At 62.0% G+C, this 56925-nt stretch carries 52 protein-coding genes, 1 tRNA gene and 1 pseudogene (2 of these 54 only partly in view); 17 read left to right on the top strand and 37 right to left on the bottom strand.

Annotation, left to right across the window (positions count from 1 at the left end; genetic code table 11):
* Positions 1-298, bottom strand: the 5' portion of a protein-coding gene (locus ACEWPM_RS09245) for a uracil-DNA glycosylase family protein (protein ID WP_393961383.1). It extends 293 nt beyond the left edge of the window; only the first 298 of its 591 coding nucleotides appear in the window; it begins with the start codon at positions 296-298; its stop codon lies beyond the left edge, outside the window.
* 252 nt (positions 299-550) lie between these two features.
* On the opposite strand from ACEWPM_RS09245, the gene ACEWPM_RS09240 reads away from it, so the two are divergent.
* The 6 genes from ACEWPM_RS09240 to ACEWPM_RS09215 all read left to right on the top strand — a co-directional run bounded on the left by ACEWPM_RS09240 (position 551) and on the right by ACEWPM_RS09215 (position 9861).
* The gene (locus ACEWPM_RS09240; protein WP_393961382.1) at positions 551-1210 is read left to right on the top strand and encodes an ABC transporter ATP-binding protein; all 660 of its coding nucleotides are present in this window, start codon (positions 551-553) and stop codon (positions 1208-1210) included.
* Entirely contained in the window at positions 1188-2831 is a 1644-nt protein-coding gene (locus ACEWPM_RS09235; protein WP_393961381.1) for a KpsE/RkpR family capsule polysaccharide export protein, read from the top strand. The genes ACEWPM_RS09240 and ACEWPM_RS09235 overlap by 23 nt, the downstream gene beginning before the upstream one ends.
* Positions 2832-2866: 35 nt before the next feature.
* Positions 2867-4360: a phosphomannomutase/phosphoglucomutase gene (locus ACEWPM_RS09230; protein ID WP_393961380.1), complete on the top strand. Its 1494-nt coding sequence runs from the start codon at positions 2867-2869 to the stop codon at positions 4358-4360.
* 73 nt (positions 4361-4433) lie between these two features.
* Positions 4434-5972: an ATP-dependent DNA helicase gene (locus tag ACEWPM_RS09225; protein WP_393961379.1), complete on the top strand. Its 1539-nt coding sequence runs from the start codon at positions 4434-4436 to the stop codon at positions 5970-5972.
* A 785-nt stretch (positions 5973-6757) separates the two neighbouring features.
* Positions 6758-9028: a choice-of-anchor F family protein gene (locus ACEWPM_RS09220; protein WP_393961378.1), complete on the top strand. Its 2271-nt coding sequence runs from the start codon at positions 6758-6760 to the stop codon at positions 9026-9028.
* A gap of 242 nt (positions 9029-9270) precedes the next feature.
* Positions 9271-9861 carry a rhodanese-like domain-containing protein gene (locus tag ACEWPM_RS09215; RefSeq protein WP_393961377.1) on the top strand — a complete coding sequence of 197 codons (591 nt, stop codon included), beginning with the start codon at positions 9271-9273 and terminating at the stop codon, positions 9859-9861.
* A 32-nt stretch (positions 9862-9893) separates the two neighbouring features.
* Here ACEWPM_RS09215 and ACEWPM_RS09210 read toward each other — a convergent pair whose 3' ends face one another.
* From ACEWPM_RS09210 to ACEWPM_RS09165, 10 genes are all read right to left on the bottom strand, one after another.
* Positions 9894-10409, bottom strand: coding sequence for a DUF2478 domain-containing protein (locus ACEWPM_RS09210; RefSeq protein ID WP_393961376.1), 516 nt, complete (start codon positions 10407-10409; stop codon positions 9894-9896).
* The gene (locus ACEWPM_RS09205; RefSeq protein WP_393961375.1) at positions 10406-11701 is read right to left on the bottom strand and encodes a molybdopterin molybdotransferase MoeA; all 1296 of its coding nucleotides are present in this window, start codon (positions 11699-11701) and stop codon (positions 10406-10408) included. Before ACEWPM_RS09205 ends, ACEWPM_RS09210 begins: the two co-directional genes overlap by 4 nt.
* A complete protein-coding gene (locus ACEWPM_RS09200) occupies positions 11698-12315 on the bottom strand; it encodes a carbonic anhydrase (protein WP_393961374.1) in 618 nt (205 codons plus the stop codon). Before ACEWPM_RS09200 ends, ACEWPM_RS09205 begins: the two co-directional genes overlap by 4 nt.
* Entirely contained in the window at positions 12305-12874 is a 570-nt protein-coding gene (locus ACEWPM_RS09195; protein ID WP_393961373.1) for a hemerythrin domain-containing protein, read from the bottom strand. The genes ACEWPM_RS09200 and ACEWPM_RS09195 overlap by 11 nt, the downstream gene beginning before the upstream one ends.
* A 20-nt stretch (positions 12875-12894) precedes the next feature.
* Positions 12895-13689 carry a peptidylprolyl isomerase gene (locus ACEWPM_RS09190; RefSeq protein WP_393961372.1) on the bottom strand — a complete coding sequence of 265 codons (795 nt, stop codon included), beginning with the start codon at positions 13687-13689 and terminating at the stop codon, positions 12895-12897.
* A 5-nt stretch (positions 13690-13694) separates the two neighbouring features.
* Positions 13695-14471: a respiratory nitrate reductase subunit gamma gene (gene narI, locus ACEWPM_RS09185; RefSeq protein ID WP_393961371.1), complete on the bottom strand. Its 777-nt coding sequence runs from the start codon at positions 14469-14471 to the stop codon at positions 13695-13697.
* 11 nt (positions 14472-14482) lie between these two features.
* Positions 14483-15202: a nitrate reductase molybdenum cofactor assembly chaperone gene (narJ, locus tag ACEWPM_RS09180; protein ID WP_393961457.1), complete on the bottom strand. Its 720-nt coding sequence runs from the start codon at positions 15200-15202 to the stop codon at positions 14483-14485.
* A 2-nt stretch (positions 15203-15204) separates the two neighbouring features.
* Positions 15205-16731: a nitrate reductase subunit beta gene (gene narH / locus ACEWPM_RS09175; RefSeq protein WP_393961370.1), complete on the bottom strand. Its 1527-nt coding sequence runs from the start codon at positions 16729-16731 to the stop codon at positions 15205-15207.
* Positions 16728-20486 carry a nitrate reductase subunit alpha gene (locus ACEWPM_RS09170; protein ID WP_393961369.1) on the bottom strand — a complete coding sequence of 1253 codons (3759 nt, stop codon included), beginning with the start codon at positions 20484-20486 and terminating at the stop codon, positions 16728-16730. Before ACEWPM_RS09170 ends, narH begins: the two co-directional genes overlap by 4 nt.
* Before the next feature lie 64 nt (positions 20487-20550).
* Positions 20551-23274: a nitrate/nitrite transporter gene (locus ACEWPM_RS09165; protein ID WP_393961368.1), complete on the bottom strand. Its 2724-nt coding sequence runs from the start codon at positions 23272-23274 to the stop codon at positions 20551-20553.
* A 250-nt stretch (positions 23275-23524) separates the two neighbouring features.
* On the opposite strand from ACEWPM_RS09165, the gene ACEWPM_RS09160 reads away from it, so the two are divergent.
* From ACEWPM_RS09160 to ACEWPM_RS09150, 3 genes are all read left to right on the top strand, one after another.
* Positions 23525-24223: a cyclic nucleotide-binding domain-containing protein gene (locus ACEWPM_RS09160; protein WP_393961367.1), complete on the top strand. Its 699-nt coding sequence runs from the start codon at positions 23525-23527 to the stop codon at positions 24221-24223.
* 11 nt (positions 24224-24234) lie between these two features.
* Entirely contained in the window at positions 24235-24546 is a 312-nt protein-coding gene (locus tag ACEWPM_RS09155; RefSeq protein WP_393961366.1) for a carboxymuconolactone decarboxylase family protein, read from the top strand.
* Positions 24547-24848: 302 nt separating this feature from the next.
* The gene (locus ACEWPM_RS09150) at positions 24849-25580 is read left to right on the top strand and encodes a DUF6639 family protein (protein ID WP_393961365.1); all 732 of its coding nucleotides are present in this window, start codon (positions 24849-24851) and stop codon (positions 25578-25580) included.
* A gap of 105 nt (positions 25581-25685) precedes the next feature.
* Here ACEWPM_RS09150 and ACEWPM_RS09145 read toward each other — a convergent pair whose 3' ends face one another.
* The 5 genes from ACEWPM_RS09145 to ACEWPM_RS09125 all read right to left on the bottom strand — a co-directional run bounded on the left by ACEWPM_RS09145 (position 25686) and on the right by ACEWPM_RS09125 (position 31317).
* Complete coding sequence (locus ACEWPM_RS09145; protein WP_393961364.1) at positions 25686-26423, bottom strand: SDR family oxidoreductase; 738 nt, start codon at positions 26421-26423, stop codon at positions 25686-25688.
* Complete coding sequence (locus ACEWPM_RS09140) at positions 26420-27745, bottom strand: FAD-binding oxidoreductase (RefSeq protein WP_393961363.1); 1326 nt, start codon at positions 27743-27745, stop codon at positions 26420-26422. The genes ACEWPM_RS09145 and ACEWPM_RS09140 overlap by 4 nt, the downstream gene beginning before the upstream one ends.
* On the bottom strand, positions 27742-28164 hold the full coding sequence (locus ACEWPM_RS09135; protein WP_393961362.1) for a GtrA family protein: 423 nt from the start codon (positions 28162-28164) through the stop codon (positions 27742-27744). Before ACEWPM_RS09135 ends, ACEWPM_RS09140 begins: the two co-directional genes overlap by 4 nt.
* Positions 28161-29591, bottom strand: coding sequence for a UbiA family prenyltransferase (locus tag ACEWPM_RS09130; RefSeq protein ID WP_393961361.1), 1431 nt, complete (start codon positions 29589-29591; stop codon positions 28161-28163). Before ACEWPM_RS09130 ends, ACEWPM_RS09135 begins: the two co-directional genes overlap by 4 nt.
* Positions 29592-29664: 73 nt before the next feature.
* On the bottom strand, positions 29665-31317 hold the full coding sequence (locus ACEWPM_RS09125) for a hypothetical protein (protein ID WP_393961360.1): 1653 nt from the start codon (positions 31315-31317) through the stop codon (positions 29665-29667).
* Positions 31318-31715: 398 nt separating this feature from the next.
* Between ACEWPM_RS09125 and ACEWPM_RS09120 the strand changes: the two genes are divergently transcribed.
* Positions 31716-33401, top strand: coding sequence for a hypothetical protein (locus tag ACEWPM_RS09120; protein ID WP_393961359.1), 1686 nt, complete (start codon positions 31716-31718; stop codon positions 33399-33401).
* Positions 33402-33650: 249 nt separating this feature from the next.
* Here ACEWPM_RS09120 and ACEWPM_RS09115 read toward each other — a convergent pair whose 3' ends face one another.
* From ACEWPM_RS09115 to ACEWPM_RS09070, 10 genes are all read right to left on the bottom strand, one after another.
* On the bottom strand, positions 33651-33983 hold the full coding sequence (locus ACEWPM_RS09115; RefSeq protein ID WP_393961357.1) for an integrase core domain-containing protein: 333 nt from the start codon (positions 33981-33983) through the stop codon (positions 33651-33653).
* A gap of 139 nt (positions 33984-34122) precedes the next feature.
* Positions 34123-34395 (bottom strand): hypothetical protein, encoded by a 273-nt coding sequence (locus ACEWPM_RS09110; RefSeq protein WP_393961356.1) that lies wholly within the window; start codon positions 34393-34395, stop codon positions 34123-34125.
* 79 nt (positions 34396-34474) lie between these two features.
* Positions 34475-34603: a hypothetical protein gene (locus ACEWPM_RS09105; protein WP_393961355.1), complete on the bottom strand. Its 129-nt coding sequence runs from the start codon at positions 34601-34603 to the stop codon at positions 34475-34477.
* A gap of 122 nt (positions 34604-34725) precedes the next feature.
* A complete protein-coding gene (ubiV, locus tag ACEWPM_RS09100; RefSeq protein ID WP_393961354.1) occupies positions 34726-35637 on the bottom strand; it encodes a ubiquinone anaerobic biosynthesis protein UbiV in 912 nt (303 codons plus the stop codon).
* 5 nt (positions 35638-35642) lie between these two features.
* Positions 35643-36641, bottom strand: coding sequence for a ubiquinone anaerobic biosynthesis protein UbiU (gene ubiU / locus ACEWPM_RS09095; RefSeq protein ID WP_393961353.1), 999 nt, complete (start codon positions 36639-36641; stop codon positions 35643-35645).
* Positions 36638-37168 (bottom strand): ubiquinone anaerobic biosynthesis accessory factor UbiT, encoded by a 531-nt coding sequence (gene ubiT, locus ACEWPM_RS09090; protein ID WP_393961352.1) that lies wholly within the window; start codon positions 37166-37168, stop codon positions 36638-36640. Before ubiT ends, ubiU begins: the two co-directional genes overlap by 4 nt.
* Positions 37169-37170: 2 nt before the next feature.
* A complete protein-coding gene (locus ACEWPM_RS09085) occupies positions 37171-37428 on the bottom strand; it encodes a hypothetical protein (RefSeq protein ID WP_393961351.1) in 258 nt (85 codons plus the stop codon).
* Positions 37425-37901 carry a hemerythrin domain-containing protein gene (locus ACEWPM_RS09080; protein ID WP_393961350.1) on the bottom strand — a complete coding sequence of 159 codons (477 nt, stop codon included), beginning with the start codon at positions 37899-37901 and terminating at the stop codon, positions 37425-37427. Before ACEWPM_RS09080 ends, ACEWPM_RS09085 begins: the two co-directional genes overlap by 4 nt.
* Complete coding sequence (locus ACEWPM_RS09075; RefSeq protein WP_393961349.1) at positions 37902-38420, bottom strand: DUF2478 domain-containing protein; 519 nt, start codon at positions 38418-38420, stop codon at positions 37902-37904.
* Positions 38421-38444: 24 nt separating this feature from the next.
* Positions 38445-38918: a hemerythrin domain-containing protein gene (locus ACEWPM_RS09070; RefSeq protein WP_393961348.1), complete on the bottom strand. Its 474-nt coding sequence runs from the start codon at positions 38916-38918 to the stop codon at positions 38445-38447.
* A gap of 182 nt (positions 38919-39100) precedes the next feature.
* Between ACEWPM_RS09070 and ACEWPM_RS09065 the strand changes: the two genes are divergently transcribed.
* Positions 39101-39517 carry an Rrf2 family transcriptional regulator gene (locus ACEWPM_RS09065; RefSeq protein ID WP_393961456.1) on the top strand — a complete coding sequence of 139 codons (417 nt, stop codon included), beginning with the start codon at positions 39101-39103 and terminating at the stop codon, positions 39515-39517.
* Between the two features lie 240 nt (positions 39518-39757).
* Positions 39758-40041: pseudogene (locus ACEWPM_RS09060) on the top strand (IS110 family transposase); the annotation flags it as partial.
* 545 nt (positions 40042-40586) lie between these two features.
* Here the strand turns inward: ACEWPM_RS09060 and ACEWPM_RS09055 are convergent.
* From ACEWPM_RS09055 to ACEWPM_RS09040, 4 genes are read right to left on the bottom strand one after another with little or no spacing between them, the layout of a single operon-like run.
* The gene (locus ACEWPM_RS09055) at positions 40587-41711 is read right to left on the bottom strand and encodes an ABC transporter permease (RefSeq protein ID WP_393961347.1); all 1125 of its coding nucleotides are present in this window, start codon (positions 41709-41711) and stop codon (positions 40587-40589) included.
* Positions 41712-41713: 2 nt separating this feature from the next.
* On the bottom strand, positions 41714-44485 hold the full coding sequence (gene rbbA / locus ACEWPM_RS09050) for a ribosome-associated ATPase/putative transporter RbbA (protein WP_393961346.1): 2772 nt from the start codon (positions 44483-44485) through the stop codon (positions 41714-41716).
* Positions 44482-45534 (bottom strand): HlyD family secretion protein, encoded by a 1053-nt coding sequence (locus ACEWPM_RS09045; protein WP_393961345.1) that lies wholly within the window; start codon positions 45532-45534, stop codon positions 44482-44484. Before ACEWPM_RS09045 ends, rbbA begins: the two co-directional genes overlap by 4 nt.
* Before the next feature lie 2 nt (positions 45535-45536).
* The gene (locus ACEWPM_RS09040) at positions 45537-46166 is read right to left on the bottom strand and encodes a TetR/AcrR family transcriptional regulator (protein ID WP_393961344.1); all 630 of its coding nucleotides are present in this window, start codon (positions 46164-46166) and stop codon (positions 45537-45539) included.
* Between the two features lie 459 nt (positions 46167-46625).
* Here ACEWPM_RS09040 and ACEWPM_RS09035 point away from each other — a divergent pair, with 459 nt between their 5' ends.
* Complete coding sequence (locus ACEWPM_RS09035; RefSeq protein ID WP_393961343.1) at positions 46626-47114, top strand: group III truncated hemoglobin; 489 nt, start codon at positions 46626-46628, stop codon at positions 47112-47114.
* A 100-nt stretch (positions 47115-47214) separates the two neighbouring features.
* Here the strand turns inward: ACEWPM_RS09035 and ACEWPM_RS09030 are convergent, their stop codons facing one another.
* From ACEWPM_RS09030 to ACEWPM_RS09010, 5 genes are all read right to left on the bottom strand, one after another.
* Positions 47215-47874 carry a rhomboid family intramembrane serine protease gene (locus tag ACEWPM_RS09030; protein WP_393961342.1) on the bottom strand — a complete coding sequence of 220 codons (660 nt, stop codon included), beginning with the start codon at positions 47872-47874 and terminating at the stop codon, positions 47215-47217.
* 619 nt (positions 47875-48493) lie between these two features.
* A tRNA-Thr gene (locus ACEWPM_RS09025) sits at positions 48494-48569 on the bottom strand.
* Between the two features lie 87 nt (positions 48570-48656).
* Positions 48657-50138 (bottom strand): heme biosynthesis protein HemY, encoded by a 1482-nt coding sequence (locus tag ACEWPM_RS09020; protein ID WP_393961341.1) that lies wholly within the window; start codon positions 50136-50138, stop codon positions 48657-48659.
* A gap of 14 nt (positions 50139-50152) precedes the next feature.
* Positions 50153-51712, bottom strand: a complete 1560-nt coding sequence (locus tag ACEWPM_RS09015; protein WP_393961339.1) for a COG4223 family protein — start codon at positions 51710-51712, stop codon at positions 50153-50155.
* A 47-nt stretch (positions 51713-51759) separates the two neighbouring features.
* On the bottom strand, positions 51760-52491 hold the full coding sequence (locus ACEWPM_RS09010; protein ID WP_393961338.1) for a uroporphyrinogen-III synthase: 732 nt from the start codon (positions 52489-52491) through the stop codon (positions 51760-51762).
* A gap of 75 nt (positions 52492-52566) precedes the next feature.
* Between ACEWPM_RS09010 and tsaD the strand changes: the two genes are divergently transcribed.
* From tsaD to ACEWPM_RS08990, 4 genes are all read left to right on the top strand, one after another.
* Positions 52567-53646, top strand: coding sequence for a tRNA (adenosine(37)-N6)-threonylcarbamoyltransferase complex transferase subunit TsaD (gene tsaD / locus ACEWPM_RS09005; protein ID WP_393961337.1), 1080 nt, complete (start codon positions 52567-52569; stop codon positions 53644-53646).
* A gap of 60 nt (positions 53647-53706) precedes the next feature.
* Positions 53707-53976, top strand: a complete 270-nt coding sequence (locus ACEWPM_RS09000) for a YciI family protein (RefSeq protein WP_393961336.1) — start codon at positions 53707-53709, stop codon at positions 53974-53976.
* 4 nt (positions 53977-53980) lie between these two features.
* Positions 53981-54400 carry an EVE domain-containing protein gene (locus tag ACEWPM_RS08995; RefSeq protein ID WP_393961335.1) on the top strand — a complete coding sequence of 140 codons (420 nt, stop codon included), beginning with the start codon at positions 53981-53983 and terminating at the stop codon, positions 54398-54400.
* 140 nt (positions 54401-54540) lie between these two features.
* Positions 54541-55068 carry a hypothetical protein gene (locus ACEWPM_RS08990; protein ID WP_393961334.1) on the top strand — a complete coding sequence of 176 codons (528 nt, stop codon included), beginning with the start codon at positions 54541-54543 and terminating at the stop codon, positions 55066-55068.
* A gap of 320 nt (positions 55069-55388) precedes the next feature.
* Here the strand turns inward: ACEWPM_RS08990 and ACEWPM_RS08985 are convergent, their stop codons facing one another.
* Both ACEWPM_RS08985 and ACEWPM_RS08980 read right to left on the bottom strand, forming a co-directional pair.
* Positions 55389-55886 carry a transglycosylase SLT domain-containing protein gene (locus ACEWPM_RS08985; RefSeq protein ID WP_393961333.1) on the bottom strand — a complete coding sequence of 166 codons (498 nt, stop codon included), beginning with the start codon at positions 55884-55886 and terminating at the stop codon, positions 55389-55391.
* A gap of 188 nt (positions 55887-56074) precedes the next feature.
* Positions 56075-56925: the 3' portion of a quinone oxidoreductase family protein gene (locus tag ACEWPM_RS08980; RefSeq protein WP_393961332.1), read on the bottom strand. The gene runs 124 nt beyond the window's last position; only the last 851 of its 975 coding nucleotides appear in the window; the start codon falls outside the window, past its right edge; its stop codon occupies positions 56075-56077.

Below are 56925 nucleotides of genomic sequence, written 5' to 3'. Positions count from 1 at the left end.
CAGAGCCGCGCGCATCATACCCCGGAAAGCAGAACGCCATCGGCACAATCGCCACGCGGGCACGATCATAAAAGGCTTCCCGGTCCAACCCCAGCCAATCGCGCAGCCGGTCACCCGACGCATCGTCAAAGGGCACGCCCGAGGCATGTACTCGAGCCCCCGGCGCCTGCCCGGCGACCAGCATGCGCGCGCCGGGATCGAACCATGGCACGGGGCGCGGCGCATGGCGCGTGGCCGTCGCGGCAAAGCGCGCGGCGCAGAGGCGGCATCTGACGATCTGGTTGGCAAGCGCGCTCATCGATCCGAAATAGTATGGCGCGGCTCCAAATTCCACCTGCCACGCCCGATTGCCGCGGAGCCGCACCGAATTGTTTCCAATCACGCATAAAAAGCTTATTTCGGAGAGGACATTTTTACCGTTTGGGCATAATTCTGCCTTGAATAGCTGTATAAACCCATAGCCACGACGCAAATCAGGATAGGGTCGAACGGGCCTTTCCCGGCACAGCCCCACTATAAGAGGGCGACAATAGCAGTTTTCGGAGCCTTCATGCTCGAGTTCGACAATGTCAGCAAGTCCTTCTGGACCGGCACCCAGCGCAAGGTGATCCTGGAAAAGGTCAGCTTTCGCGTCGAATTGGGGCGTTCCATGGGAATTCTAGCACCGAACGGAACTGGGAAGACGACGGTAATCAACATGATGGCCGGCCTCGAGAAGCCTGACGAGGGCGAAATCCGCCGCGGCAGCCGCATCAGCTTCCCCTTGGGATTCATGGGCGGCGTCATTTCCAAGATCTCCGCGATGGAGAACAGCCGCTATATCGCCCGGCTTTATGGCCTCGATCCGGATTATGTCGAGGCGTTCTGCCGCTGGATGTGCAACCTGGGCGAATATTTCGACCAGCCGCTGGGTACATATAGTGCCGGGATGAGATCGCGTTTCAGCTTTGCGCTGATGCTGGCACTGGACTTTGACATCTACCTGATTGATGAGGGCATGCCCAGTTCGACCGATGTCGAGTTCAACAAGAAAGCGGGCGAGATTTTGCGCGAGCGGCTGGCAACCACCACCGTCGTGATCGTGTCGCACCAGCCCGCTGTGCTGGAGAAATTCGCGACATCGGCGGCCGTTTTGATGGGCGGCCAGCTACATATGTTCGACACCTTGGAAGAGGCCAAGCAGCTTTATGATTACGAAACCCAAGGCTAGAAAATTCCGAATTCGCCGCACGCCACTCTCCGAGGAGGGCGCAGCATATGATGGGTCCGGGCAATCGTCCGAGGCGCAGTCCCAAGATGCGGTGTCCGAGCGCGCCGCAGCCAGTGACGCGCCCCGGTCAGGCCAGGTCTCCAGCGCGCGAGAGATGGGCAGCGCCACCAGCATAGACGAGATCCGCCGTGAGGGCCTGACCGGCCGGCAGTTGCGCATGGCGCGGCGCGTCGCGCAAAAGCACGGGCTGGCCCCGACCTCGGATTTCGATGCCGTGCGCCTTTTGCGCGAGCGTGGGATCGACCCCTTCCAGCGCTCCAGCATTCTCGAACTGGTAGCCAATGATCAGAACGAGGGCGATATCGGCGATCTGGTGCCCGCCAAGAGCCGCGAAGTCGAGGCGCAGCGCGTTCATCTGCCCCAGACAATGCCCGCACAGACAACGCTGCCGTCGACACATCTCAGCCCGGCCGAGCGGCGTAGCGAGGAAATCGGCCGAATCCAACGTGACATCGGCAAACGGCGCCGGCGCAAACTGCTGTTGCTGTTCACGCGGCTGGCCGCCTTCGTGTTCCTGCCGACGCTGTTGGCAGGCTACTACTATTACGGCGTCGCCACGCCGATGTATTCGACCAAATCCGAATTCCTGATCCTGTCGAATGACGGCGGTGGGGGCGGCGGTCTGGGCGGGTTCAAACTGCCCAGCCAGTTCGCCACGGGGCAGGATGCCATCGCGACGCAATCCTATCTTCTGTCCAAGGACGCGATGCTGCGCCTTGACCGCGATGTCGGCTTTCGCGAGCATTTCAGTCAGCCTTGGATCGATCCGATCCAACGCCTCGATGCCGATGCCAGCAATGAAGAGGCCTACAAGCTCTACAAGAAATACATGAAGATCGGCTACGATCCGACCGAGGGCGTGCTGCGCATGGAGGTTTCGACCGCCGATCCCGAGGTCAGCGCCGAGTTCTCGGAAAAGCTGATCGCTTATGCCGAAGAGCGTGTCGATGATCTGTCCAAGCGCAAACGCGAGGACGCGCTCGCCTCTTCGACCGAAAGCCTCGAGGAGGCCAAGGAGGACCGCCGCGAAGCGCAGCGTCAACTGGTCGCGATGCAGGAGGGCACCGTCCTCGACCCCGAGGGCGAGATCGCCAATATCCGACAGCTGATCGGCAACGTGGAATTGCAACTGCAGGAAAAGCAACTGGCGCTGAACACACAGCTGAACAATTCGCGCCCCAACGAGGCGCGTGTCGAGGCCCTGACGAGCGAGATCGAGGTGCTGCAGACCGAGCTCGACAAGCAACGCGCGCGTCTTACCGACGCGACCGACGAGAGCGCCTCACTCGCCTCGCAGACGGCCGATATCCAGATGGCGCAGGCCGATCTTCTGACCGCCGACATGGTCCTGCAAGGCGCGCTCGAGGCGCAGAGAATGAGCGCGAGCGAGGCGAACAAGCAGGTGCGCTACCTCACCGTCAGCGTGCGCCCCGTCGCTTCGCAGGACGCCTCCTACCCGCGCGCTTTCGAGAACACGATCCTCGCGTTTCTCGTATTTGCGGGCATTTATCTGATGATCTCGCTCACCGCGTCGATCCTGCGCGAACAGGTCTCGTCCTGACGCGCCGCTTCCACTCCAAAGAAAGACACGACTTGATGACACCTGCCAGCACCGTCACCCCGAACACCTGGGAATTCCTGCGCGATCCGATGATCGCACCAACGGGGTTTCGCGAATATGACGCCCGCTGGAAATACCCCGAGGAAATCAACCTGCCCGGCATGACGGCGCTGGGCCTTGGCCTTGGCACGCAGATGATCGCACGCGGGATCGATCCGGTGATCGCGGTCGGCAACGACTATCGCGACTATTCGCTCAGCATCAAGAACGCGCTCATGCTGGGCCTGATGCAGGCCGGGATCAAGGTGCTGGATATCGGCCCGGCGCTTAGCCCGATGGCCTATTTCGCGCAGTTTCACCTGGATGCGCCCGCCGTTGCGATGGTCACGGCTTCGCATAATCCCAACGGCTGGACCGGCGTGAAAATGGGTTTCGAGCGGCCCCTCACCCACGGCCCCGATGAGATGGCCGAGCTCAAATCCATCGTTCTGGAGGGACGCGGCAAGGCGCGGCCCGGTGGCAGCTACGAGTTCGTTGAGGGCGTGCGCGAGGCTTATCTCGATGACCTCGTCGGCGATTTCCGCATGACGCGCCCGCTCAAGGTGGTCTGCGCCACAGGCAACGGCACTGCATCGGCCTTTGCGCCCGAACTCTTCGCGCGCATGGGAGTCGAGGTGGTGCCCTCGCATAACGAGCTGGACTACACCTTTCCGCATTACAATCCAAACCCCGAGGCGATGGAAATGCTGCACGACATGGCCGATGCCGTGCGCGCCTCGGGCGCGGATTTCGCGCTGGGCTTCGACGGCGATGGCGATCGCTGCGGTGTTGTCGACAATGAAGGCGAGGAGATTTTCGCCGACAAGATGGGCGTCATCATGGCCCGCGATCTCGCGCGGCTCTACCCCGGCAGCACATTTGTGGCCGACGTCAAATCCACCGGGCTTTTCGCCTCGGATCCCGAGCTGCAGGCCCATGGCGCCAAAGCCGACTACTGGAAGACTGGCCACAGCCACATGAAGCGCCGCGTCAAGGAACTGGGCGCGCTGGCGGGGTTCGAGAAATCGGGCCACTACTTCCTCGCCGAGCCTGTCGGACGCGGGTACGATTGCGGCCTGCGCGTGGCCGTCGAGATTTGCAAGCTGATGGACCGCAATGCGGATAAATCCATGGCCGACCTGCGCCGCGCCCTTCCCGTCACATGGTCGACACCCACCATGTCACCCTATTGCGCCGATCTGGAGAAATACGAGGTGCTGGATCGCCTGGTGGCCAAACTGGTCGCACAGCATGAGGCGGGGCTGCCGCTGGCGGGCCGCAAGATCGCGCAGGTTGTTACCGTGAATGGCGCGCGCGTCATTCTGGACAATGGCAGCTGGGGTCTGGTGCGCGCATCGTCCAACACGCCGAATCTGGTGGTCGTCTGCGAAAGCAGCGAAAGCGAGGCCGAGATGCGTGCCATCTTCGCCGATATCGACGCAGTGATCCGCACCGAGCCCTCGGTCGGGGAGTATGACCAGACGATTTGAGGCGGCATAAGCGGCGCCCGTCCGGCGCCCCTTTCGCTGGCCCCGGGTGCACCTCCGTTATAGGGTCGCGCGCATGACCGAATTGCCCCAGACCACCGTCACCTATTCCGCCGACCAAGCCGAGGCGCATGACCGCATCGCCGACGCTCTGCGCGCCGCTGGCGTCGACCTGGAAAACGGAACGACCACGCCGCCGCGCGAGGGAAAAGAGAGCGTGATGGCCGTGATCGGCAAAGCCGGATCGGGCAAGACACTGCTTCTGGCCGCGCTCTATCATGCGCTGGAGGAAGCGGGCGTCGACATCGTGTCGGGCGATTACGAGGGCAAGAAACGCAAGGATCGGCGCACGCTGGCTATCCTTGCGCCCACCAACAAGGCGGCAAGCGTTCTGCGGATGCGCGGCGTGCCCGCGACGACGATCCACCGCATCCTTTACACGCCCGTCTATGATCCGGAATACGAGAAGATCGCCGAGTGGCTGGCCGGCAATGGCGAGCGGCCCGAGATCGTCGAGATGTCCGAAACCGCGCTGGACCGGGCCTTCGCCTTCTACCAGACCAACAAGTCGATTCCCGGCGCGCTGGCGGCGGCTGGCCTCAAAGGCAGCGATTTCATCACCGGCTGGAAGCGCCGCGAGGAACCTCTGGATATCGGCTTCATCGACGAGGCGTCGATGCTGGACACGCGCCAGATGGACGATCTGAAGGAGATTTTCCCGACGCTCCTGCTCTTCGGCGATCCGGCGCAGCTCGCCCCGGTGAACAGCACCGGCGGCATGGTGTTCGAGGCGCTGCCCGAGAAATCCAAGCTGGAGCTGCACCGCATCCACCGGCAGGATGCCGACAACCCCATTCTGGATCTCGCCCATGCGCTGGCCGATCCAGCGCTGGAATTCCACGATTTCGAGCGCATGATCGAAGAGGCCGCCAAGCGCGACGACCGCGTGAGATGGGCCCAGCGCGTAGAGGTTGATCTGATGGCGCGCAGCCCCGTTCTGGTCTGGCGCAACGTCACGCGAATCAAGCTGATCAATGCATTCCGCTCCGTCCACAACGCCCCGGTTGACGCGCTGCTGGAGGGTGAGCCGCTGATCTGCGACGGGATCGAGCTGCCGCTCAAGCACCGCAAGAAACGCCTCGATCTGGAAGCGCGCGGCCTCATCAAGGGCGCGCAGGTCATCTACCTCGGTCCGGGCCGCAAACCGGGGTTTTCCCGCCTGCATGTCATGGGTGCCGAAGATCCGCAGCTGAGCGCGGCGAGCATCGTCAAGATCGAGAAGCCGGGCGAGGAAGAGCCGTTCATACCTTTCGCCGCCAATATGGGCGCCACCTTCCTGCACGGCGCCGCCGTCACGATCCATAAGGCGCAGGGTTCGCAATGGAAGGATGTGCAGGTCTTTGCCCCTGATCTCTACGCCGCCGCCCGCATGGGCCGCAGCGAGGCGGGCCAACCTCTCTGGAAGCGTCTCGCCTATGTCGCCATCACCCGCGCCGAAGAGCGTCTGCACTGGGTGGTCCGCAATCGGTTGTCCAAGCCCGAGCACGCGCTGCGCATCGACGATCTGCGCACCAAGCCGGTGCCCCTGACGCTGGAAGCGGAGGCGGGCGACTGAGGCGCGCTTGGGCGCCGATCAACCCGGGCATTGGATAAGGTGTTTGGCAATGTCGAGTATCTTGGACACCTCTTCCTCACGATTGCCCGCCATTCCTGACTGAAAGCGGGACACGCCTTGGGCGCCGCGCGTCTCGGTGCCGGCATGGCGTGCGCGCTTTTCGGATTCTGTCCAGCTGCGTGTTTCCGAGGGCCAGACTGTCATTGGTCCGTCGGCAGGTTCTCATCGACGAATCAGTTCTATGCGAAGGTAGTGTCCGCATATTCGGGTACATCCTTTAATCCGGCACTGCTCGGCACGCGATAGGTGGCTCGCTCCAAAAAAAGGATCGGATCAGAATTTCCCGAGTTTTGAATCGATTGATCGTCTTGGTGGAACGGAATTTAGATCCAAACGGTGACTCACGAAGCCTGATTCCAGAATCAAAGCCTGCTGACATTCGCAGCATTTCTCCGCCAAAGTTTAAAAATCGCTGCAGGAGAAATTTCGGATTCAGTGGCAAATCCACGCGATCTCCCGTTTTGTTTCACAGATTACGTTGCCCCGCCCGTCAAAAGCGAAATCATCAAATCGTCTTGACTCAAATATGCGATCACGATCTCGCAGCGATGGATTTCCAAACGCCACCCTGAGGGATTTATGCAACATTTCCATACACATTGATGCTTTGACCGCCCTTATTGATTTCGGTCAATGGTTTTAACTTGGCGCGATGTGATGAAGCAGCATCTGCGGATCAATAGTTCCGCCGCAAGAGAGACGTTAGAATAAGAAGGAATGCGTCGATGAAAGTAAAAGGTTATAAACTCGGATCTGTTGCGCCCGCAGCACTTCTGATGTTTTCGTGTGGTGTGGCTTGGGCCGACACTTTGCCAGAGAATGTGCTGATCGGCACATCCGGTGACGGTTTGATCTTTTCCGATCCGGATGAAGGCGTGGAAGAGCCGGGCATCAAGGCCGTTACTTTCACGCGCACACGCGTGTCGGACGGATCGGGTGGCTTCACCTTTGTTGATCCTTACGAAGAGATCATCACGGATTTCTCCGGCCTCACGTCGCGCGGAGATGTCACGAATTGCCTGATGGCCAGCAATCCTGATATTTACTGCGACTCCGCCCGCGGTTCCGGCAAGCGGATCAAGACATACATCACCGGCCCCACTCCGTTTGACATGCAGCTGCGCACGACGGCAAGCGCTGACAACCCGTTGGTGGACTATTTCACCTTCGGCAAAGTGTCGAACTTCACTGGCGCACGCATGACCGGATTTTCCCTGCAGCTATTGAACGCAGACGGCGAGTTGATGGACGCGGCCGACCCGGCAAATGCCGTGTTGTTCAATCAGGCCGCCACGGCGATCGGCTTGGGTTCGGGCTTGCCCGACGGTCTTTTCGGTTCTGGCGGGAACGAAGGCGAGATCGGCTTTTTTTCGTCAGACAAGGCGCGGCTTGACCTTACGCCTTCGGCAAACGAGCTGGCCTTCGGCGCCCTTAGCAATACCGAATATGTCGCAAATTTCGGGACAGCGTTTCTAGACAACTCGATGGTTCCGAACGGCCTCTTTTGGGACGACAACGACGACCCCACCGACGAGTCTTCCCTTGTTGCCTGGAATAACCCATCCGCTGGCGGCTGGACCTATGGCACGCTGGACACCGCCGCAAATCTCAACACGCGGCTGGCGGAACTGGCCTCGACGCTGGGTGTCGATACGGCCGATCTGGGATATGTCGATGGCGGGCTGGTTCCAGACGAGATCGTGGCACTGGCGCAGGCCAATGGTCTTTTTGCGGTGGATCCCGTGGAGGATCTGCGTAACGCCAACCTGAACTACACGATAACGGTCGGCGCCATCGATGACGGTGAATTCACTCTGCGTCTGGTACCGGTCTTTGCCCCCATTGTGGCCAGCGCCCAGGATTCCTATCAATTCAAGATTGCCGGCAACCTCGATGCAGCGGCGAATGTTCCCTATTGGGATCTGGGCAATGCGGCAGATTATCAGACCGCGATTGCCGACATTCTCGAGATGGACCCGACAGCCCGATCGCAGGCGTTGAACAGCGTGGGATTCAGCTTTGCCCCTGCCTTGTCGAGCCTTGCCTTCGAGGCGGCGCGCGACCAGGTTGCCACCGTGCTGGACTACGCAGCGCCGTGGGAAGCCAATGGCGAGGACGCGGGCGTCGTCTCCAGCCGGGGCACCGCCGGGCCTTGGGCGATGGGCGACGGACTTTATGGTCTCTTCTCGCTGGGCGGATCGCGAAGCTCTTATGATCCGACGACCGGTTCTGTCGGATACGACATTGATCTGGCATCCTTTTCGGCCGGCATCGAGAAGCGCCTGAGCGGTATGGATACATCCATTGGTGTGCTTATCGGCGGCACCACCGGGACGGCAGACGCCAATCAGGGGCTTGGCGATATCGACACTGACGGCATATCCCTGACGGCCTTCACACGGACGCGTTTTGGCGACGGCGGTCTTGTCCAGGCCCTGCTCGGCTACCAGGATCTGTCTTACGACACCTCGCGCATCGTGGCCGGTCAAACGGCGCGGGGCGATACCGACGGCAAGCAGATATTCGCGGCCATCGAGGTCGACTACATGAAAGATTATGGTGCTTTCAGCTTCGGGCCGACCGCTTCAGTCGAATATTATGACGTGGAAACGGATGCCTTCACCGAAACCGGGGCGGGCATCTGGAACCTGACTGTCGGCGAGCAGTCGGGTAATACATTCATGGGATCAATCGGTGTGCGCGGCGCATATGACATTCAAAAAGCCAAAAACGATATGCGTCTCACAGGTAGCCTTGAATACACCAAGGCGTCCGGGGACGACATCGCCGTCCAGGCCGGGCTGGCGGGCCTTCCCGGCGTCGCCTACCAGGTGGACGGTTTGAGCGAGGACCTGGTCAGCTTGAACCTCGGCTTTGAAAGTGTCGTCTCGTCAAGCGCGTCACGCAAGATCGTGCTGCAAACCGGATATCGTGGAGCCTTCGGCAGTGACTACGAAAGCCACGGGTTGCAGGTTGGATTGAACGTCGAATTTTAAGCGTCGGCTTTCCATCGCAAGAAACCTTGAACGGCGCCCCTCTGTGGGCGCCGTTTTTTTGCCGCTGAAACATACAAGATCCGATGCGGGCCGCAGGAAGTTCCTGCAGAGCCATATTCCGCACGTCTGTCATCCCGAAATTTTTCGATTTACCCATAGGAAACCTGCAACCTGTCAATGACGAGCGAGGAATCGACGGCTAGGCTTTGGGGAAGAGGACAATCATCTGGGAGGATAAAGCCATGAGAAACCTTGTCTTGGTCATCGCCATCAGCTTCGCGGGAGGTGCCGCATCAGCGCAGAATGAGGTCGGCATCACCAAGACCGTGCCGTCAGTCACCGTGCAGACCAATTCCGGTCCAATCACGATCGAACGGATTCAGGATCCGTCAAATGAGATCAGCGGTGAATGGGCGCTGACCTCGCGCCCCTGCCCCGAATTCTGCATCCAGCCACAAAGCGCGGCGGATGGCGTTGTGACCATTGGCGAGTTGGAACTTCTCGACATGCTGCAAGATCCGGAGGCCGTGGTCGTCGACAGCCGCACGCGCGATTGGTTCGACGGCGGAACCATCCCGGGTGCGATCAACATCCCGTACACCTATGTCGTGGACGAGCTGGCACGGTTGGGGTGCGAGCCGGATTTCGATGGCTGGGAGTGTCAGGACGCAAAACCCGTGGCACTTTTCTGCAATGGGCTGTGGTGCGGCCAGTCGCCCACCGCGATCCGCCATATGATCGAGGAAGGCTATCCCGCGGACCGCATATTCTACTACCGCGGCGGTATGCAGACCTGGCGGTTGCTAGGGCTGACCGTGACCGGCGGCGACTGAAGGCAGGTCAGCGGGCTGGGGCCCAGATGAGGTCATGCAATCTCGGTTTCAGTCGCGGTCCGGGCCCATTTTCTCAGCGCCGCCCCATCAGGAGGGAGCTGGGTGGCCATCCCCGACGCGAAAGCCTCGAACCCCGCGCGGTTGAGTTTGTTGAGGCCGACGAGAACCGGCACATCCAGTTCGACCGCCTGCGCGATTACATCGCGAAAGCCGCGTCCGTCGGCCTCTTGCTTGCCGAATTTGTTGATGATCAGCAGATCGGCACCCTCTGACAGCTGCGCCCCGACCAGCCCCACAGCCGTTTCCAGCGCAGCAGGGTCGAGGCGGCATCCACGCGCCGAGGGGCCAAGATCCTGACTGATGCGCAGGATGGGGCCATCCGGCAAGACACGTATATCCATGTCGCACAGGCCTGCAGTGCAGCGCTCGGTGTTGATCTGGACGGTGCCGCAGCACCGCACGCCCTGCGCCGCAAGATCAGTGGCCAAGCGTTCGAGGATCAGGTCCGTATCGCCGCGTCCCGGCGCCATCGTGTAGGCTAGCATCATGATCCTGCTCCTTGGATCTGGCAGAAGGGTTGGAATTCGACAAGCGCCCCGGCGGGCAGATGATCGGCCTCCGCGGGCAGGAATATCAACCCGTCCGCCTGTGGCAAGAGGCCGACACGCCCCGAGTGGGTGGCATCCTGAAATTCAACGATTTCGCGGCCCAAGGCATCGAACCCGGCAAGGGTGGCAGAGCGCAACTCGCAGCGGCCGGGCTTGCGTTGGATCGCCGCAGAGGTCACAACATGGCGGCGGGACGCACCGCTGCCCGCCTCCCCCGCCAATGCCCGGATCAGCGCTGCGCCGAAAATCTGCCATGTGACAAAAGCCGACAGGGGATTGCCCGGCAGACCAAGCCAGAAGGTCGATCCGATCCGTCCGAACGAAACCGGCTTGCCCGGCTTGATCGCGACGCCGCTGAAAAATGTGGTGGCGCCCAGATCGGCAAGGGCGGGTTTGACATGGTCTTCTTCGCCGACCGATATACCACCAGTTGTGACGACCAGATCAGCCCGGCCCGCCAGATCGTCCAGCTGACGCGCAAGGACGGCGCGGCTGTCAGCGCCATGCGCGATGGCCACAAGATCCAGATGCGCGGCGCTCAGAGCGGCGGTCAGCATCGGCGTATTCACATCCCATATCTGTGCCGCGCTGCGCGCCCCGCCCGCCGCGCGCACCTCGTCGCCCGTGACCAGAAGTGCGACGCGCAGCCGCTGGCGAACACGGACCACGCTGACACCCGCAGCCGCGCAGGCGGCGATTTCCCTTGGCCCAAGGCGGCAACCCCGGTCCAGGACGGTCGCGCCGGCGACCATGTCGCTTCCAGCGCGGCGAATGTTGAGGCCGGGCGCGGGGCGACGGTGCAGGTGAACGACATCCGCGACCCGCGTGACCTCCTCCTGCATCACGACGGCATCTGCGCCCTCGGGGATCGGGGCACCGGTAAAGATGCGGGCCGCCGTGGCCCCAGCGATTTTCCCGGACACCGCCTGCCCCGCTGGCATGCGCGCGATCACCTGCAGCGCCCAAGGTCCGTCGCCGGTCAGGGAGGATTGCATAACCGCATAGCCATCCATCGCCGCATTGTCGAAAGCGGGCGCCATCGCGTGCGACCGGATCGGCTGCATCAGGATACGGCCGATGGCCTCGCCCAGCGGCACAGCCTCGATCCTTGCCACCGGGGCGACATGCGCGGCAATCCGGCCCAGCGCCTCGTCGATGCTGATCAGGGGGCGGAGTATGTCATGGCCGTCGCAGCCACAGCCGGTTGACGCGATCGCCTCGTGGATGGTCATTCTGTGGTCTCCTGTTCGAAATGGCCCGGTCCGATGCTGCAATCGAGGTCGCGCAGGCGGCCATCTTTCAATCCGTAGATCAGGCCGTGCACGCGGATATTGGCGCGGCGCCCCCATGCCCGTTGCAGGATCGGGGATTCGCAAACACGCCGGACGCCCTCGACGACGTTCAACTCGGCCAGCCTGTCGCGCCGCGCCTCCAGATCGGGCTCGCGCCCCAGATCGACGGCATAGCTGCGCGCGAGGCGGCGGATCGGCTCCAGCCAGTGATCGGCAAGGCCATGGGGCAGATCCTCGGTCGCGGCCCGGACGCCGCCGCAGCCGTAATGACCGCAGACTATGATCTCGCTCACGCTCAGGGCGTCGACGGCGAACTCGAGGGCCGATAGCAGGTTCATGTCCGAGGAATGCACGATATTGGCGACGTTGCGATGAACGAAGACCTCGCCCGGATCCAGCCCCGCGACCACGTTTGCCGGAACCCGGCTGTCCGAGCAGCCTATCCAGAAGAACTCGGGTGCCTGCAACGCTGCGAGCCGGGTGAAATAATCAGGCTCCTCGGCGTGGCGCCGCGCCGACCAGTCGCGGTTGCGCGCCAGAATATCATTCAGCATGCTTATCCTCCACACTGACCGGCAACCCCCGCCGCCGCCGCATATGCTGCGACAATTTTCGCAGATCAGCCGGCGTCAGGCGCGCGCGGGCAATCGGCAAGAGGATCGCGTTCTCGGCCACGAGATGCTCGCGAACATGGCCCGCGAATTGCGAGAGCGTCTCGCGCTCCTCGGGCGCCAGATCAGACCCGGTGTCAAGGCACCGGCACAGGATGGCGCGAACCTTCGGCAGCAGGCGTGAGGCCGCGTCCAGATCATGCCGGATGCGAGAGATCGTCTTCTCGATCTCGTCCTCAGCCTTGCAGCGCCGCGAGAGGATGGGGAAAAGGTCCTCCGCCTCGTCGCGCATGTGCATGTTCAGCTCTTCGTTGACAAAGCGCAGCACGGTCAGCGCGGCCTGCCTTTCGATGCGCGCGCCCCCGGCAAGCCCGTCAATCACCGCGCATATTTGCCGCTCGCGCAGATGATCTTCGCTGATGAAATCAAGCGGACTCAGCAGCAGCGCGTGGTCTGACGGCGGCAGACCGCCTTCGCGCGGCGTCGGCTCTGACTGTTTCATGGCACGCCCTTTCGCGCGGGTCAGATCGGAGCGAGGCTGGCGCCCTTGATGTCCGCCCCCTCTGCAAGCCCCTCGATGAACTCCCGCGACGCGCGCGCCCAAGCCGCCTTTTCCAGCGCTTGGGCGATCTTGGGCCGCACCGTCTCATACGGAAGGACCTGACCGGGCGCCGTGGCGTTCAGGCGGATGATGTGCCATCCGTGGCGCGACAGGACCGGCTCGGGCGTCAGGCCGCCCTCATCAAGGGTTCGCAGCGCGGCCTCGAATTCGGGCACGGTGTCGCCGGGGCCAACTTGGCCCAGCTGCCCGCCGGAGGCCTTGGAGTCGCAATCGCTTTCACGCGCTGCCTGGGCAAATCCCTTGGCGTCGCCGTCCAACCGCGCCAGAACGGCTTTGGCGCGTGCCTCGGCCATGTCGCGCGTGGCCTCGTCGCGGGGATCGCAAGCAAACAGGATATGCGAAACATCCCAGAGCGGCGCCGAGCGGTAGCGGGACGGATCCTTGGCCCATTCGGCGCGGACCGCCTCCTCCGTCACCGGGTCGATGGCAAGCGCCTCGTCCAGCAGGGCGCGAATGCGGGCTTCGTCGTCGGTCTCGACCCGCCCCGGAGCCAACTCCTCCGGGTCGGCTTCAAGCTGGCGGCGGTTCGCCTCCTGCAAAAGCAGCGCACGAATGGCGAGGGCCTGCGCCGCCTTGCGCCAAGCGATGCCGGGCTTGTCCTTGGGGGCGGCGTGGTTCTGGGCCTCGGCGGCAATTGCCGCCGAGGGAATGGTTTCGCCGTTGACGACGACATCGGGGAAAAGAGCTACGTTCATCGCAGTCACTCCGCAGGGGTCGTCGTCGAGGGGCCGCGCTTGGCCTGACGGGCATCATAGTCGCGGCGCGACTCCTCAAGAGGGCGGCGGCGACGCGAGCGGACCATCTGGTAGCCCGGGCGCAGCGTCACGTAGCGGATCGGCACCGACAGCATGTGCACCAGCCGGGTGAACGGGAACAGGGCCACGATCACCATGCCAAGGAAGATATGCAGCTTGAAGAGCCAATGAACATTGATCACTTCGGCCCATGCGTTCAACTCAAGGCTCATGACGCTTTGCGACCAGGTCATGAAGCGCACCATTTCCACGCCATCCATGTGTTCGAGCGTGATGATGATGGTTCCCAGTCCCACCACAACCTGAATCCAGAGGATCACCAGGATGGCGATGTCGGCAAAGCTGGAATTGAGCCGGATCCGCGAGTCGAAGAGGCGCCGATGCAGGAGTATGGTCGCGCCGACAAAGGTGGACAGGCCCGCCACGCCGCCAAGGATCACTGCCAGCCATTGCTTGGCCGCGTAGGGGATCATCAGCGCGTCCAGAACCCAGATCGGGGTAAAGAGCCCGATCAGGTGACCGAAGAACAGCACGATGATGCCCGCATGAAAGAGGATGGAGCCCCAGAACAGCTGCTTGCGGCGCAAGAGCTGGCTGGAGGAGGTTTTCCACGTGAACGGGTCGCGCTCATACCTTGCGATGGTGCCGATAAGCGCCACGGCAAGCACGGCATAGGGAAGGATGCCGAAGATCAGGAAGTTGATATCGAAATTGTCAAACATGATCTGCGCTCCTATTCGGCTGCATGCGGGTGCCGGGAGGCACCGGTTGCGGAGGGGGCCGGTCTGTCCATCGAGGCCAGCATGTCACGGACCTGGGGGCATCCTCCGTTGGGATCGGGGCCGAAAGTGACTTCGGTTTCCTCCCAGACGGCGTCGAGGGCTTCCAGATCGCTTGGATCGTCGTCGGGCTGCGCCAGCATATCCGCCACTGCTTCGGCATCGGCCTGCTCGCCCGAAAGCTGCAGAAGTGCGGTGAATACAGCTGCATAGCCGCTTTCGCGGCGGGCCAGCCGGGTGCTGAGCGCGTCGAGGATATGGGCGGCATCCGCCAGGATCTCCTGCGCCTCTGCCGTGGGCCGCGAGGCAAGAAATTCCAGAAGCACCGGCAGGTGATCCGGCAATTCCGTCGTCGCGGGCTCAAAGCCGCTTTCGCGGTAGGTTTCGATCAGGCTGACCATTGCTCCGCCCCGGTCACGGCTTTCGCCGTGAACATGCTCGAAAAGGTTCAGCGACAGGGTGCGCGACCGATCAAAGAGCATGACGTAGCCCTCCTGCAGGTCATAAAGGTCGCCCTGCGCCAACCGGCGTGCCAGCGCGTCCAGCTCTGCCTTCACGGCAGAACCGAGGCGCGGATCAGCGGCCAGAACGCCCGCGATTTCGTGCATGGCGCCTTGATGTTCGGCTGTCGGATAGCTGAGGATCAGCGACAGCGCCTTGAGTGTGCGGTCCATCATCAGAATGTCTCCGTAGGTAGGGCAAAGGATTTCTTCTTGCCGCCGAACAGGGTGGTCTTGCCGGCGCTGCCGGAAGAACAGCCGTTGCCATCGGTGAAACCGCAACCGCCACGGATGTCCGCGCCTGCCTCGTTCTGTTCGCGGTGCGCCGTGGGGATCGCGAAACGATCCTCGTAATCGGCGATGGCCATGATCTTGTACATGTCCTCGATCACGCGGCCCGACATGCCGACGCGGGCGGCAATCGCCTCGTCCCGCACGCCATCGACGCTGAGCGCGCGCATGTAGAGACGCATGGCCGACATGCGCTCAAGCGCATGCACGATCGGCTCCTCGTCACCTGCGGTCAGCAAGTTGGCGAGGTATTTGACCGGAATGCGCAGGCTGCGTACATCGGGCATCTGGTCGCTCATCGCGATCTGGCCGGCCTCGGCCGCGTTCTGGATCGGCGAAAGCGGCGGGATGTACCACACCATCGGCAGCGTCCGGTATTCGGGATGCAGCGGGAAGGCGACCTTCCAGTCCATCGCCATCTTCCAGACGGGGCTGACCTTGGCCGCCTCGATCCAGTCGTCAGGCACACCGTCGCGGCGGGCCGCGGCGATCACTTCGGGATCGTTCGGGTCGAGGAAGACGTCCATCTGCGCACCGTAAAGATCGGTCTCGCGCTCGGCACTTGCCGCTGCCTCGATCTTGTCCGCGTCATAGAGGATGACCCCCAGATAGCGGATGCGCCCCACGCAGGTTTCCGAGCAGACCGTCGGGTTGCCGGACTCGATGCGCGGATAGCAGAAGGTGCATTTCTCGGATTTGCCGGTATCCCAGTTGTAATAGACCTTCTTGTAGGGGCAGCCCGAGATGCACATCCGCCAGCCCCGGCATTTCTCCTGGTCGATCAGGACGATGCCGTCCTCCTCGCGCTTGTAGATCGCGCCCGACGGGCAGGATGCGGAACAGGTGGGGTTGAGGCAATGCTCGCACAGGCGCGGCAGATACAGCATGAAGGTATTTTCATACTCTCCATAGATCTCCTTCTGCACGTTCTCGAAGTTGTAGTCCTTCGAGCGCTTCGAGAATTCACCGCCCAGGATTTCCTCCCAGTTCGGGCCCTTCTCGATCTTTTCCATCCGCTCGCCGGTGATCCTGGACCGGGGGCGCGCGCTGGGAAAGGCATTCATGTCGGGCGCGGATTTCAGGTGGTCATAGTCGAAATCGAACGGCTCGTAGTAGTCGTCAATCTCGGGCATGGACGGGTTGGCAAAGATATTCGCCAGAATCCGCCACTTGCTGCCCTGCTTGGGGTGCAGCTTGCCGCTGGCCGAGCGGGACCAGCCGCCATTCCAGCGCGCCTGATTTTCCCAGTCGGTCGGATAGCCGGTGCCGGGTTTGCTCTCGACGTTGTTGAACCAAGCGTATTCCACGCCGTCGCGGCTCGTCCAGACGTTCTTGCAGGTAACAGAGCAGGTGTGACACCCGATGCATTTGTCCAGGTTCAGAACCTTGCCGATTTGTGCGCGAACTCTCATTCTGCTGCCTCCACTTTATCGGTTGAGGACTGGGCTGCGGGGGTGTCCAGCCAGTCGATCTTCTTCATCTTGCGCACGATCACGAACTCGTCGCGGTTGCTGCCCACGGTGCCGTAATAGTTGAAGCCGTAGGACAGCTGCGCGTAGCCGCCGATCATATGCGTCGGTTTCAGCGTGGTGCGCGTGACCGAGTTGTGGATGCCGCCGCGATTGCCGGTCTTTTCCGAGCCGGGCGTATTCACGATCTTTTCCTGCGCGTGATACATGAACAGCGTGCCTTGCTTGATCCGCTGGCTCACCACCACCCGCGCGGTCAGCGCGCCGTTGGTGTTGTAGGCCTCGATCCAGTCGTTATCGACCAGCCCGGCCTTCTGCGCGTCCACCTCGGACATCCAGACCACGGGCCCGCCCCTGTTCAGCGTCAGCATCAGCAGGTTGTCGGTATAGGTGCTGTGGATACCCCATTTCTGGTGAGGCGTGATAAAGTTCAGCACCACATGCGGACTGCCCTCGGCCGCGTCGTTGTTGACGGCCTTGGTGATGGTCTTGAGGTCTACCGGAGGCCGATAGCTGACGAAACCCTCGCCAAAGGCCCGCATCCACAGGTGATCCTGATAGAGTTGCTGCCGGCCCGTGAGGGTCCGCCACGGGATCAGCTCGTGCACGTTGGTATAGCCGGCGTTATAGCAGACCTCCTCGCTCTCGATGCCCGACCATGTGGGCGACGAGATGATCTTGCGCGGTTGGGCCGCGATATCGCGGAAGCGGATCTTGGTGTGATGCGCGCCCTCGGCCAGATGCGCGTGGTGCCGGCCGGTGGGTTTTTCGAGCTCTTCCCATGCCTTGACGGCAACTTCGCCGTTGGTCTCGGGCGCCAGCATCAGGATCATCTCGGCCGCGTCGATAGCGGTGTTCAGCTTGGGCTGGCCTTTCGACACGCCCTCGTCCAGAACCTCGCCGTTCAGATCGCGCAGATGCCCGACCTCAACCTTGGTGTCCCAAGTGATCCCCTTGCCGCCATTGCCCAGCTTTTCCAAAAGCGGGCCGACCGACGTGAACTTCTTGTAGAGGTTCGGATAATCCCGCTCGACCGCTATATAGTTCGGCGCGGTCTTTCCGGGGATCAGCTCGCACTCGCCCTTTTTCCAGTCCTTCACATGGGCCTGCGCCAATTCGCCGGGTGTGTCGTGCAGCAGCGGTAGCTGGACGATATCCGTCTCCACCCCCAGCACCTCGGGCGCCACCTCGCTGAATTTCTTGGCGATCGTCTTGAAGATCTCCCAGTCCGAGCGGCTTTCATAGGCCGGATCCACGGCTGCCTGCAGCGGATGGATGAACGGGTGCATGTCGGACGTGTTCAGATCGTCCTTTTCATACCAGCTGGCCGTCGGCAGCACGATGTCTGAATAGACGCAGGTGGTGGACATGCGGAAGTCGATGGTGACCAGCAGATCGAGCTTGCCCTTGGGCGCCTCGTCATGCCAGACGGCCTCCTTCGGCATCACGCCGCCTTCCTCGCCCAGGTCCTTGCCCATCACGCCGTGATCGGTGCCCAAGAGATGCTTGAGGAAATACTCATGCCCCTTGCCGGACGAACCCAAGAGGTTCGAGCGCCAGACGAAGAGGTTGCGCGGCCAGTTTTCCGGCGCGTCGGGATCTTCGCAGGACATCTGCAGGTCGCCGGATTTCAGCTGCTCGGCAACGTAATCCTTGATCTCCTTGCCGGCTTTCTTGGCCGCTTTCGCCACTTCCAGCGGGTTGGTTTTCAGCTGCGGCGCGGAGGGCAGCCAACCCATGCGCTCGGCCCGGATATTGTAGTCGATCAGGCTGATATCCCAATCGCCCTCGGGCGCGGTGGGCGACAGGATCTCGCCCGCGCGCAGCGTCTCGTAGCGCCACTGATCAGTGTGGGCATACCAGGCGCTGGTCGCGTTCATGTGCCGCGGCGGGCGGTTCCAGTCCAGCGCGAAGGCCAGAGGCTGCCAGCCGGTTTGCGGGCGCAGCTTCTCCTGGCCAACGTAATGCGACCAGCCGCCGCCTTCCTTGCCGATGCAGCCACACATCACCAGCATGTTGATGATGCCGCGATAGTTCATGTCCATGTGATACCAGTGGTTCACACCGGCCCCGAGGATGACCATCGACTTGCCTTCAGTCTTTTCGGCGTTGGATGCGAATTCACGGGCGACCGCGATGATCTTCTCGCGCTCGAGGCCAGTGATCTTTTCGGCCCAGGCGGGGGTGTAGGGGCTGTCATCGTTGAAGTCTTTCGACACCCAATCACCGCCAAGACCACGATCGAGGCCGTAATTCGCGCAGAAGAGGTCAAAGACCGTCGCAACCAGCGCCTCGGTGCCATCGGCCAGCGTGACGCGCTGTGCGGGAATGTTGCGGGTCAGCACCTCGGGGTGATCGCATTTGACGAAATCGCCGGTTGCGGCGCCGCCGAAATAGGGGAAATCGACCCCGACCACTTCATCGTGATCCTCTTCCAGGATCTGGCTCAGGCGCAGTTGCGCCTCGGCGCCCTTGGCCTGCTGCTCGAGGTTCCATTTGCCCTCTTCGCCCCAGCGGAAACCGATAGAGCCGTTGGGCGCCACGATCTTACCCGTGGCCGTGTCATAGGCGACGGTTTTCCAGTCGGGGTTGTTGGTCTCGCCCAGCTTGTCGTCGAAATCCTCGGCGCGCAGCATCCGGCCGGGGACAAGCCGCCCATCCGTTTCGTCAAGGCGGACAAGCATCGGCATATCCGTGTATTTGCGTGCGTATTCCTCAAAATACTCAGCCTGCCGGTCCAGATGATACTCGCGCAGGATGACATGACCCATGGCCATGGCCAGCGCGGCATCGGTGCCCGCCTGCGGGTTCAGCCAGATATCGCCGAACTTGGCGGCCTCGGAATAGTCCGGGCTGACCACGGCGGATTTGGTGCCGCGATAGCGCACCTCGGTATAGAAATGCGCATCCGGCGTGCGGGTCTGCGGCACGTTCGAACCCCAGAGCATCAGGAAGCCCGCATTGTACCAATCGGCCGATTCCGGCACGTCCGTCTGCTCGCCCCAGGTCTGCGGCGAGGCGGGAGGCAGATCGCAATACCAGTCATAGAAGGACATGCAGGTGCCGCCCAGAAGGCTGAGATAGCGCGATCCGGCAGCATAGCTGACCATCGACATGGCCGGGATCGGGGAAAAGCCGAACACCCGGTCTGGGCCGTGGACCTTGGCGGTATGGGCGTTCGCCGCGCCGACGATCTCGGTTGCCTCGTCCCATGTGGCGCGAACAAAACCGCCCTTGCCGCGGGTCTTGACATAGGAGGCGCGCAGCTTGGGATCATTCTGGATTGCCGCCCAGGCGGCCACGGGCGTCATCGTCTCGCGCATCTTGCGCCAAGCGCGCATCAGGCTGCCGCGGATCAGCGGGTTCTTCACGCGGTTGGCCGAGTAGAGATACCAGCTATAGGAGGCGCCGCGCGCGCATCCGCGCGGCTCGTGGTTGGGCAGGCCGGCGCGGGTGCGCGGATAATCGGTCTGCTGAGTCTCCCAGGTGACGATGCCGGATTTCACGTAGATCTTCCACGAGCACGACCCGGTGCAGTTCACCCCGTGGGTCGAGCGGACGATCTTGTCGTGCCGCCAACGGTTCCGGTAGGTGTCCTCCCAATCGCGGCTCTCGCTGGTGGTCTGACCCCAACCATCCGAGAATTGCTCCAGTTCCTTGCTCTGGAAGAAGTTCAGTCTGTCGAGCAGATGGCTCATCTTGCTGTCCTTTCGATGTTCAAGCCGGGGGCGGCGGCCTGCGCCGCCCGCGAATTCAAAGATGTTATTGTGCGGGCTGGGCGGTGGATCCCGCCGCGCCGCCGCCTTTTTCAATGTCGTGCAGCAGGCCACCGGGGCGCGTGTAGACGGCCCAGGTGATCATGAGGCAGACCACGTAGAAGATCAGGAAGCCCCAGAGCGCCCCCACCGGCGAGCCGGTCATCGCGATCGAGGTGCCGTAAGCCTTCGGGATGAAGAAGGCGCCATAGGCGGCGATCGCGCTGGTGAAGGCGATGATCGCGGCGCTTTCCCGCTCGCCCTGCTTGCGGCTTGCGGTGGCATCCAGATGCGGCATCAGGCGGCGGATTTCCTTGCCCATGATCGCCGGGATCATCTGGAAGGTGGACGCGTTGCCCACACCCGTCAGGAAGAACAGCGCCATGAAGGCCACGAAGAAGCCCAGGAAACTGCCCGCACCCAGCGAAGCGATGACACCGAAGACCGCGACGATCATCCCGCCGAAGACCCAGAAGGTCACACGCCCGCCGCCCCACTTGTCCGAGACCCAGCCCGTCGCGGCGCGGCTGAGCGCCCCGACAAGCGGCCCGAGGAACACGTATTGCAGCGCGTTCACTTCGGGGAAGGCGATCCGTGTCAGAAGCGGGAAGCCAGCCGAGTAGCCGATGAAGCTGCCGAAGGTGCCGGTATAGAGGATGCACATCAGCCAGTTATGCTTGCGGCTGAAGATGATCGCCTGCTCGCGGAAGCTGGCCTTGGCATCGGCGATGTCGTTCATCCCGAGCCAGGCCGCAGCCGTGGCGAGCAGGATGAAGGGCACCCAGACAAAGCCCGCGTTCTGCAGCCAGAGCTGGCCACCATCGGTCAGTTGCACAGCCTCGCCGCCCATTGCGCCAAAGACACCGGCGGTGATGACGATCGGCACGAGGAACTGCATGACCGACACGCCCAGATTGCCCAGACCCGCGTTCAGGGCCAGGGCGTTGCCCTTTTCCGCCTTGGGAAAGAAGTAGGCGATATTGGCCATGGACGACGCGAAGTTGCCGCCACCGAAACCGCAGAGCAGCGCCAACGTCAGGAAGATCAGGTAGGGCGTGTCGGGGTTCTGCACCGCATAGCCGATACCCATCGCCGGCAGCAGCAGCGACGCGGTCGACAGCGTGGTCCAGAGCCGGCCGCCGAAGATCGGGACCATGAAGCTGTAGAAGATGCGCAAGGTCGCGCCTGAAAGGCCCGGCAGCGCCGCAAGCCAGAAGAGCTGACCCGTCGAGAACTCGAACCCGATGGCCGGCAGTTTGGCCACGACCATCGACCACACCATCCAGACCGAGAAGGCCAGCAGCAGCGCGGGGATCGAGATCCAGAGGTTGCGCCGCGCCACGGCACGTCCCTTGTCGGCCCAGAACGTATCATCCTCGGGCCGCCAGTCTTCCAGCACGCGCGGCATGGCCGTCGTCGCGGGGTTATGGATTTCCAGCATTTCAGGCAGTGCCGGCAGTTGGTCCAGTGCCTCGCCTTGCGCCGCACGCTCCATTCTGCGGATCGACAGGTGCATCCAGGTCAGTGAAACGGCGACGATGGCAAAGAGGATCGCAAAGCTTGAGGTGTAGATGCCCGTCAGGTCCAGCGCGGCGCCGAAGATGATCGGCAGGATAAAGCCGCCCAGACCGCCGATCATGCCCACCAGGCCGCCGACCGCGCCGACATGCTTGGGGTAATAAACGGGAATGTGCTTGAACACGGCCGCCTTGCCGAGGCTCATGAAGAAGCCGAGGGCGAAGAGAACGGCGATGAACGGCCAGAACCCCATCGAAGTCGAAAAGGCAATCGCGCCCGACTTGCCCTGGATCACGTAATCGGTGGGCGGGTAGGACAGCATGAACAGCAGCACGAGCGAAAAGCCGAAGGTCCAGTACATGACCTGGCGCGCGCCGAACTTGTCGCTGAGATGACCGCCATAGGCCCGGAAAAGCGAGGCCGAGAGGCTAAACGAGGCCGCCGCCATGCCCGCGGTCTTCACATCGACACTGTAGACGTCGATCAGGTAGTGCGGCATCCAGAGCGCCAGCGCCACGAAGGCGCCGAAAACAAAGAAGTAGTAGAGCGAGAAGCGCCAGACCTGCAGGTTCTTCAGCGGTGCGAACTGCTCGGCCAGCGTGGGTGCCTTGGTGCCGGCCTTGCGCCGCTCGACCAGCTCAGGGTCGTCCTTGGCGAAAATAAAGAAGAGCACGCCGATGATGGCCAGCCCTGCCGCCCAGACATAGGCCACACCGTGCCAGCCATAGGCGACCATGACGAAGGGAGCGACGAACTTGGTCACCGCCGCGCCCACATTGCCTGCGCCGAAGATACCCAACGCCGTGCCCTGGTGGCCCGCATCGTACCAGCGGCTGACATAGGCCACGCCGATGATGAACGAGCCGCCCGCAAGGCCGATGCCAAGTGCCGCAACCAGATACATGATGTAGGTATCCGCCAGCGTCAGCGCCCAGGTGGCCAGCGCCGTCAGCAGCATCTGCGCTGCAAAGACCAGCCGCCCGCCATATTTCTCGGTCCACACGCCCAGGAACAGGCGAGTTATGGAGCCGGTCAGGATCGGCGTTGCAACCAGCAGGCCGAACTGGGCTTCGGTCAGGCCCAACTCTGACTTGATAGCGACACCAATAATTGAAAAGATTGTCCAGACCGCGAAACAGGCGGTGAAGGCAATCGTGCTCAAGCTCAAGGCGCGGGTCTGATCCGCGCGGGAGGCTGTGGCTACGGTTTGCATGGCGGGGTCTCCGTCAAAGGGATGCTTCCCCCTAAAAAAAGGGGATTGGCATCACACCTGCGGCATGGGTCGCAAAGCCGAATTGATCTAGATCATTAAATGGGGAAAAGCGCAGCGAAATAAATCACTTACGGAAATTTATCAGTGCAGCTGTGGTAATGTGTCAATTGCATATCCGCATAAATCAATTTATAGTTTGATATTTATCAATCTATAAATTCCTGTCCAAAACGAAAGCGGAGAGAACGCCATGCCCGATTCGGAGTTCCGCGACATTCGAAAGCTCGACGTGTTTTCACAGATGACGGAGGAGCATTTTGCCTCGCTCATGCGCGTCGCTTATGTCCAGACCTTCCCCACCCAGGTCGATTTGATCGCCGAGGGCGAACCGAGCGATTTCCTGCATATCGTGCTGTCGGGATCGGTGGATCTCTTCTCGACATGGAACGGCCGGGAGACCAGCATGGCCACGGTGAGACCGGTTTCGACCTTCATTTTGGCCGCGACGATCAATGACGCGGCGTATCTGATGTCGGCCCGCACATTGGAGAAAAGCCGGATCGCGCTGATCCCCAGCCAGAATGTCCGCGCCATTTTCGATCTCGACAGCAATTTTGCCCGCGCGATCGTGTCCGAACTCGCACAATGCTACCGCTCGGTCATCAAGGCACAGAAAGATCTCAAGCTCAGAAGCTCGCTTGAGCGTCTGGCGAACTACCTGCTGCGGCAGCAAAGACGCGTTGGCGGTGACGCGACGTTCAAGCTCGAATTTGAAAAACGCCGGCTTGCCTCGGTTCTGGGCATGACGCCTGAAAACCTCAGCCGCGCGTTCAAGGGCCTCCAGCCTTATGGCGTCACGGTGAATGGCACGCAGATCACCATAGGCAATCAGTCTGAACTGGAGAGTTTCGCCAAGCCCAACCCCCTGATCGACGATTCATCAACCTGAAGGAGCGATAGATGACCAAACCCTTGCCCGGCGCCGCCGGAGACCTCGCCGAAGAGCACCCCGAAATTTGGAGCGCCTATTCAGCCTTGGGAAAGGCCACCGCCGACTGCGGCCCGCTGACGGCACGCGAAAGACGGCTGGTCAAGCTCGCGCTTGCCATCGGTGCCGGGTCCGAGGGCGCCGTGCACTCGCACACCCGCCGCGCGAAGGGTGAGGGGATCGAGGCGGCTGCGCTGACGCAGGTCGCGATGCTCGCCATAGGACCGCTGGGATTGCCGCGGGCGGTGGCCTCAAAAACATGGATCGAGGATGTGACCGAGTAATATAGGTTCGCATCCGGCAGGATCAGGACGCACCCGCCCTGACGCTGCATAGAAGACGGCGGGCGTTTGCTCATATCAGGCCTCCGCTCGTCAGCGCGGAGGCGGCCTTGCCGGCGCGGCGCCTGACCCGGGCATGGTTCAGATTTTGCCGCGCCCGGCCGGTTGTGCGGTTTCTTCTGGTGACAGAGAACTCATATACTCGTCTCTGATCCAGAGTGAGTAACCTGCCACCAGCCTGCCCAAGAAAAGAGTAGCCCAGTGCGTTTCAAAACGGATTTTCGGCAGAACCGCATGTCATTGGTTTGACCGGCTCTGATCATCAGATAATCTATTACCTAGGGGGGAAGAGCGTCATCAGCGTCAAAATTGGTATTTCAACATCAGTATCGCTGGCCTTCTTCATCTCTGCGGCGGCGGCTGCAGAGATGTCATGCAAGAGCATCCCCCTCACCGTCAACGCTCCGAGCTTTGCCATTGCCCAGCGCACCTGCAACGCCGCAGCACGCACCTTACCTCTGATCACATCCTGCGGCGTTGTTCTAACCCAGCCGTATTACATCGAGGTCAAGGAAACGATTCCGGGATCCAGGAATTGCATGGGTGTCTATCACTGCGGCACTGAACGAATTGAGATGCTGTCACCCGAGGGCATCAAACGTCTGCGAAGTGACGATAGCGCTTTTCGTTCAATATCAACGCCAAGCTATTTTGACAGCATCTTGACACACGAACTCGCGCACGCGGCATATGACGCAGTGCCCTGCCCGTTTCCAGACTGCCTGCTGACCAGTGAGTATGTGGCCTATGCGATGCAGGTATATTCATTGCCGCCCAAAGACCGAGCGGCTTTCGAAGCCGGTGCGCCCATGAATAGCCCGGTCAGCCGCTACGACATCAGTTCTGTCGCTCTTTTCATGGCCCCTGATCAGTTCGCGCGAAACGTTTGGGCGCATTTTTCGCAAAGAGAAGATGGCTGTGCCTATGTGGCGGATATGATGGAGGGCAACTTCCATCTCGACACCGAACGGCCTTAGCCTTAGCGACTGTCAGAACGCGCCAACTCCAGGGTGCATGACCGCCTGGATCAGAAGGCCGACGATCATGGCGCCCTGATGGCACGGATGCGGGAGTCCTTCACCTCAAATCTTCATTCCCTTGAAAATCCTCTCAGGAATAGACCGAATTATGAACATCACAAGCTTCCACACCGGCCGCACGTAGATGATGTTCTTCTTGTACTGAACAGCGCCGGCGATGGCCTCGGCGACCTCATCGGGCTCAGCCGTGAGCCGTGCAGGTAGATCCATTCCCTCCGTCATCCGGGTGGAGACGAAACCGGGAAGGACAGTCACGACGTGAACGCCGTTCCTTGCCAGACGGTTGCGAAGGCCCGACAGGAAGGCTGTGAACCCTGCTTTTGCCGACCCATAGACATAGTTGGTAGCGCGTCCGCGTTCCCCTGCAACAGAACTGATGCCGACAAGTGTGCCGGATCGCCGCTGTTCGAAACTGTTTGCGAGGCTCGCGAGAATGCTTGCCGGACCCTCGTAATTGCTCCGCACCACGCGGCAGGCCGATGCACTGTCCCCCTCGGACGTTTCCTGCTCTCCGAGAAGGCCGACCGCACAGATTGCGATCATGGGCAGTTCGGGCAGGCTCCCGACAAACGTGTCATGTGTTTCGGTTCGCAGCGCATCAAACTCATGAAGGGTGACGGACACGTTGTAGCGCAATGCCAGGTCTGCCCTGTCCGCTTCGAGCGTTGCGGCGTCGCGTGCCGCAAGCTGTAGAGGATGCCCGAGCGAGGCGAACTTGTGCGCAACGGCCTTGGCAATGTCCGAGCGGGCGCCAAGGATCAAGACGGGTGCCTTGCTCATAGCGATAACCTTTCCGATTGAGCCGAGCGGAACTTGCCGCCCGCGCTGCTCTCGCGCCTCATCCGCAGGAAGCTTTCGATGCGATGATCTGAGGCTTGCAGCGTTTCTGCCGACATGCGGCTGTCTTTCGCAAGGTAGAAGCGCCCGCCATGATCCAGCGTGATCCGGTCGAGGCGCGGCAAGAGGTCGAGCGTCCGTGCCGTGACCGGATAGTCTATGGCCAGCGTGTAGCCCTCCATTGGGAACGAGAATGGGCTTTGTTGCGGACCGAAACGCTTGAGGACGGTCAGGAAGGACCCCGCGCCCGCATCCGAACTTGCCTTCAGCAGCGCCGTCAGCCCCTTTTCTGAACGCTCAAGAGGCAGGACACATTGAAATTGCACAAACCCCTTTCGTCCATAGATCCTGTTCCAGCCACGGATTGCATCCAAAGGATAGAAATAGCTGTCCCAGTCAACAATCTCCGAGCCGGATTTGCGCGCTCCGATCCGATAGTAGAGCGCGTTGAACGCGCGAATGGTGAAACGGTTGAGTGTGAAGGACGGAAAATCGAAGGGAACTCCCAGCTTGCGCCTTTTTCCGCGGGGAAAGGGCACTTGTGCCTGCTCGGACGCAAGCTCCGCCCGCGACGCGTGTTCGCCAACCATGACAACGGACCGCCCGAGACTGTCGCCGGATGCCAGGCAATCGAGCCAGGCCACCGAGTAGGTCGTATCCTTGGCCTGCTCGAACGCAGCCATCGCCGCCGGCAAATTGGGGGCCGCGATGGTTTTCTGCCGGATCCAGCCGCTGTCGACCGCTTTCAGGCGTATCGCGGCGCGCAGGATAATTCCGGTCAGTCCCATGCCCCCAAGAGTGTTTTCGAACATCTCCACGTTTTCATTGTTCGAACATCTGACAAGATTTCCGTCGGCCCCCATCACATCGAGCCAGTCGACACATTCCCGGAAACTGCCGTCCCTGTGGTGGTTCTTGCCATGAACATCTGCTGCCAGAGCGCCGCCGAGCGACACGAACTTGGTGCCCGGTGTGACAAGCGGGAACCAACCCCGGGGAAGGAAGGCGCCGATCACATCCTTCAGCAGCACGCCCGCCTCGGCAACGAGCTGCCCGGTTTGCGTATCAAAAGCGATCATCCGGTTCAGATGGCGCATGACGATCGTGGCGGCGGGGTTGATGGCGCTGTCCCCATAGGCCCGGCCATTCCCCCGCGCGATCACGCTCGGCTCGGACAAGACCAGTTGCCGCAGCGCCTCGACGCTGCGCGGCGCGTGAACCTTCGCCTCGATCACGGGGTAGCGCCCCCAACCTGACAGTTTCATGCGGTGTTTCCTGACTGCCGGTTAGTAAAGACGAAGCGCCGGTCGAGATTGTATTTCACAACATAGCCGATGCCGAGGCCGATGACCGCGCCCAGCTCGCGCATCGCATCCGTCTGCCAGATATACCAGAACGCGGTTTCAGTGCCCCAGAAAATCGCGGTGGTGACGATGCCCATGGATGTGTAGATCGAGAATTGCCGCCCATGGTTCCGCAGCCCGCGCGCGTCGTCGTAGAAGATCCAGCGCTTGTCGAGCAGGTATTTCACGACAAGGCCGGTGACCGTGCCCGCGCCGATCCCCAGCGCCAGGTAATCGCCCGTCTCTCCCAGCTGCAGAACGGCCCGCTGCGTGGCGATGTTCACGAGCGTTGCGACGGCGGCGAAGGCGGCATAGCGCAGAACGAGGCCTCGTAGGGTCATGCAAGCGCCCCGCCCAACAGCAAGACGAGGATGATGATGAAGCACACCTGGCTGATCCGATCCTTCGTGGCATAGACGACCGGATCGTCATCCATCTGCCCGCGATGGGCCTTCATCACCGTCCGCGTGATCCAGTAGAGCAGGACGGCGCAGACGCCCCAGAGCACTTCGGGATAGGCATAAAGCTCCATCACGGCGGGTGAATTCACGTACATCATCATGACCAGCACGGAGACATAGCCAGATGCGATGGCGATCATCGAGATGATGGGAAGATCCTCGACCTCGTAACCGCGCCCGGTGATCGCCAGATTTCCGCGGGCGGCGCTGTCGATCAGCTCGGCCTGCCGCTTGACGGCGGCCAGAGAGAGGAAGAAGAAGATCGAGAACGCGAGAAGCCAGATCGAAAGCGGGATACCTGTCGCGAAGCCTCCGGCGATGATGCGGCTGGAATAAAGGCCCGCAAGAACGCAGATGTCGATCACCATCCGCCGTTTCAGGTTGAGCGAATAGGCCATTGAAAGCGCAAAATAGGCAGCCATGACGAGCGGAAACATACCGCCGATGGCGATCGCCAGGATCGCTCCGGCGGCGGCCAATCCGGCCGCCATCCACGTTCCGTGTGCGATCGGGATATCGCCCGAGGCGAAGGGCCTGCGACACTTGCGCGGGTGCGCGCGATCAGCGGCAAGGTCGATCAGATCGTTGAGCACATAGCCACTCGATGCCACGAGATTGAAGCAGATGAACGCCAGAAGCGACAGCAGCATCGTCTGGCCGTCCAGTTGATGCGCCGTGAGCATCGGCAGGAAAACGAGGATATTCTTCAGCCATTGATGCGGCCGCAGCGCCCTGAGATAGGTCCTCGGTACAGCGACCTCGGACGCGAGGTGTATGGCCGAGCCGCAGGTGCGCTCGACGTTGCTGCGCAGTGATGCGGACGCGTTCATGGTAATGGCCCTTGCCGCGCGTTTCCATACGGGCAAATCCGCGGCAGAGTCGCCAATGTAGACAAAGCGCCTTGCGCCGAAACGATCCTCAAGGAATTGCGCCTTGTATTCTCCCTTGAGATTGAGCGAGCCATTGGACCCGTGGACCTCGTCGAAGATGCCCAGCCGGTTGGCTATTGCCTCGGCCAGGGTCTGGTCGCTGGCGGTGACCAGCGCCGTTCGCCCATTCGCCTCCCGCCATTCTTCGACAAATGCGATGACCTTGGCATCGTAGGGAAGGGTTTCCGCATTGACGGAAGCGGCACGCGCAAGATGGCGTTTCAAGAAGGCCCTTCCCTTCATCAGTGCTGCGAGCGACAGGAACGGGCTACGCCAGTCCCGCCCGAAAGCCGACCAGAAACTTTCATAGAGCATGTCGCTGCGCAAAAGCGTTCCGTCGAGATCGACAACGAGGATTTCGCGCTTGTCCGGCTGCATAGGCGTGCTTCTTTTCGACATGAGGTGGTGCGAACATAGCCCCGAAACCCCGCGCGCTGGCAACGCTCGCGGCTTAGGTGGCAGGGAGGGGGTGGAATGCGATGAACGGAATGGAGAGCGGCTCGTAGATATAGACCATTTCGAATTCGAACTCGTTCAGCTCGGCTTTCACCCTGTCATCGAGTGTCGATCCGAGCAGGAAGGCGCGGATGTCATCCGAGCTCTTATCGAGCGAGGCGCCCGGCCAGTTCAGATATTCGTATGAGGAGAGCATGGTATAGCCATCCTCGTGCGAGGCGCGCAAAAGCGAGCGACGTCTCAGGGCCTCAAGACTGCCGATATCGCCCGCAAATACGAAACCGTGCCGCACCGGCAGATCGAGTGCGAAGTTGAGCATCCCGTCTCCGAATTCGACCAGCTTGGCCTCCGGGCGCGCCTCCGCGAGGGCGGCGTCGACTTTGCCGCGGTCCTCCCAGAACATCGCGCGCGGGGCGCTGTAGCGCCCGGAGGCATTGGCGAGATAGGCTTGGCTCGCTTGCAGGCAGCCGACGAGGCCTATGATCAGCGCGAGCCACGGGACGGCAGAGGGCGCCACGCGCCGCAAATTGGTCAGCACCGGAGACAACAGCAACGCCGCGGTCAGGCTGAGCGTGCCGATTGCGAAGGCATAGTACCAGGGTGCCTGATCCCAGTAATTGACGGCTATAAATCCATAAGCCGCCTTGAGCAGGATGGCACCGGACATGCCGGCCACCAGGGGTGCCCAGTTTTCGTCGCGAAAACGCCCGTGGATCAGCAGGATGAACGTTGCGGCGAAAAGCGCCGGAAAGATCAACTCGGCCACCCGAAAACCCGCCCCGCGGACGACATCATGCGCAGCGGTATAGTCGGTCAGCCCGGCCCGCAGATCTAGCAGGGGGCCAAAGAAAGTGGCGAGGGTGATCCAGCCGTTGCCAATCAGCGCGCCTTCGCCCTTTGCCGCGCCGCTGATCGGCATCAACAAACCGATAGTGGCCCAATTATAGGCCCAGTAGAGGCACAGAAACGCCACTGACGGTAAGACCAACAGGATCGCCGAAGGAACGCGTGAGAAAAACCGGCGCGGATGCCAGAGCGTCCACGTCAAGGCGATGGCAAGAACAACGAACACCTCGTCCAGCCTCGCAAGCACCAGCAAGCCCAGGACCACTCCCATCGATAGCCAGTGGCGCGCGGTCGCGCGCTCATGCCGAGCCGACACGATTTGAAGGGACAGGATTCCGGTGATCGCCAGCGACAGTCCCGCCTCCATGCCGGAAAAGAAATCCCAGACTGCAAGGTTTCCAAGACCTTGTCCAACCACGAGAAAATAGACGCCCGGCGTGACCAGCCCGGCCAGAAGCCAGGACCCCGTCGCGCGCCCGATGGCCGTTCCGATCATCAGGACACCCGCCAGCGTCAGCGCCACCGCCAACCATGCCGTAAGGTTCATTAAAAGAACCGGGTCGCCGGTGATCTGCGCCAGAACCCAGACCATCACTTGCCAAAGCGGGTGAAACCCGTTCGTCGCGGCTTCGCCGTCAAAACTAAACATCGCGAGCGATGAGTTCTGTGCAATACCTAGATAAAGGTAGGCGTCACCCGCCAATAGGGAGAATACCGACTGTGACCCCAGAACTGGTATCAACAACAGCGCAGGCATCAATGTGATGACGCCTGCATAGAGGTAAAACAGCAATCTACTCATTACTAACCCGCTGAAATAAAAATATAAACAGGCAAACTACTGGCATTGAGTAGATCACACCAGAATGATTTGGGCAAGCGTCGAGAACGAGACTAACCTGACGCCCGGGGTATGATCGCGTGCTCCCCAGTGATCACCGTCATCGCCTCATCTTGGGCTGTCTTCTTCTCGCTGATCTTTTGCCGTTCTTTGCATCAAACGATATCGCCGGCGAAACCGGCACGGGGCGCATATGCAATCACATGTCAAAAATGCGGCAGATACTTTGCGCGTGGCTCCAGTGCGTAATAACCTGCAGCCCTACGGCTCGGAGATGCGTCTTTGGATGAGGTTACTCAGCTGATGCAGGCATCCGTCTGGCAAGCGGTGCACGCGCATCACAAGAAAGGTGTCCCATAATGATCCGTATTCTCGCTTTCATACTGACCCTTGTCCTTGCGCCGCTTTCAGTCCGCGCGCAGGACGTCCCGATGGCGATGAACCTCTCGCGAGTGAATGACTGGAGTGCGCAGCAACCGTTTATCGATGTGATGAAGACCGCACGCCGATGGATCGGGCATAAACCCGGTCAATGGGGCGGGGTCCAATACGACGAGTTGGAGGAACGCGGTCTACTCGATGAAAATGGCTGGCCCATAGAGATACCGGCTGACCTATCTTCAATTGGCACACTTATATTGACGGATCTGCCGGAGGATGCTGCTGTTTATGCGGGCCGCTATGTTCTGAGTTTTGCCGGTGAAGGCATCGTGGAGGTTGGCGGTGGAGCGCAGAATGTTCGGTATGGCACCGGCCAGGTGACGTTCGATTTCTCGCCGGGGGGCGCCGTCCTGCTGAAAATTCAGCGCACCGATCCGTCCCGGACCGGGGACTACGTCCGCAACATCTCGGTGATGAAGCAGGAGAATGCGCAAGCCTGGCAGGCCGGCGCGGTGTTCAACCCCGACTGGCTCCGACATATGGAAGGGTTCGAGGCGATCCGTTTCATGAATTGGATGAACACCAACAACTCCACGCAAGAGCGTTGGGAAGACCGCCCGCGCCTATCGGATTTCTCCTACAGCTGGCGCGGCGTGCCATTGGAGGTAATGCTCGCGCTGGCAAACAGACTGAACGCGGCGCCGTGGTTCAATATGCCTCACCTGGCGGACGACGCCTATTGTCGTGCTTTCGCCCGGGCGGTCTCGGACGGGTTGGATGGCGGTCTGGATGTCTATGTCGAATACTCCAACGAGATGTGGAATTTTCAATTCGACCAGACGAGATGGGCTGAAACGCAAGCGCGCGCGCGCTGGGGGCGCGAACATCGCTTTGTCGAACATTACGGGATGCGCGCGGCGCAGATCGCACAAATCTGGTCGGATGTCTTTGCCGCGAAAAGAGACCGCCTGATCAATGTGATCTCGACCCAGACCGGCTGGATGGGGCTTGAGAAGGATATTCTTGAGGCGCCGCTTTGGGTTGCCGAGAATCCCGAGAGCAACGCTCCGCCACATGAATATTTCGATGCCTACGCCGTCACCGGGTACTTTGGCCACGCTTTGGGCACGGACAAACGCCGGGATCTTGTTGAGTCCTGGATAGAAAGCAGTCACGAGATCGCGCTGCAGGACGCGGACGGAAAAGGTCTGGCCGGGGAGGCGAAGGAGGCGCACATCCGGAAACACCGCTACGATGCCGCCAGTGAATGGGCCGCGCAGGAACTGTACGACGGATCGATAACCGAGGAGCGCGAGGGCTCACTCGCCGATCTGCTTGACCGCGTACTGCCCTACCACGTTAACATTGCTCGAAGCTACGACCTAGAAATGATCATGTATGAGGGCGGCACGCATGTCGTTGGCACCGGTCTCCAGATGGAAGCCGAAACGCTGACGGACTTCTTTACCCACCTGAATTATACGCCCGAGATGGGGCGGCTCTACGAGAACTTGATTGCCGGGTGGAAGAACTTGGGTGTAGGGCTGTTCACGCCCTACTCAGATGTGCTGGTTCCTACAAAATCAGGAAGCTGGGGACATCTGCGTCACTTGGGCGACGATAATCCTCGTTGGCGCGCTCTTCTTCAATTCCAGCAGAACTAACCTGCTGTTGGGTGGCTCCTTCTCCGTGACAAGAGATCACCGGTTTTGGAGTGGTCGTCGAATTTCGGTTTCTGAGCAAGCAATCCGGGCACGAAGCCCTCAAATCTCTCAGGCGCAGCACGCCCTCCCGGCATTGCCTTGGCCGCGGGCGATGTGAACAGGCGATGTGGACAGGTGGAGTTATTGCGATTTAAATGGGAGAGAGCCAGCCTTCGTTGGGCGCATACATTCAAACCTCCTGCTCCTTGATCACGCTGATAGTTTGAACATCGGTGAAAAAGCTTTTCTGCATTCGCCTGCTGCTTCAAGGTCAGCGAACACTGGGCTGCTCCAAATCTGTTGGACACTTTCCGAAAAGATTTCAGCTATTCTCTCTCCATGCTGGTCGCTTTCGATTTGGTTGAAAAAGACCACGGCGCGCGGCTGTCCGCCATGGGCGGTGTGCGGCCGCTGGTGATTGTAGCTGATGGTCCATCGGCCCACGCCCTCCTTCGGCTGAGAACCGGTATTCCAAGCATGCAGGCAGACGCACCCATGCTTCTGGGACCGCCACAGGCGCTCGATGAAGGTGTGGTCGGGCACCAACCCAGCGAACGGTCGATCAGTGTTCGAGTCAAACCACCCGAGAACTGGTGGCCATCATATGACTATCCGAATGCTCGATCCCCAGCTGGCCGAAGCGGTCGATCGCCTCGTTCAGCGCCTCGATGCAGAAGTCGGCCTACACCGTACCCGAGATGCGCCCGGCCAGCACCTTGCGGGTGAACCAATCCATGATGGCGACCAGGTGGACGAACTCCTGCGGCATCGGCAGGTACGTGATGTCGGCACACCAGACCTGGTTGAGCCGACCAATCCGCAGGCCATCCAGCAGGTAAGGGTAGGTTTTAAGCCTCTCGGCAGGCGTCGCGGTTTTGGGTCTCTGGCAGATCGGCATCGGGCGCATAAGCCGCATCAGCCGCCGGATGCGCTTCTGATTTAAAGAATTGCCCATATTTTTTCAGGAGCCGGATCATCTGCCGGACACCATGAAACGGCGTTTCGAGGAACTGCCGGTCGTTCAGCAGCTTCTTTCACCTATGGATCGTCGTCGGATTCAACCCGTATTCGGACACCGGCTCTGACACGGTGCGCTCGTTCTTCACGGCTTCCAGCGCCGCGCGAGCCTTGAAGCCAGCACCATGATTTCTGCGTTTTGACATCGCCTGATCTCCTCGGTCTTGAAAACCGGAAAACGGCAAATCGCACTTTATGTCACTGGCCCATTTTCAGCGGGTAGCTCACATGTGTCGCCGCAACCTTGTTGGTGAGATCCTTCGCGCAATCAGGCTTCCGACGCCATGGCGATGCGGCGATAGCCAGCCTTGCCGTGATAGAACCCGTTGCTGAATGGCGTCGGCCCACAGGTTTCTTGCAGCAACGCGGTCGCATCGTCGACGGCGATCTTTCCGGCCAGAACATCCTGAAACGCCGCAGCGATCGCGACCATGTCCACCGCCTGCGGCATCAGCCGGAGATGGGTGACACCATCGCCCGCCAGCCGCGCAGTTTCGGGCAGCAGATCGATATAGCTTTCGGACTGGGTCTGGATGCCGTTGACCCGCAGGATCGGGCGATCATCAGTGGTGCGCAGCGGCATACCGTCGGCATCCTTGTCGCAGACGAATTGGCAGTTATCCTTGGTGCGACCATGCGCACGTGCATGATAGCAGCGCGCCGATACCGCAAGCGACGCGCGGCCGAAGACCTGCACTTCGACGCCGAGGCCCAGCTCGCGCGCGGCCGCGGCGGCGACGGCAATCGCAGGGGCCGGCATTTCGGCAGGCAGGCAGACATGAGTCGCACCCTGCCCGGCCATCCAGGCGATAGTGGCCTCGTTATAGGCGTTCATGAACGGCCCGATACGATGCGGACGCCGCCCGCGCGCGAACAGGCCGGCGGCGTTGTTGATCTCGATTTCCGGGGTCTCCATCGCCGCCAGATCCTCGGTCGCCTTGCGCTCGCGCTTCAGCATGACCTCCGCCAGCGTGGACAGGATCACCGTCTTGCCCGCGCGCTCGAGGCGTTCGATCGTGGCGGGCAGGTCCATTTCGTGGAAAGGCGCACGCTTGGAGCAGATCACCTCACCCAGATAGACCTCGTCCACCGGCGCCTCGTCGGCGATGCGGGCGTAGAAATCGCGGCGCGTATCAGCGGACCAGTGATAGGCAATCGGGCCAAGGGTCAGTTTCGTCATCTTTTTCACCGCCATTTCTTTGTCTCGAACGCGCCTTGCGTCTGTTTCTGCCCTTCAGTCAGCGCCACCAGATCCGCCATATCCGCGGTGCCGCCCGCGCGGATATCATCGACCGCCCGACGGAACGCCGAAACCACGCCGCGCACATAGCTTTTGGACCGTTGCCGTCCCTCGATCTTGAAGGCATGGACGCCCGCGTCGATCAACTCGGGCAGAAGCCGCGAGAGGTTCAGGCTCACGGGCTCTTCGAAAGCGTAGTAGCCCTCGGGCCGGTGCGGCGCGGTGTAGCGGCCCTTGCAGATCGTGGGATAGCCGGCCTTTTCGTCCGCGCCGAAGCAGTCGATGGTGAAACCGGCAAGCTGTGAGGACATCGATCCGTCCTGGTGCCGCGCGTATTCGACATCCGACGCCGGAGAGCAGACCCCGTCCATATTGGTCGATTGCCCCGTCAGGTAGTTGGTCAGGCTGCAGCGCCCCTCGACCATCAGACCATGATTGCCGAAGATGAAGGTCTCGATCTCACAGGGGATTTCCTTGCGGATCTGGCGGATCTCGGGGATGGTCAGGATGCGCGGCAGGACAACCCGCTTGACGCCGAAACTCTCGCAATAGTAGCGGATCGCCTCGGGGCTGGATGCGGCGGCCTGCACCGAAAGGTGCAGCCGCGCATCGGGATGCGTGCGCGCTATGTATTCTGCCACACCCATATCGGCGACGATGAAGGCATCGACACCCAGCCTCGCGCCGGTATCTGCCGCTTGGCGCCAGAGATCCATCTTGCCTGCGGGAGGATAGGTATTCAGCGCCAGCAGTACCTTGGCGCCCTTTTCATGCGCGTAGGCAACGGAGGCGGCCAGTTCGTCGGGTGTGAAATTCAACCCCGGAAAGTTCCGCGCGTTGGTCGCATCCTGAAAACCGCAATAGACAGCATCCGCGCCAGCATCGACGGCAGTGCGCAGCGCGGCGGGTGTGCCGGCGGGGCAGATCAGTTCGGCTATGCTCATCGGTCCGGGTATCCTTTCGTGTCGTTGGAATAGCTCTTGCGCAGGCGGGCAAGGATCGCGCGTCCGGGCGCGCCGAACATCTCGGCGGTTTCCTCGGCGATGGAGCCGTCAACATCGTCGAGCGCATTGCGCAGCCGCACCACCGCCTCGGTATCGCCGGAGACCTCCAGGTCGCGCGAGAAGAAAGCAGCATCGCCATCCTCTTCGGAGTCCATCAATTCCAGCAGCAGTAGGAACCGTCCACGGATCACCGCCCCTGCCTCGGGCGCGTTTTCGCGCGGGACCGCGCGAAAGATCAGCGCGTGCGGATCGGGCCGCAGATGCAGCGCGAAAGGCAACTCGACCGGGTCGATCAGGAAATCCGTTCCCTGATGCGGACCCAGCCGCGCGAAAAGCGAGGGATGCCGCCGCGCGATCCGCCGCACGGTGCGGGACAGGATCGGCTGCACCAAGGTGCAGGCAAGCCGCGAAAAGGGCTTCGGCCGGGGCCCAGGGGTTCGGGGGAAAGTGTCAGCGCTGATGCTCATGGTCAGAAGTCCCGTTCTGCAGTGACGCCCGCCTTGGTCGCGATCAGATCGAGCGGAATGTCATGGGGTGGGTGGGGATAGATCGTGGTCAGATGTGGGCCCAGGTCGAGTTCCGCCTTGATGTGCCGATAGCCTGCCAGGACTGTCTCACGCCCGATGCCTCGAGCCTGCTCCGAACCCTCGCCGAGCTGATGGAAACCGATCGGATCGACCTCACCCGCCATGCAGGGCGGCGACGTGTATGCTCCCGGCTCGCTCATGCGTGAGCCTGAAGCCGGGAAAAGAGCACGTCGTTCTCAAGGTACATGTGCTCGTCAAGGTCCGCAGCCAGCTCGCCCAGCTTGGCATAAAGCAGCCGCCACGCGCCGCAGGCATCCAGAGGCAGCCTCATTCCATGCGTGATCGCCGCGATCCGGTTCTTCGCTACCTGTCGTCCATCGCGGTCATCCTGCACGCCCGCCAGCGCGCCCAGCATCTTCGCGGTCTCGCCGGCGGCCAGCGCCGGAAAGACAATCGCCTCTTCCATGCGTATATGAGCGTCGAGAGCCGCGACCACGCCCTCGAGCGCCTGTGTCAATCCGTGCGGCGCATTGATGTCGTCGGCATGGACGGCTTCGACCTTGCGCGCCAAGGCGATCAGATCGGGCAACTCCTGCCGGCGCGCCTGATGATAGCGTATGCGGACATGTTCGGTAAGGACTGGTGTCGGCGCATCGTTGGCGGAATCGTACATTCAGACTTTCTCCGTGACATCAGTGGCCGGTTGGGCCATCTCCCGGCACCACGCGAGGACGCTCTCCTCATCAGGCGGCAGCGTGGTGGCCATGCCATCTGCAAAACGCTCGAAGGCTGCGCGATGCGTATCGGACACACCGATCAGCACCGGCACGCCGCGCCCGAGCGCCTCCGCGATCAGCGCGCGAAACCCGCGCCCCTCCGCCTCGCTCAGGCCAAACTTGTTCAGCACGACCAGATCGGCCCCTTCCGCAGACAGCTGCGCGGTCGCAAGGCCGACGGCAGCTTCGAGCGCGCCAGCATCCATCCGGCATGCGGTCGATCCTGCGCCAAGATCCTGCGTGATCCGCACAACCGGTCCATCGGGCAGAAGCCGCAGGTCGCTGTCGCAATGTCCGTTTCCGCCCCCCTGCGCCAGGGCGCGCAAGGCACCCGCGACCCGGATCCCATCGTCGATGAGACGGGACACGACGGCGTCCAGCAGGCGATCCGTCGCCCCGCGTTCGCCCGATCTCACACTCGCAAGCGCCATCGTCGGACCTCACCCTTGCTCAAACTGCGGGAAGAGCACGTCGTTTTCCAGCCGCATATGCTCTTCCAGATCGCTGATGAACGTGCCCAGCCCGTCATAAAGGGCGGTCCAGGTGCCGCAGGCCCCTTTCGGCGTTGAGAGGCCGCCCGTCAGCCGCCGGATATCGGCGACCTCTGTCGCATGGTCGTCATGATCGGCGCGCATCACGGCAATGGGGGCCTCGATACCCGGTGCGCCGCCGTTGCGGATGGCGGGAAAGAGGATCAGTTCTTCCTTCTTCATGTGCACCTCCATCTCGCCGATCATGCGGCGCAGGACGCTGGAAAGCCCGTCGGGCACATCGTCATCGCCGACGTGCACGTTTTCGACCGTCTCCGCCATATCGGCGAGACGCGGCAGCTGTTCGCGATGGCGCGCATGGTAGCGGGTTTCGATGTAGCGGGTCAGTTCCGCAGCGTCGTGGATCGGGGCGGCTTCGGCCATCGGGTCATCCTTGCGTTAGCGAAAGTCGGGACCGGCATCAGGGACGGTTCCGGGCCGGATGGATTCGATCTGCGGTGATGCGCTGAAGATTGTCATGGGACTTCCGTCTTCATGGTTTTCATTTCAGCCTATGTTTGCTAATTGGCATTGTAAATACCGATACAATCATGAGACCAGCGACAATGCGCCTCACCTCCTTTACCGATTTCGGCCTGCGCATGCTGATGCGCATGGCGAGCGCGCCCGAGCGTGCATTCTCGACCGCCGAGTTGTCGGAAGAGTTCGGCCTCTCACGCAATCATCTGGCCAAGATCATGCAGCACCTCGCCCGCGCGGGACTGATCGAGACGCGGCGCGGCGGTGGAGGTGGTGCGCTGCTTGCGAGGCCAGCGGGCGAGATCCGGCTCGGCTCGGTCGTTCGGTCCCTTGAAGAGGGCCAGCCCCTGGTCGAATGCCTGAGCGCAGAGGGCGGAAATTGCGTGATCGACGGGCGCTGCCATCTCAAAGGGCGGCTAAAGTCGGCCGAGGCCGCGTTTTTCGCCGATCTCGATCATTCGACTCTTGCCGATATCGCCCTCGCTCCGGTTCCGCCGGGCTGACAGACTCCCAGCGCTGAATTAAAAGGCATCGAACCAAGGAAAAACGTGCTCGGCAGCCGAAAACCACGCCCACAATAACCTAGGGGAGCCCGTGGAGTACGCCGATGCTCACGAGCACCTTTGCGGCGCCGGCAAATTCGACACGCGGCTCTAGAGGCCGGGCCTTGATGATGTGCTTCCCTCCCCGACGGCATCAATGTGCCAAGGTGTGTGTGCGATGATCCCCAAAGAAGGGCGGTCCTGTCGGAGATTCTCAGGGTCGGGCTCGATCTGGCGATGAACGTGTTCCAAGCTCTTGGAGTAGATGGCTCTGGCCGAGCGGTGTTTCGCAAGAGGCTAAGACAGGATCAGATCCCTGAGTTTTTCGGACGGCTAGCGCGCTGCATCGTTGCGATGGAAGCCTGTGGTGAGGCCAATTTCCGGGGACGGGGAATCGGCAGGCTTGGACATGAGGTGAGGCTGATCCACCCGCCTGTGTGAAGCCCTTCGTGAAGCGTCAGAAAAACGATGCGGCCGATGCCGATAATGGACCCCGGCTGGTCTGCCGGGGCTTTGAGGCGTGTGTTCCGGGGTCCCTGCGCAAGGTCGGTTATCTTATCGGTAACCATCGGCGCCAACGCAGGCGCCCGTTCCGGCAACGCAGGTGAAACCAACGTTCCATCCCGCGCCAGCCGCCGCCACGCCGATAGGTGATTGGGCCGCAGATCATACCGTGCCATATATCCACAACCGTCTCCCCATCGATCAGCATCTCGGCCACACTCCGCGCTTTCAGCTCATCCGACTACTACATCCGGCCCCATGAGAAGTTCCCTTGAGTGCGCCATGCAACAATCCCCGCGCGACCAAGCAAACCAGGGCCTCGCAGGTCAGTAAATCAGAAGAAAGGTGAGGTCAGGACATCGCTTGCGAACCTCCGGGCCCGGCCGCGATTTACAGTCCACCAGAACGAAAAGGACCAGCAGCAAGAGCGGCCTTGCCGCTCCGACCTGCGTGCGCCGGATAGCAGCGGTTTCGATCTGGCCAGGGCCCATTTCTCATGACTCGCGTGGGCTCTGAGCACATGGTTTTACCCGGCCAAGTTCATCGACCGGCGAAACAGCAGGAGACTTGCCGCGAAGAACGCCAGTCCCAACCCGCCCATGAGCGCCAGTTGGACCCAGACGGTATCCAGCCCCGCGCCGCGGAAGACGACCGCCTTGGCGAAGGCCAGGAAATGGCGCGAGGGTAGGGACATGGTCAGACGCTGAACGATGTCGGGCTGACTCTCAACGGCGCCCATGCCGCCCGACAGCATGATGATGGGGATAATGACCATGATCACGAGCAGCGCGAATTGCGCCATGCTTTGCGCCATCGCGCCCAGGAACATGCCGATGGCTGCGGCGGCGGCCAGATAAATAGCGGTACCCGCCAGCAGCAATGCCACAGATCCGGCCATCGGCACATCCAGCACGCCCTGCACCACGAAGAGGAGTGACAGCGTGAAGGCTGCCAGCACGACCACCACGTTGGCCAGCACCTTGGACAGCGCGATCTCCAGCGGTGTGAGGGGCATCACCATGAGATGCTCGATCGTGCCCTGTTCACGCTCGCGCAGCATCGCCGCGCCAGTGAGTGCGATGGTCAAAAGCGACAGCTGATTAAGCAGAGAAGAGACCGACTTGAACCAGACCGGATCGCCGTTGGGATTGAAGGCGCGGCGCAGCTCCAGCCGCAGAGCCGGATCGGGTGCGTCGGGAGTGTTCGTCAGGAAGGCGCGGGTTTCCGAGGCCAGGATATTGGCGATGTAATCGGTGCCGAGTTGAGCCTGGGACACGGCCGTGGCATCAACCTCAAGCTGGGCGGTGGGCATCAGGCCCGCAATCACATCGGCTTCGAAACCGGGCGGAAAGGCAAGGACGAACATGATCCGGCCCGCATCCATTTCAGGCGCGATTTGGTCCGCTCCGATCATTACCGGCGGCTGGAACCAGGGGGGACGAAGCGCGTCGGCGATCTGGCGGGTCAGCATCGAGCTGTCCTCGTCCACTATGGCGATGGCGGCATTATAGACCGTGTCGCCCGCGCCGCTGGCCTCCAGGATAACTGCGACGATGAAGGACCACATTATGAGGATGACCATGACAGGGTCGCCAAGGACGCTTTTCAGTTCCTTGCCGGCCAGCCAGAAGATGTTGGTAATTCTGCGCATCGCTACCGCTCCTGCTTGCGCAGGGCGAGCACGGCAAGCCCGGTCAGCACCGGCCCGAAGGCGGCGAGACGCAACAGATGGCCCGACAGTTCGGGCAGCCCCAGCCCCTTGGTGAATGTGCCGACGCTCAGCCCCATGTACCATGTCGTGGGCCAGAGCGTGCCCACGATCCGCGCGGGTCCTTCCAGCGAGGAAACCGGCGTGATCATGCCCGAAAATTGCAGCGTCGGCATCACCGACAGGATCGCTGCGGCAAAGACCGCCGTAACCTGCGTCTTGGCCATCGTCGACACCAGCAAGCCATACCCCGTGGCCGCCACTGCATAAAGCAGCGCGCCCAAAACCAGCGCCGCAGGACTGCCCTTCAGCGGCACGTCCAGCACCGTGACCACCAGCACCGTCAGAATGATAAAATTCAGCAGCGTGATGGCAATGTAAACCAGTTGCTTGCCGATCAGGAATTCGGCACGCCCGGTGGGGGTGACGTAGAAATTGGTGATCGTGCCGATTTCTTTCTCCCGCGCCACGCTGACCGCCATCAGGATCGCGGGGAACAAGAGCAGCAGAAGTGGCGGGATCGAGGGGCCGATGGCGGGCAGGCTTTCCATCGCCGGGTTGTAGTGGAAGCGCGGCTCAAGCGTTGCGGGTGGCAACTGGTCCGGTGTTTGCGTCTTGGTCAGGTCGGCCAGGGCCAGCGCCGATCGCGCATCTTGGGTCATCGCGTGGGTATGCGCGCCCTCGACATAGCTTTCCACTGTGCCGGCGCGGCTGGTATCGGTGCCGTCGATCAGCGCGGCGATCTCGGCTGTCTCGCCACGACGCACGGAGATGCCGAAATCCGGCGGGATCTGCAGCGCCAGCGCCAATTCGCCGCTAGCCATGCGCCGCTCAAGCTCATCGGCGCCACCGATGCGCGACCGTTCAAGGAACCATTCGGAGTCCTCGAAGCTCGACAGATAGGCGCGGCTTTCCGGGCTGTGGTCCTGGTCAAAGGCGGCGAAGGGAATTTCCCGCACCTCTTGCGAGATGCCAAAGGACATGATCAGCAGCAACACCGCGCTGCCAACGAAGGAAAAAACCAGCCGCACCGGATCACGGCGCACCTGCATCGCCTCGCGCGTGGTGAAGGCGAAAAGCCGGCGCAGGCTGAAGCCCGCCGTATCTTTGGGAGGGTCAGGTGTCTCGCTGACGGTCAGCGCGGTGTCGTCCTCTGGTTCATCTTGCGGTATCGCGTCCAACATGTGGGCAATGAAGGCGTCCTCAAGCGTCTCTACGCCACGCGCCGCGATGATCGCCTGGGGCGCGTCAGTCACCAGAACCTTGCCCGCATGCATCAGCGATATCCGGTCGCAGCGCATGCCTTCGTCCATGAAATGGGTCGAGATGAAGATCGTCACCCTGTCACGATGTGCCAATTCCAGCAACATGTCCCAGAATGCATCGCGCGCCTGCGGATCGACGCCCGAGGTCGGCTCGTCCAGGATCAGGATATCGGGTGCATGGATTACCGCCACCGCCAGCGACAGGCGTTGGCGCACTCCCAGCGGCAGCGATGCCGCACCCTGATCAAGGTAGGGCTCCAGCCCGAAGCGCGGCACCAGCTCGCCCATGCGCCTGGCGGTCAGATCGCTGCCCAGATGAAAGAGGCGCGCGTGTAGAAGCAGGTTCTCACGTACCGTCAATTCGCCGTAAAGCGAGAAGGATTGCGACATGAAGCCGACGCGCCTGCGCGCGTCGAGGTTCTGCGCATCGACCGGCTGGCCGAATATCCACGCCTCGCCCTCCGTCGCGGGCGTCAGCCCCGTCAGCATCTTCATCGTCGTGGTCTTGCCGCAGCCATTGGAGCCGAGAAATCCGAAAATCTCGCCGCGCCTGATCTCAAAGCTGACCGCATCCACGGCGGTGAAATCCCCGAACCGCTTGGTCAGCTCGCGCGCCTCGATCGCCGGTGTTTCGTCGGCGTTCCCGTCGGGCTGTTCCGGGGCGGAGGGCTTGGCCTCCGAGGTGTCTGTTTCGCCGCCCAGCAGCGCGACATAGGCCGCGCCGACGGTGTCGGTTCCTGTCTTTGCCTTGAGATCGTCGGGGCTCGCCTCGGCCAGAATGGTCCCCTCGTTCATGGCGATGAGGTGTTCGAAGCGCTCGGCCTCTTCCATGTAGGCGGTCGAGACCAGAACGCTCATGTTGGGGCGATCCTCGCGGATCGCGTCAATCAGATCCCAGAACTGGCGCCGCGAGAGCGGATCGACGCCGGTCGTGGGTTCATCCAGCAGCAGAAAATCCGGATCGTGGATCAGTGCGGCGCAAAGCCCAAGTTTCTGTTTCATCCCACCCGAAAGCTTGCCCGCCGGGCGGTCGAGAAAAGGGGCGAGGCCCGTCGCACCTGTCAGGCGCTCGATGCGGGCCGCCCGCTCGGCCCGGCCCTGACCGAACAGCTTGCCGAAAAACTCCAGGTTCTCGCGGATGCTCAGATCGTGATAAAGGTTCCTGCCCAGCCCCTGCGGCATGAAGGCGATCCGCCGCCCGATATCGGCGCGATGGCGAGCACTGGACATGTCGCCGCCTAGCGTCTGGATCTGCCCTGCCTGCAGCCGCTTGGCCCCCGAAACCAGCCCCATCAGAGTGGATTTGCCCACCCCGTCCGGGCCGATCAGCCCGACCATCCGGCCAGACGGAATGTCCAGTGTCAGGTCGTCAAGCGCCCTGACCTTGCCATAGCGGTGGCTGACAGAGACGATCTGTGCCGCCGGATGAGCGGCTTCGGCAATCGCCGTCATTGCCCGGACTCGTCACCGGTCCCGTCCCCGGCCACGAGGGGCGCAGGCAAGCTCGCGACTACCGGCGGCGTCAGTCCCTCGGGCCAGTCGGCCACGCTGCCATCCGCACCGACCAGCCGCACCCAAGCCACGCCGCGCACGCCAGTCTTGACCTGCGCCAGACGCTCCTGGACCAACTGCGACGGAATCCGCACCCGGATGCGGAACATCAGGCTTTCACGCTCTTCGATGGTTTCGACCTGTTTCGGCGTAAACTGCGCCTGTGGGGCGACGAAACTGACAATAGCGGGAATGGCGGCATCCGGCCGCACATCGACAACGATCCGCGCCTCGTCTCCGAGCCGCACCCTTGGCGCGGCACCGGCAGACAGGAAAAACTCCATATAGACATTGCCGAGGCTTACCAGCGTCAGCACCTTGCCGCCGCTGCCCAGCACCTCGCCGGGCTGGGCCAGGCGATAGAGGATACGGCCGGGAACGGGCGCGTAGAGCGTGCTGTCGGCGATCCGCGCCTCGATTTCGCGCAGGTTGGCGGCCTCGGCGTCGACGGCGCGCTCCTTGGCTCGGGCCTCGGCCTCGGCGGCGGCGAGCCCTGCCTCGGCCAACTGTGCCTCGGTGCGGCGAATGTCGAGGTTCTCGCGCGAGATGACATCGCGTTCGCTCAGGGTTTCCGCGCGGGCCAGCTCACTTGCTGCCAGGGCAAGGCTTGCCTTGGCCTTGGCCGAACCGGCCTTGGCCACAGCCACCGCGGCCTCGGCGCTGGCAACTGCGGCTTGCGCACGCATCTTTTGTGCCTCCAACTCGGTAGTGTCCATCACGGCGAGGATATCGCCCTGCGCGACAAGGTCGCCTTCCTGCACCATGATCGTCGCCACCCGGCCCGGCAGGCGGCTGGAAATATCCACAAGGTCCGCTTCTATCCGGCCATTGCCGCGCGCGAAACCTTCCGGCGGCAAGCCGCTTGGGGCCAGAAACACTTTCCACAAGGCATATCCGATCAATGCTCCAAGAAGCGCAATGACAAGGATGATCGAAAGCCGGCGCGACATGATCAGGACCCGCCTTCGCTCGCTTCATCGGATTCGATGCCGCGCCGATAGAGGGCAAACACGCCCGGGGCTGCCTCTGTCATGTGGCCCATGTCGCCGACTATGAGAGATTGCATGACCAATCCCTGGATCGTGCCGATGAAAAGCGTCGCTGCCGCCTCACCATCAAGGTCAGGGCGTAATTCGCCGCGTGCCTTTCCGGCTTCTATAAGGTCATTCAGCCGTGCCGCATATTGCTTGAGCATTGCATGCGCCAAGCGTTTCGCGGGTGTGGCCTTGGCGCCTTGCAACTCACCGAACATCATGCGCGGTGCTCCGGGATGTTCGGAAACGAAAGCGACATGGGCCAGAAACATCGCCTGCATCGTCTCGATGGGCGACTCTATGCCCTCGGACGCTTTTTCAATGCGTGCCATGAGGCGTTCGGCCACCCATTTCATCACGGCTTGCCAAATCGCTTCCTTGTTCGGGAAATGTCGAAAGATCGCGCCCTGCGTCAGGTTCATGTGCTTTGCGATGGCCGCGGTCGTGATGGAATCCGGGTTGGTTCTGCCGGCCAGGTCCACGACTGCTTCGACGGTGACATTGCGACGCTCGTCGGCTGGAAGGTTCTTTTGACGCGGGGTGTTCACTAAGCTGTCTCCGTTTACCGACCGGCGTCCGCGTGAGGCAGACCTGCTATGCTATCCGCATCCGGCCCAAAGCGTTTTTCCGGGCGCGACGTCGCGCAGGAAGCTAAAGGAAAGCGGCAAGGCATAAACAACTGCGCCACTCGAAACACAGGCCAATGGCGATTCATTTGAAGTATGATTTAATTTTTGATAGTATTCAATTATTATCTTTTGCCGTCAGAGTTGACCGAAGTGCATTGTCTGACGCCAATCGCCGGAGCCCGAACCTTGAACGCGCAACTTTCCCGAGCTGATGCCAAGGAATAATGCTCTGGACAGACGTCGAAGCAAAATGGCACGTTCTTTGCTCACCGACAAAGGTGCTCTTGGGCGGACAAAGCACCCGAACAAAGGGGGGCTTCGCCTAAGCGAACGGGAGCTTGCCTACGACAAAAGGGACAATCGCGAAGGAGGCGCGACATGTGTGACCCGCTCAAGATCGGACAAGCACGACCAGGACGTACGCGCGCGCAGCGTCGCGCGGCGGCGGAGATCATGGGCATCGACGACGTCTATTTATCGCGAATGATACATTTCTTCGTCGCGCGGGTACGCGCAGACAAGCGCTTGCAGCGGTTCTACGCGGTCGAAGACCCACACCACAGGGCGCAACAGGTCGCCCGCATGACCGCATTCTGGCGAAACGTGGCCTTTGACACGGGCGATTACGCTGATGACCTGTTCGAAAAGCATCGACATCTGCCCGACGTCCACAGAGAGGATTTCGAACGCTGGCTGGAACTGTTCCGCGCGACGCTTGAAGAAACCGCTCCAACGACCGAGGCGGCGCGTTATCTGATGGTCCGGACCGAACGCGTGGCGCGAAACCTTGAACTGGCAATGTTCGGAGAGCCCAGTGACGCGGCGCAGAAATCGTCGCGGCACCAATGTCGGTCGGGCCAGTCCTGACGACTGAAAACATGCCCACACGCGGAAGGGGCTCCTGGCATGCTGACATTTTGAGGTGAGTATAGAGCATATCGGGCACCTCGCAGCGCTCGGCCGGGTGTCAGTGTCGCGCAAAGCTCTGCCCTGCGAGCCAGCCGGCAATCCAACCGCCCAGATGCGCCTGCCAGGCGAGCCCGCCGGAAAAGACCACGAACAGGGCTATATTGGCAACGACAAGGCCGAGGATCCCCACCACCAGCGGCTGCAGGGGAAGCCGGGATCGCCGACGCATTCGGTAATCCGCAGCCTGCCACACCCCGATCAAGCCAAATACTGCGCCGGATGCACCGATCATCGGTGCAGCACTGGTAGAAAGCAATCCGAAACACGCCGCGCCGGAGACCGCCGACACGAACAGTGCCAGCAGAGTCCTGGCTGGTCCGATATGAGCCGAAACGTACTTTCCCAGCGACAGCAGGACAACGCCGTTCATGGCAAGATGCGCGAACCCACCGTGCAAAAAAGCGTAAGTAATGAACATCAAGGCGGTCTGTCCGGGATAAACCGGCGACATTGCCCCGGAGACAAGCGGTTGCCAGAAGGCCCCAAGCGCGAAGGCGGGCCAGCGCAGATTCTGAGATCCAAGCAATCCGGATGCCGACAGGCTGATAACCAGTTCAATCGCGGCCATGACCCCGACGAGGATCCACAAGAACCCGGGCGCACCGGCCTGCTGCATCGGGCTGTGCTTTTGATGGTCCGTTCGAGACGTGGGCTTCATGGCTCCAAGCTAGTCCTTCGAGGTGCAAAGACCAAGGTCGCACAACCAGTCTGGAACCGGCCCAGGCGCCCAAATGAAGCAGATATGTCCATCTCCCGATTGTAATGACCAAGCTAAACGGTGCACCGGGCCTTGGAGAGAGCAGGATCCCCCCAAAGGACCCTCATCCGCTTGACACAGCCGCAGCAGAGAACCGGGTATCCTACGGAAGGCATTATCGACGCGCGACTGACGACGAGCCAAGCGAGGCATAGAAATCACCGGATTTGACCTGAACGCATCAGCGAAACATCGGCCGAGGCGAGGGCTTTGGCAGGAATTGCTGTCAGGTAGTGTTGATGCGTCTTTGACCGCGAGACTGAAACGCAGCGAGAAAAAGAATACAGTCTCGTCTTGGTCAACGCTTTTGCCACACCGGTCATTGCGAAATCATGTGCGCTGAGGCAAGGCGATCTGAGAGGCCGAACCTCGACGATTCAGGCATTCCGGGATGCAACGACCGAAGAAGAAAGGCCTGCCTTCTTTCAAAATGACCCCGGCTGGAACACTAACCGATCGGATCCTATGCTATCGGCTCACCGCAACAGCCGGAGTGTATTCTGTATCTTGGTCAAAGGGGTGGTGCCGCTGATAGGACTCGAACCTACGACCCCATCATTACGAATGACGTGCTCTACCAGCTGAGCTACAGCGGCCCTTGGCGGGGGTCTTGCGCGCGTGAAAATACCGGCAAGGCACCTCGGGTGACGGCGCTATAGCACTGGCGCCCGGGCGGGCCAAGTCTATTTTTTGGCCTCGGCGGTATCCTTGGCCTCGTCATCCTTGGGTGGGTCCTGAACCACCTCGGCATCGACGACGCTGGCTACATCCGTTGCGCTGGCATCGTCCAGATCGCCCATGATCAGGGGGAGCATTTCGATGCCGGTGGGCGAGGTCACGTCGCTTTGCGGGGGCGATTTCCACTCCAGCGTATCAAAGGCGCCGCAATGCTCGCAGGCAGGAACCCATTCACCGTGAATATGCTGGCACTTGCCGCAGATCCATTGCGGGCCGCGCGGAGCGGCCATGGCGCGGGCCAGCCAGCCTTTTACGACACGGTCGGCGGCGCCCTCACCCTTCTCGATCGCGGCCATGATGGTCAGGACGCGCGCATCGGGATCCTTCTCCACCAGATCAGCCAGTGCGCGGCGCGCGGCGGGGAAATCCTCGGCGGCGAGATTCAGCTCGGCCTCGACCAGTTTTGATTCGCGGTGATCGGGGCGCGCGTTGATCAGCTTGCCAAAGCGCTTGAGCCGCTGCTGCGGCGTCTCGTCAGGCGCGATGGCGGCGAAGGCGGCGGCCAGATCGGGATGCGGTTGCTGGTCCCAAGCCTTGCGAATGACGCGGGCGGCGTAGCGCGGCGCGCCCTGCGCGATATAGCTGCGCGCGGCCATGACAGCGGCGGGAATGAGATGCGGCGACAGCTTGTTCGCCTCGATCGCGGCCTCGCGCGCCTCGACGGTCTTGCCCTCGACGGCGATGTCGCGCGCCGCCGACAGGGCCAGCACCGCATCGCGGCGCTTGTGCACGTCGCGCGGGATATTTCCGTGCTTCAGCTTGGCGCCCAGCGTTGCGCGGGCGCCAGCCCAATCCTCCTGCCCGGTCTGGAGACGCAGCAGCGTATCCTGTATCTCGGCATGGGCGGGTTTGAGGCCAAAGGCCGTTTGCGCCAATTGCAGGGCCGTGTCGGTATCACCGTCGGCCAGCTTTTGCCGCAAGATGCCGCGCACGCCGACGAACTTTGTCCGGTCATCCTTGAGCAAGCGTTTATAGACCTCCTCGGCCTTGGCGCGATTGCCCTGCATCTCGGCAGCCTGGGCCGTCACAAGGTTAGTGAGCGCAGGCTTGCGCAGATAGCGCTCGGCCCTCGCGGCACGTGCCATAGCGATGTCGCCCTCGCCCGAGGCGAGCGCCATCATCCCTTCGGACAAGGCGCGATAACCCTTTTCCTGGCGATTGCGATCGAAATAGCGCGACAGCGCCGTTTCGTCTCCATTTATGAATTTCAGGACTGCGATCAGCAGCGCAGCCAGTTTCAACAGCAGCCAAAGCCCGAGGATCAGCAGCGACAGCGCGATCACCGCGGTGAGCGGCGTCAGGTTCAACTCCATCCCCGCCATGACGATGCGCACGCCGCCATCCAGCTCCAGAAGGTAGGAGGCGCCGAAGGTGACGAGAACCACAAGGGCCAGGAAAATTACAATCTTGATGATTGACCACAGCATTGAGGCGGGCCCTTTCAGTTCAGTTTCTCGGCGAGCGCGTCATAGGCGTCCAGCGCCTCTATGCGGGCGCGCAGCTCTGCGGTCCAGCCCGACATCTCGGCGCGAGCGACTTCGGGCAGGCTCTCGACCTCGGAGAATGCGCTTTGCAAATTGCCCTGCCGCAGATCATCCTCGGCCCGCGACAGGATGGCGTCCGTGCCCGGCCCTTCCTTGCGCTCAAGCGACCGTGCGCCCAGCTGGTCGGACATGAACGACCAGACCCCGTCCGCCGCGCCATCCGCGCCGTCGCGGCGGGCGGCCGTCAGTGCTGCGCGGGCCGCGGGAGCAAAGGCCTCCTGCAGATCCGGTTGGGTGGCGACGCCTGTCTCGGCCACTTCTTGCAAAGCATCGGGGGTGGGTATGCCAACCCTTTCAAGATCGCCCAAGGCCGAAGCGAACTCCGATCCGGTGTCGAGCGCCGTGCGGATCCGTGTCACCGCGGCGCGGAGCAACGCCTGCTGGGCGGCGGCACGCGCGGCATTGTCGCGCTCTTCGGCCTCTTGGGTCAGCGCGGCCAGTTGCTCGCCCTGCTGCTCGATGGTGCTGCGCAGGGCATTGAGCTGCCCGGAGGAGACGCCGGTGCCGTCACCGGCGGGTTGGTTCTCGACCGCATCGAGCCGCGCCGTCAGTTCCGCGATTTTCTCTGAAAGCCCGCCAAGCGAGCCTTCCAGCGCCTGCTGGCTGCCTTCGATCCCGCTGAGGTCAGGGGCATCGGGCGTGCCGGGCAGCTCCGCCACCTGGCTGGCCAGCGCGTCAATCCGCTGAGCCTGCTCATCGAGGCGCGCTGCCTGACCGCTGTCTGCGCCAACCGGGGTCATCAGCCCCATCTGCGGCAAAAGGTAGTAGGCGGCGCCAAACCCGAGGGCCGCGGCGCAGACGCCACCGAGGAAAAGCGCCAGGAATCCGGAGCGGCGGGCGGGCGGACTCGCGGGCGGATTCTCCGGCTGCTTGTCGGCAGTGCGCGAGGCTGTAGAGCTGGTGGTGACCGTCGCCGGTTTCGCGGCCGGCTCGGGCGTCGGGCCTGCCTGCGCGCTGGCGCTGGGCTTGTCAACAGACGGTTTGTGATCCGATTTGGCGGATGGGGTATCGCCGGATGTACCAGGCTTGGATGTCTGTGTTTTGGGAACGGTCGTCGCCGTAGTCGCGCCGGGTTTTGATGATGCGTCCCCGGACACACTATCCGACTTGCCGGGTTCATTGGTACCAGACGCCTTCGGCGCTGTATCCTTCGTGCTGGTGGCCGAGCTTGCCGTCGACGATTTCGCTGTCGTCTTGGACGAGGATGACCTGGCGGGTGACGATTTCGCGGCAGGCTTTGCCGCCGTCTTCGATGTCTTGGACGCGCTTTTTGCTGCGGGTTTCTCTTTCGCGCTCTCGGCCGTCTCCCCGGCGGATGCGTCGCTATCAGCAGAGGGCACGCCCGGCTTGGGGCCTGTCGATGTGGCGTCGGTCGCTTTGGCGTCGGTGCGTTTTTGCGCCTCGTCGCTGCCAGTCTCGGCGTTCGGGCTGTCTTTGGACCCTTTTTTGTCTGCCACGTCGCTTGCCCCTTTCGAATCTGCCCCAACTACCCGGTTTGACAACCTTACTGCGCGCTCTTTGTTCCCTCAAGGCGGTAGGCCGCCGCGACCGCCTCGGGCCAGGCGCGCAACATTCCGGCGGTATCGGGACGGTCCGCCACGATCACGGCTTGCGCCGCCCCCTCGGGTACCCGCGCCGCCGCGGCTGCGCTGATCGCCAGCACGACGAGGGGCGCCTTGGGCGCGCCACCGGCAAAAAGCGCGGCGGCACTGCGTGGAGAGAAGACGGGCGCGATGACGGGCGCGGTGCCCGTCAGACAGCTTTGCGCCTCGGCGGTCAGGGGCGCCAGATGCTGCGCATAGATCACCGCTTCATCCACAGAAATTCCAGCATCGCTCAGCAGTCCGGCAATATCCGCTGCGGCATGTGCGCCCCGCAGGTGCAGCATCGGGCCATCGCCCTCATCCGCCTTGATGCGCGCCACCATATCACGGGCATCGCCGCCGCAGGATATGGCCGTCATGCCGGCGCGCCGCGCCTCCTCGGCAGTGGCATCGCCGACGGCGTAAACCGGAACATCGCGCCGGTCACTGCGCGCTGAAAATTCCCGCACGGCGCTGCGCGAGGTAAAGATCAGCCAGCGATAGCCTTCCAGATCCGGCAGCGTGCCCGTGCCCTCGATAACCAGCGCAGGCGACAGGACCATGGGCAGGTCACCCCCCGGATGCCGCCGCAGTTCTTGCGCGAATTGGACACCATACGGCGCGGGCCGCGTGATCAGGACGCAGGGGGGCAAGGCACGGCTCCGCAGTTGTGGCAGGGTCGGCCAAGTGATACGCGGATGGCGGCGGTCACGCAACGGGCAGACAAGATGAACGATACCCTGACCATCCTCGGAATTGAAAGCAGCTGCGACGATACCGCAGCGGCCATCTTGCGCGTGAATGGCACCGCCCAAATCCTGGCCCAAACGGTGCAGAGCCAGGGACAGCTTCACGCGGCATTCGGCGGCGTCGTCCCCGAGATCGCTGCCCGCGCCCATGCGGAAAAACTGGACCTCTGCGTGGCGGAGGTGCTGCGCGCCTCGGGCCTCAAGCTCCGCGATATGGACGCCATCGCGGTCACTGCCGGGCCAGGCCTGATCGGCGGCGTGATGTCGGGCGTCATGTGCGCCAAGGGTCTGGCGACCGGGGCGAGCCTGCCGCTGATCGGCGTCAACCATCTGGCGGGCCATGCTCTGACCCCGCGCCTGACCGATAACGTGGCCTATCCCTACCTGATGCTGCTGGTCTCGGGCGGGCATTGCCAGTTTCTGCGCGTCGACGGGCCGCAGGACTTCACCCGGCTCGGCGGCACCATCGACGACGCGCCCGGCGAGGCCTTTGACAAGACCGCGCGCCTTCTGGGCCTGCCGCAGCCCGGCGGCCCGGCGGTCGAGCGGGAGGCGGCAGCGGGCGATCCCGCGCGCCATGCTTTCCCGCGTCCCATGCTCGACCGGCCGGGATGCGACATGTCCTTCTCGGGCCTCAAGACCGCGCTCTTGCGGGCGCGCGACGGGATCATAGCGGAAAAGGGCGGGCTGACGGTACAGGATCGGCGTGACCTCTGCGCCGGATTCCAAGCCGCGATGCGCGACGTTCTGGCCGAAAAGACGCGCCGCGCGCTGGCCGCCTGCCCTGATTTGCGGGTGATCGCCGTCGCGGGCGGCGTCGCGGCCAATCAGGCCATTCGCGGCGCGCTGATGCAGGTGGCCGAAAATGCAGGCGCCACGTTTATCGCGCCGCCGCTGGCGCTTTGCACCGACAATGCAGCGATGATCGCCTACGCGGGGGCCGAGCTGTACCGCGCAGGACAACGCGACGACATGACCCTTTCGGCACGCCCTCGCTGGCCACTGGACAGCACCGCGCCCTCGATGCTGGGATCGGGCAAGAAAGGCGCCAAGGCGTAAATTGCACAGGGCCGCGCGCCGCTATAGTCTGCGCGCAAACAGCCTGTATAGGAGCCCGACATGCTGATCGCCCTCATCGCTCGCGACAAACCCGGCGCGCTGCAAATCCGCCTCGATACGCGCGATGCGCATGTCGATTACCTGAAAACCTCGGGGCCGGTGTCGCAGGCGGGGCCGCTCTTGGACGATGCGGGGCAGATGTGCGGCTCGCTCGTCGTGCTGGACGTGCCCGATATGAACGCGGCCCGGGCCTGGGCCGAGGCGGATCCCTATGCCCATGCTGGCCTTTTCGAGAGTGTCGAATTGATCCCCTGGAAAAAAGTGATCTGAGGTCATGCAATACTGGCTTTTCAAATCCGAACCCTCTGCCTGGAGTTGGTCCGACCAACAGGCGCGCGGCGACGCGGGCGAGGAATGGGACGGCGTGCGCAATTACCAGGCTCGCAACATCATGCGGCAGATGGAACTGGGCGATCGCGGCTTTTTCTACCACAGCCAGGATGAGCGCGCGATTGTCGGCATCGTCGAGGTTTGCGCGACCATCCATCCCGACAGCACGTCAGACGATCCGCGCTGGGAATGCGTCGATATCCGCGCGGTAGAGCCGGTGGAAACACCCGTGACGCTGGACCAGATCAAGGCTGATCCGCGTCTTGCGGACATGGCGCTGGTGCGTCAGCCGCGCCTGTCGGTTCAGCCCGTCACGCCCGAGGCGTGGCGCATCATCTGCGAAATGACGAAAGTCATTGACTGAAAACAAGGACAGGGGCGCTATTAACGGGTGTGCGGAACCAAATTTCGGATCCAACGTTCTCACGCTATGACCATGCGGACTGAAATGTCCGCGCAATTAGAAGTGCGCATCCTGCGACAATGATTTTCTGGAGGTTTCACATGACCAAGCTTTACACTGCCATCGGCGCCCTGACCCTGGCCCTTGCAACACCGCTCTCAGCCGCCGTTGACGATGTTCTGCCCACGCGTGGCGATGAGATTAGCAAATTTCGCGACGCCGGTGCCTGGACCATTCGCGAGAATGTGACGCGCGGATCATGCTTTGCTTCATACAAGGCAGAGTCGGGCGCCATTGTGCAGTTCGGCTTCACCAAGGATGAAAGCGCGGGCTACCTTGGTCTCTTCGGCCAGAATGCCGACGTCGTTCCCGGCGATCAGGCGGTTGCGTTCATTGCGAATGGCAACCTCTATTCCGGCATGGCGACCGGCGTGGGCGCCAGCATCGAAGACGGCTATGAAGGCGGCTACGTCTTGGTGAACAACACCAAATTCGTGAAGGACATCGAAGCTGGTGAAGAGCTGGTCGTGTTCCCCGAAACGCCGAAGACCTATATCGTGGACATGTCCGGCGCCTCGGCGGCGGTTTATGAAGTGCGTAAGTGCACAACCGAACTGCACCAAAAGTGAGCTGAGTGGCGCGCCAGCACAGTTGCGCCATCAGCAGCTTGCATTCAATGGATAAGGCCCCGTCTTGCGGGGCCTTTTTTATGTGCGAATGCCGACAACGGAAACCACCGCTGCGCATATAAAAACGAAGGGTTCCGGCCCATGCCGAAACCCTCCGCCACCCCACGTGCTCCCTACGCACCACACGTGTATCTGGATTAGGTTCCGGCCGTCCTGGCCCGATGAGATGACACTACCTCGGCACGCGCCGTTACGCAAAGATCAAGTGCCGCAAATTTGTCTCAAGAGGCGCGCAAAGCCGCAAGAAGCCGTAGCGCCGCCTACCTGCAATGCTTGGCGATTTCGCGCGTCTGCAGCTCGGTTTCCACCAGAAGGCAGCGGTCGCGCGCCTCGTAATAATAACCGCGCGCATACCACATCACGGCCTTATTCATATCGCCATCCGACACCATCCATGCCCCGCGCAGGTATTTCACCGCGAAATGCAGGTTCGTCTCGGCATCCAGCAGGTCCGTATCCTTTCCGGAGAAGCCCATACCGCGCGCGGTGGCAGGCAGGATCTGCATCATGCCATAATAAGGACCATTACGTGCCTTGGGGCGATAGTCGCTTTCGCGCTGGATCACCTTGTGCACCAGCGGGCGCGGCACCTCATAATGATCAGCGTATTTGTTGACTAACTGCCGGATCTCGGGCGTCTCATTGGGATAAAGTGAGGCGGGCGAGCTGCTGGAAACGGTCGGCGCATCCTTGGGCGGGGTGCTGGCGCAGGCGGCGAGAAGGCCGAGCGAGGCGACGAGAACGGCGCGCAAAATCATGATCTGGGGTGTCTCCAAGGGAATCTTGGCGTTCGTTAAGGACCAAAGACGCCGCATCTGGCAAGTCGGGCGGGTCTGCCTGCGCGGAACTTCGCCGGTCCACAGGCGCCCCAGGCAAAGCGCCGCCCAAAGCTGACGGTGCGTCAACCGGGTGCACACCGTCATTTGGTGCGCACCCCAGCCGACAGTCAGATTTCCAGAACGGTGCTGCCGGTCGTCTTGCGCGCCTCCAGCGCCTCATGCGCCTTGGCCACATCACGCAGGGCAAAGCGTTGACCGATATTGATCTTTACGTCTCCGGCCAGCACCTTCTTGGCCAGATGCGCCGCCATCGACTGGCATGTCTCCTGGTCCGAAATATGGGTGAACAGCGTCGGGCGCGTGATCTTGAGCGAACCCTTCTTGCCGAGTATGCCCACCTCGAAAGGCGGCACCGGCCCCGAGGCATTGCCGAAGGAAATCATCATTCCCAGCGGCCTCAGCGAATCGAGCGAGCCGTCGAATGTGTCCTTGCCGACCGAATCCATCACCACGTCGACGCCCTTGCCGCCAGTCAATTCGCGTACCTTGGCCACCCAATCCTCGGTGCGATAATTGATGCAATGCGCGGCGCCATGATCCAGCGCGAGCTGACATTTCTCGTCCGTGCCGGCGGTGCCGATCAGGGTGATCCCCTCGGACCGCGCCCACTGGCAGGCAAGCAAGCCCACGCCGCCCGCCGCCGCGTGAAAAAGCACGGTATCGCCGGATCTCAGCGGCGTCGTGCGGTGGAAAAGATACTCCACCGTCATGCCTTTCAGCATCATCGCCGCACCTTCCTCGAACGAGATGCCCTCGGGCAGCGGACAGACCTGCGCCGCGGGCATGACGCGCGCCTCGGCATAGGCGCCCGGCGGCTGCGAGGCATAGGCGGCGCGGTCCCCTACCTTGAGATGCGTCACGCCCTCGCCCACCGCCTCGATCACGCCGGCGGCCTCCATGCCCATCGCATGGGGCAGCTCCATCGGGTAAAGCCCCGTGCGCTGATAGACGTCGATGA

Source organism: Roseovarius maritimus (assembly GCF_043355895.2).
Taxonomy (GTDB): domain Bacteria; phylum Pseudomonadota; class Alphaproteobacteria; order Rhodobacterales; family Rhodobacteraceae; genus Roseovarius; species Roseovarius maritimus.
The sequence above is the reverse complement of the archived record's forward strand: the minus strand, read 5'-3'. Positions and strand labels throughout refer to the sequence as shown.

Bases quoted from the DNA above. Each gene is read 5' to 3' on its own strand.
- ACEWPM_RS09035 (WP_393961343.1), top strand. From the start codon at position 46,626: ATGTGTGACCCGCTCAAGATCGGACAAGCACGACCAGGACGTACGCGC.
- ACEWPM_RS09210 (WP_393961376.1), bottom strand. From the start codon at position 10,409: ATGATGCTAGCCTACACGATGGCGCCGGGACGCGGCGATACGGACCTG.
- ACEWPM_RS09230 (WP_393961380.1), top strand. From the start codon at position 2,867: ATGACACCTGCCAGCACCGTCACCCCGAACACCTGGGAATTCCTGCGC.
- ACEWPM_RS09240 (WP_393961382.1), top strand. From the start codon at position 551: ATGCTCGAGTTCGACAATGTCAGCAAGTCCTTCTGGACCGGCACCCAG.
- ACEWPM_RS09045 (WP_393961345.1), bottom strand. From the start codon at position 45,534: ATGTCGCGCCGGCTTTCGATCATCCTTGTCATTGCGCTTCTTGGAGCA.
- ubiT (WP_393961352.1), bottom strand. From the start codon at position 37,168: ATGAGCATCAGCGCTGACACTTTCCCCCGAACCCCTGGGCCCCGGCCG.
- ACEWPM_RS09205 (WP_393961375.1), bottom strand. From the start codon at position 11,701: ATGACCATCCACGAGGCGATCGCGTCAACCGGCTGTGGCTGCGACGGC.
- ACEWPM_RS09070 (WP_393961348.1), bottom strand. From the start codon at position 38,918: ATGGCCGAAGCCGCCCCGATCCACGACGCTGCGGAACTGACCCGCTAC.
- ACEWPM_RS08985 (WP_393961333.1), bottom strand. From the start codon at position 55,886: ATGATTTTGCGCGCCGTTCTCGTCGCCTCGCTCGGCCTTCTCGCCGCC.
- ACEWPM_RS09020 (WP_393961341.1), bottom strand. From the start codon at position 50,138: ATGCTGTGGTCAATCATCAAGATTGTAATTTTCCTGGCCCTTGTGGTT.
- ACEWPM_RS08995 (WP_393961335.1), top strand. From the start codon at position 53,981: ATGCAATACTGGCTTTTCAAATCCGAACCCTCTGCCTGGAGTTGGTCC.
- ACEWPM_RS08990 (WP_393961334.1), top strand. From the start codon at position 54,541: ATGACCAAGCTTTACACTGCCATCGGCGCCCTGACCCTGGCCCTTGCA.
- ACEWPM_RS09085 (WP_393961351.1), bottom strand. From the start codon at position 37,428: ATGAGCGAGCCGGGAGCATACACGTCGCCGCCCTGCATGGCGGGTGAG.
- ACEWPM_RS09105 (WP_393961355.1), bottom strand. From the start codon at position 34,603: ATGTCAAAACGCAGAAATCATGGTGCTGGCTTCAAGGCTCGCGCGGCG.
- ACEWPM_RS09030 (WP_393961342.1), bottom strand. From the start codon at position 47,874: ATGAAGCCCACGTCTCGAACGGACCATCAAAAGCACAGCCCGATGCAG.
- narH (WP_393961370.1), bottom strand. From the start codon at position 16,731: ATGAGAGTTCGCGCACAAATCGGCAAGGTTCTGAACCTGGACAAATGC.
- tsaD (WP_393961337.1), top strand. From the start codon at position 52,567: ATGAACGATACCCTGACCATCCTCGGAATTGAAAGCAGCTGCGACGAT.
- ACEWPM_RS09080 (WP_393961350.1), bottom strand. From the start codon at position 37,901: ATGTACGATTCCGCCAACGATGCGCCGACACCAGTCCTTACCGAACAT.
- ACEWPM_RS09130 (WP_393961361.1), bottom strand. From the start codon at position 29,591: ATGCAGCCGGACAAGCGCGAAATCCTCGTTGTCGATCTCGACGGAACG.
- ACEWPM_RS09200 (WP_393961374.1), bottom strand. From the start codon at position 12,315: ATGCTGAATGATATTCTGGCGCGCAACCGCGACTGGTCGGCGCGGCGC.
- ACEWPM_RS09160 (WP_393961367.1), top strand. From the start codon at position 23,525: ATGCCCGATTCGGAGTTCCGCGACATTCGAAAGCTCGACGTGTTTTCA.
- ACEWPM_RS09125 (WP_393961360.1), bottom strand. From the start codon at position 31,317: ATGAGTAGATTGCTGTTTTACCTCTATGCAGGCGTCATCACATTGATG.
- ACEWPM_RS09225 (WP_393961379.1), top strand. From the start codon at position 4,434: ATGACCGAATTGCCCCAGACCACCGTCACCTATTCCGCCGACCAAGCC.
- ACEWPM_RS09235 (WP_393961381.1), top strand. From the start codon at position 1,188: ATGATTACGAAACCCAAGGCTAGAAAATTCCGAATTCGCCGCACGCCA.
- ACEWPM_RS09190 (WP_393961372.1), bottom strand. From the start codon at position 13,689: ATGAACGTAGCTCTTTTCCCCGATGTCGTCGTCAACGGCGAAACCATT.
- ACEWPM_RS09140 (WP_393961363.1), bottom strand. From the start codon at position 27,745: ATGAAACTGTCAGGTTGGGGGCGCTACCCCGTGATCGAGGCGAAGGTT.
- narI (WP_393961371.1), bottom strand. From the start codon at position 14,471: ATGTTTGACAATTTCGATATCAACTTCCTGATCTTCGGCATCCTTCCC.
- narJ (WP_393961457.1), bottom strand. From the start codon at position 15,202: ATGGACCGCACACTCAAGGCGCTGTCGCTGATCCTCAGCTATCCGACA.
- ACEWPM_RS09065 (WP_393961456.1), top strand. From the start codon at position 39,101: ATGCGCCTCACCTCCTTTACCGATTTCGGCCTGCGCATGCTGATGCGC.
- ACEWPM_RS09165 (WP_393961368.1), bottom strand. From the start codon at position 23,274: ATGCAAACCGTAGCCACAGCCTCCCGCGCGGATCAGACCCGCGCCTTG.
- ACEWPM_RS09110 (WP_393961356.1), bottom strand. From the start codon at position 34,395: ATGGGCAATTCTTTAAATCAGAAGCGCATCCGGCGGCTGATGCGGCTT.
- ACEWPM_RS09145 (WP_393961364.1), bottom strand. From the start codon at position 26,423: ATGAGCAAGGCACCCGTCTTGATCCTTGGCGCCCGCTCGGACATTGCC.
- ubiU (WP_393961353.1), bottom strand. From the start codon at position 36,641: ATGAGCATAGCCGAACTGATCTGCCCCGCCGGCACACCCGCCGCGCTG.
- ACEWPM_RS09120 (WP_393961359.1), top strand. From the start codon at position 31,716: ATGATCCGTATTCTCGCTTTCATACTGACCCTTGTCCTTGCGCCGCTT.
- ACEWPM_RS09135 (WP_393961362.1), bottom strand. From the start codon at position 28,164: ATGACCCTACGAGGCCTCGTTCTGCGCTATGCCGCCTTCGCCGCCGTC.
- ACEWPM_RS09000 (WP_393961336.1), top strand. From the start codon at position 53,707: ATGCTGATCGCCCTCATCGCTCGCGACAAACCCGGCGCGCTGCAAATC.
- ACEWPM_RS09170 (WP_393961369.1), bottom strand. From the start codon at position 20,486: ATGAGCCATCTGCTCGACAGACTGAACTTCTTCCAGAGCAAGGAACTG.
- ACEWPM_RS09055 (WP_393961347.1), bottom strand. From the start codon at position 41,711: ATGCGCAGAATTACCAACATCTTCTGGCTGGCCGGCAAGGAACTGAAA.
- ACEWPM_RS09155 (WP_393961366.1), top strand. From the start codon at position 24,235: ATGACCAAACCCTTGCCCGGCGCCGCCGGAGACCTCGCCGAAGAGCAC.
- ACEWPM_RS09215 (WP_393961377.1), top strand. From the start codon at position 9,271: ATGAGAAACCTTGTCTTGGTCATCGCCATCAGCTTCGCGGGAGGTGCC.
- ACEWPM_RS09220 (WP_393961378.1), top strand. From the start codon at position 6,758: ATGAAAGTAAAAGGTTATAAACTCGGATCTGTTGCGCCCGCAGCACTT.
- ACEWPM_RS09195 (WP_393961373.1), bottom strand. From the start codon at position 12,874: ATGAAACAGTCAGAGCCGACGCCGCGCGAAGGCGGTCTGCCGCCGTCA.
- rbbA (WP_393961346.1), bottom strand. From the start codon at position 44,485: ATGACGGCGATTGCCGAAGCCGCTCATCCGGCGGCACAGATCGTCTCT.
- ubiV (WP_393961354.1), bottom strand. From the start codon at position 35,637: ATGACGAAACTGACCCTTGGCCCGATTGCCTATCACTGGTCCGCTGAT.